At 61.6% G+C, this 57671-nt stretch carries 50 protein-coding genes and 1 pseudogene (1 of these 51 running past the window's edge); 27 read left to right on the plus strand and 24 right to left on the minus strand.

Going from position 1 to position 57671, the window contains the following annotated elements; translation table 11 throughout:
- Positions 1-131: 131 nt before the first annotated feature.
- Positions 132-1283 (minus strand): MFS transporter, encoded by a 1152-nt coding sequence (locus tag V5E99_RS09540; protein WP_499802234.1) that lies wholly within the window; start codon positions 1281-1283, stop codon positions 132-134.
- Between the two features lie 211 nt (positions 1284-1494).
- On the opposite strand from V5E99_RS09540, the gene V5E99_RS09545 reads away from it, so the two are divergent.
- Positions 1495-2487 carry a hypothetical protein gene (locus V5E99_RS09545; RefSeq protein ID WP_499802235.1) on the plus strand — a complete coding sequence of 331 codons (993 nt, stop codon included), beginning with the start codon at positions 1495-1497 and terminating at the stop codon, positions 2485-2487.
- 104 nt (positions 2488-2591) lie between these two features.
- Here the strand turns inward: V5E99_RS09545 and codA are convergent, their stop codons facing one another.
- The 5 genes from codA to V5E99_RS09570 form a co-directional block, all read right to left on the minus strand.
- Positions 2592-3836 carry a cytosine deaminase gene (codA, locus tag V5E99_RS09550; protein ID WP_499802236.1) on the minus strand — a complete coding sequence of 415 codons (1245 nt, stop codon included), beginning with the start codon at positions 3834-3836 and terminating at the stop codon, positions 2592-2594.
- A gap of 13 nt (positions 3837-3849) precedes the next feature.
- Positions 3850-5121 carry a cytosine permease gene (codB, locus tag V5E99_RS09555; protein WP_499802237.1) on the minus strand — a complete coding sequence of 424 codons (1272 nt, stop codon included), beginning with the start codon at positions 5119-5121 and terminating at the stop codon, positions 3850-3852.
- A 448-nt stretch (positions 5122-5569) separates the two neighbouring features.
- Positions 5570-6022, minus strand: a complete 453-nt coding sequence (locus V5E99_RS09560; RefSeq protein WP_499802238.1) for a GNAT family N-acetyltransferase — start codon at positions 6020-6022, stop codon at positions 5570-5572.
- A gap of 111 nt (positions 6023-6133) precedes the next feature.
- Positions 6134-6490: a 6-carboxytetrahydropterin synthase QueD gene (gene queD, locus V5E99_RS09565; protein ID WP_017736453.1), complete on the minus strand. Its 357-nt coding sequence runs from the start codon at positions 6488-6490 to the stop codon at positions 6134-6136.
- Between the two features lie 83 nt (positions 6491-6573).
- On the minus strand, positions 6574-7653 hold the full coding sequence (locus V5E99_RS09570) for a patatin-like phospholipase family protein (RefSeq protein WP_499802239.1): 1080 nt from the start codon (positions 7651-7653) through the stop codon (positions 6574-6576).
- Between V5E99_RS09570 and V5E99_RS09575 the strand changes: the two genes are divergently transcribed.
- The 5 genes from V5E99_RS09575 to V5E99_RS09595 all read left to right on the plus strand — a co-directional run bounded on the left by V5E99_RS09575 (position 7652) and on the right by V5E99_RS09595 (position 10498).
- On the plus strand, positions 7652-7819 hold the full coding sequence (locus V5E99_RS09575) for a hypothetical protein (RefSeq protein ID WP_499802240.1): 168 nt from the start codon (positions 7652-7654) through the stop codon (positions 7817-7819). The genes V5E99_RS09570 and V5E99_RS09575 overlap by 2 nt on opposite strands.
- Before the next feature lie 83 nt (positions 7820-7902).
- Complete coding sequence (locus tag V5E99_RS09580; RefSeq protein WP_499802241.1) at positions 7903-8211, plus strand: PepSY domain-containing protein; 309 nt, start codon at positions 7903-7905, stop codon at positions 8209-8211.
- Complete coding sequence (locus V5E99_RS09585; RefSeq protein WP_499802242.1) at positions 8211-8516, plus strand: PepSY domain-containing protein; 306 nt, start codon at positions 8211-8213, stop codon at positions 8514-8516. Before V5E99_RS09580 ends, V5E99_RS09585 begins: the two co-directional genes overlap by 1 nt.
- A 3-nt stretch (positions 8517-8519) precedes the next feature.
- Positions 8520-9188 carry a response regulator transcription factor gene (locus V5E99_RS09590; protein WP_499802243.1) on the plus strand — a complete coding sequence of 223 codons (669 nt, stop codon included), beginning with the start codon at positions 8520-8522 and terminating at the stop codon, positions 9186-9188.
- Entirely contained in the window at positions 9185-10498 is a 1314-nt protein-coding gene (locus V5E99_RS09595; RefSeq protein ID WP_499802244.1) for a sensor histidine kinase, read from the plus strand. Before V5E99_RS09590 ends, V5E99_RS09595 begins: the two co-directional genes overlap by 4 nt.
- 107 nt (positions 10499-10605) lie before the next feature.
- On the opposite strand, the gene V5E99_RS09600 is transcribed toward V5E99_RS09595, so the two are convergent.
- Positions 10606-12288 (minus strand): MFS transporter, encoded by a 1683-nt coding sequence (locus V5E99_RS09600; protein WP_499802245.1) that lies wholly within the window; start codon positions 12286-12288, stop codon positions 10606-10608.
- Positions 12289-12648: 360 nt separating this feature from the next.
- The gene (locus V5E99_RS09605) at positions 12649-14796 is read right to left on the minus strand and encodes a methyl-accepting chemotaxis protein (protein ID WP_499802246.1); all 2148 of its coding nucleotides are present in this window, start codon (positions 14794-14796) and stop codon (positions 12649-12651) included.
- Positions 14797-15141: 345 nt separating this feature from the next.
- Between V5E99_RS09605 and V5E99_RS09610 the strand changes: the two genes are divergently transcribed.
- Together V5E99_RS09610 and ctpM are read left to right on the plus strand one after the other, a co-directional pair.
- Positions 15142-16461 carry a Na+/H+ antiporter family protein gene (locus V5E99_RS09610; protein WP_499802247.1) on the plus strand — a complete coding sequence of 440 codons (1320 nt, stop codon included), beginning with the start codon at positions 15142-15144 and terminating at the stop codon, positions 16459-16461.
- A 193-nt stretch (positions 16462-16654) separates the two neighbouring features.
- Positions 16655-18337, plus strand: a complete 1683-nt coding sequence (ctpM, locus tag V5E99_RS09615) for a methyl-accepting chemotaxis protein CtpM (RefSeq protein WP_499802248.1) — start codon at positions 16655-16657, stop codon at positions 18335-18337.
- A 91-nt stretch (positions 18338-18428) separates the two neighbouring features.
- Here the strand turns inward: ctpM and V5E99_RS09620 are convergent, their stop codons facing one another.
- Together V5E99_RS09620 and V5E99_RS09625 are read right to left on the minus strand one after the other, a co-directional pair.
- On the minus strand, positions 18429-18698 hold the full coding sequence (locus V5E99_RS09620) for a hypothetical protein (protein WP_499802249.1): 270 nt from the start codon (positions 18696-18698) through the stop codon (positions 18429-18431).
- Entirely contained in the window at positions 18695-18979 is a 285-nt protein-coding gene (locus V5E99_RS09625) for a DUF3077 domain-containing protein (protein WP_499802250.1), read from the minus strand. Before V5E99_RS09625 ends, V5E99_RS09620 begins: the two co-directional genes overlap by 4 nt.
- A gap of 393 nt (positions 18980-19372) precedes the next feature.
- On the opposite strand from V5E99_RS09625, the gene V5E99_RS09630 reads away from it, so the two are divergent.
- From V5E99_RS09630 to V5E99_RS09645, 4 genes are all read left to right on the plus strand, one after another.
- Entirely contained in the window at positions 19373-19522 is a 150-nt protein-coding gene (locus V5E99_RS09630) for a PAAR domain-containing protein (protein WP_499802251.1), read from the plus strand.
- Positions 19523-19560: 38 nt separating this feature from the next.
- Positions 19561-19878, plus strand: coding sequence for a hypothetical protein (locus V5E99_RS09635; protein ID WP_499802252.1), 318 nt, complete (start codon positions 19561-19563; stop codon positions 19876-19878).
- A 156-nt stretch (positions 19879-20034) separates the two neighbouring features.
- Positions 20035-20577, plus strand: coding sequence for a hypothetical protein (locus V5E99_RS09640; RefSeq protein WP_499802253.1), 543 nt, complete (start codon positions 20035-20037; stop codon positions 20575-20577).
- Positions 20552-21028, plus strand: coding sequence for a hypothetical protein (locus tag V5E99_RS09645; RefSeq protein WP_499802254.1), 477 nt, complete (start codon positions 20552-20554; stop codon positions 21026-21028). Before V5E99_RS09640 ends, V5E99_RS09645 begins: the two co-directional genes overlap by 26 nt.
- A 23-nt stretch (positions 21029-21051) precedes the next feature.
- On the opposite strand, the gene V5E99_RS09650 is transcribed toward V5E99_RS09645, so the two are convergent.
- A complete protein-coding gene (locus V5E99_RS09650) occupies positions 21052-21987 on the minus strand; it encodes a LysR family transcriptional regulator (protein ID WP_499802255.1) in 936 nt (311 codons plus the stop codon).
- Between the two features lie 256 nt (positions 21988-22243).
- On the opposite strand from V5E99_RS09650, the gene V5E99_RS09655 reads away from it, so the two are divergent.
- The 3 genes from V5E99_RS09655 to V5E99_RS09665 all read left to right on the plus strand — a co-directional run bounded on the left by V5E99_RS09655 (position 22244) and on the right by V5E99_RS09665 (position 23548).
- The gene (locus V5E99_RS09655) at positions 22244-22738 is read left to right on the plus strand and encodes a DMT family transporter (protein ID WP_499802256.1); all 495 of its coding nucleotides are present in this window, start codon (positions 22244-22246) and stop codon (positions 22736-22738) included.
- A 2-nt stretch (positions 22739-22740) separates the two neighbouring features.
- Positions 22741-23193 (plus strand): DMT family transporter, encoded by a 453-nt coding sequence (locus V5E99_RS09660; protein WP_499802257.1) that lies wholly within the window; start codon positions 22741-22743, stop codon positions 23191-23193.
- Between the two features lie 190 nt (positions 23194-23383).
- Entirely contained in the window at positions 23384-23548 is a 165-nt protein-coding gene (locus tag V5E99_RS09665; protein ID WP_499802258.1) for a metallothionein, read from the plus strand.
- A gap of 72 nt (positions 23549-23620) precedes the next feature.
- Here the strand turns inward: V5E99_RS09665 and V5E99_RS09670 are convergent, their stop codons facing one another.
- Complete coding sequence (locus V5E99_RS09670) at positions 23621-23848, minus strand: DUF6555 family protein (RefSeq protein ID WP_499802259.1); 228 nt, start codon at positions 23846-23848, stop codon at positions 23621-23623.
- 146 nt (positions 23849-23994) lie between these two features.
- On the opposite strand from V5E99_RS09670, the gene V5E99_RS09675 reads away from it, so the two are divergent.
- The 3 genes and pseudogenes from V5E99_RS09675 (at position 23995) to V5E99_RS09685 (ending at position 26137) form a co-directional block, all read left to right on the plus strand.
- Positions 23995-24777, plus strand: coding sequence for an AraC family transcriptional regulator (locus tag V5E99_RS09675; RefSeq protein WP_499802260.1), 783 nt, complete (start codon positions 23995-23997; stop codon positions 24775-24777).
- 198 nt (positions 24778-24975) lie between these two features.
- A pseudogene (locus tag V5E99_RS09680) lies at positions 24976-25137 on the plus strand (DUF1427 family protein); the annotation flags it as partial.
- A gap of 43 nt (positions 25138-25180) precedes the next feature.
- Positions 25181-26137 carry a quinone oxidoreductase family protein gene (locus V5E99_RS09685; RefSeq protein ID WP_499802261.1) on the plus strand — a complete coding sequence of 319 codons (957 nt, stop codon included), beginning with the start codon at positions 25181-25183 and terminating at the stop codon, positions 26135-26137.
- Between the two features lie 138 nt (positions 26138-26275).
- On the opposite strand, the gene V5E99_RS09690 is transcribed toward V5E99_RS09685, so the two are convergent.
- On the minus strand, positions 26276-27310 hold the full coding sequence (locus tag V5E99_RS09690) for a purine-nucleoside phosphorylase (RefSeq protein ID WP_499802262.1): 1035 nt from the start codon (positions 27308-27310) through the stop codon (positions 26276-26278).
- 9 nt (positions 27311-27319) lie between these two features.
- Positions 27320-28276 carry a nucleoside-specific channel-forming protein Tsx gene (locus tag V5E99_RS09695; protein WP_499802263.1) on the minus strand — a complete coding sequence of 319 codons (957 nt, stop codon included), beginning with the start codon at positions 28274-28276 and terminating at the stop codon, positions 27320-27322.
- 511 nt (positions 28277-28787) lie between these two features.
- On the opposite strand from V5E99_RS09695, the gene V5E99_RS09700 reads away from it, so the two are divergent.
- From V5E99_RS09700 to mnmH, 3 genes are all read left to right on the plus strand, one after another.
- On the plus strand, positions 28788-39311 hold the full coding sequence (locus V5E99_RS09700; RefSeq protein WP_499802264.1) for an autotransporter-associated beta strand repeat-containing protein: 10524 nt from the start codon (positions 28788-28790) through the stop codon (positions 39309-39311).
- 207 nt (positions 39312-39518) lie between these two features.
- Positions 39519-40553: a selenide, water dikinase SelD gene (gene selD / locus V5E99_RS09705; RefSeq protein WP_499802265.1), complete on the plus strand. Its 1035-nt coding sequence runs from the start codon at positions 39519-39521 to the stop codon at positions 40551-40553.
- On the plus strand, positions 40553-41656 hold the full coding sequence (gene mnmH / locus V5E99_RS09710) for a tRNA 2-selenouridine(34) synthase MnmH (RefSeq protein WP_499802266.1): 1104 nt from the start codon (positions 40553-40555) through the stop codon (positions 41654-41656). Before selD ends, mnmH begins: the two co-directional genes overlap by 1 nt.
- 136 nt (positions 41657-41792) lie before the next feature.
- Here the strand turns inward: mnmH and V5E99_RS09715 are convergent, their stop codons facing one another.
- Complete coding sequence (locus V5E99_RS09715; RefSeq protein WP_499802267.1) at positions 41793-42848, minus strand: permease; 1056 nt, start codon at positions 42846-42848, stop codon at positions 41793-41795.
- A gap of 80 nt (positions 42849-42928) precedes the next feature.
- A complete protein-coding gene (locus V5E99_RS09720; protein ID WP_499802268.1) occupies positions 42929-43603 on the minus strand; it encodes a histidine phosphatase family protein in 675 nt (224 codons plus the stop codon).
- Between the two features lie 399 nt (positions 43604-44002).
- On the opposite strand from V5E99_RS09720, the gene V5E99_RS09725 reads away from it, so the two are divergent.
- Both V5E99_RS09725 and hemB read left to right on the plus strand, forming a co-directional pair.
- Entirely contained in the window at positions 44003-44701 is a 699-nt protein-coding gene (locus V5E99_RS09725) for a glutathione binding-like protein (protein WP_499802269.1), read from the plus strand.
- 298 nt (positions 44702-44999) lie between these two features.
- Positions 45000-45974 carry a porphobilinogen synthase gene (hemB, locus tag V5E99_RS09730; RefSeq protein ID WP_499802270.1) on the plus strand — a complete coding sequence of 325 codons (975 nt, stop codon included), beginning with the start codon at positions 45000-45002 and terminating at the stop codon, positions 45972-45974.
- A gap of 81 nt (positions 45975-46055) precedes the next feature.
- Here hemB and V5E99_RS09735 read toward each other — a convergent pair whose 3' ends face one another.
- The gene (locus V5E99_RS09735; RefSeq protein WP_499802271.1) at positions 46056-47585 is read right to left on the minus strand and encodes an FAD-dependent oxidoreductase; all 1530 of its coding nucleotides are present in this window, start codon (positions 47583-47585) and stop codon (positions 46056-46058) included.
- Between the two features lie 153 nt (positions 47586-47738).
- Positions 47739-49955, minus strand: a complete 2217-nt coding sequence (locus V5E99_RS09740) for a TonB-dependent receptor (protein ID WP_499802272.1) — start codon at positions 49953-49955, stop codon at positions 47739-47741.
- A 267-nt stretch (positions 49956-50222) separates the two neighbouring features.
- Between V5E99_RS09740 and V5E99_RS09745 the strand changes: the two genes are divergently transcribed.
- Positions 50223-51314, plus strand: coding sequence for a DUF1615 domain-containing protein (locus V5E99_RS09745; protein WP_499802273.1), 1092 nt, complete (start codon positions 50223-50225; stop codon positions 51312-51314).
- 183 nt (positions 51315-51497) lie between these two features.
- Here the strand turns inward: V5E99_RS09745 and V5E99_RS09750 are convergent, their stop codons facing one another.
- Positions 51498-51977 carry a hypothetical protein gene (locus V5E99_RS09750; protein ID WP_499802274.1) on the minus strand — a complete coding sequence of 160 codons (480 nt, stop codon included), beginning with the start codon at positions 51975-51977 and terminating at the stop codon, positions 51498-51500.
- Between the two features lie 226 nt (positions 51978-52203).
- On the opposite strand from V5E99_RS09750, the gene V5E99_RS09755 reads away from it, so the two are divergent.
- Positions 52204-52824: a cysteine hydrolase family protein gene (locus tag V5E99_RS09755; protein ID WP_499802275.1), complete on the plus strand. Its 621-nt coding sequence runs from the start codon at positions 52204-52206 to the stop codon at positions 52822-52824.
- A gap of 59 nt (positions 52825-52883) precedes the next feature.
- Here the strand turns inward: V5E99_RS09755 and V5E99_RS09760 are convergent, their stop codons facing one another.
- The 4 genes from V5E99_RS09760 to V5E99_RS09775 all read right to left on the minus strand — a co-directional run bounded on the left by V5E99_RS09760 (position 52884) and on the right by V5E99_RS09775 (position 55783).
- Positions 52884-53594 (minus strand): anti-sigma factor, encoded by a 711-nt coding sequence (locus tag V5E99_RS09760; protein WP_499802276.1) that lies wholly within the window; start codon positions 53592-53594, stop codon positions 52884-52886.
- The gene (locus V5E99_RS09765) at positions 53591-53941 is read right to left on the minus strand and encodes a sigma-70 family RNA polymerase sigma factor (RefSeq protein WP_499802277.1); all 351 of its coding nucleotides are present in this window, start codon (positions 53939-53941) and stop codon (positions 53591-53593) included. Before V5E99_RS09765 ends, V5E99_RS09760 begins: the two co-directional genes overlap by 4 nt.
- A gap of 365 nt (positions 53942-54306) precedes the next feature.
- A complete protein-coding gene (locus V5E99_RS09770; RefSeq protein ID WP_499802278.1) occupies positions 54307-54828 on the minus strand; it encodes a DUF3455 domain-containing protein in 522 nt (173 codons plus the stop codon).
- A gap of 160 nt (positions 54829-54988) precedes the next feature.
- The gene (locus V5E99_RS09775; RefSeq protein ID WP_499802279.1) at positions 54989-55783 is read right to left on the minus strand and encodes a DUF4349 domain-containing protein; all 795 of its coding nucleotides are present in this window, start codon (positions 55781-55783) and stop codon (positions 54989-54991) included.
- A gap of 147 nt (positions 55784-55930) precedes the next feature.
- Here V5E99_RS09775 and V5E99_RS09780 point away from each other — a divergent pair, with 147 nt between their 5' ends.
- Positions 55931-56554 carry a glutathione S-transferase gene (locus V5E99_RS09780; RefSeq protein WP_499802280.1) on the plus strand — a complete coding sequence of 208 codons (624 nt, stop codon included), beginning with the start codon at positions 55931-55933 and terminating at the stop codon, positions 56552-56554.
- A gap of 117 nt (positions 56555-56671) precedes the next feature.
- On the opposite strand, the gene V5E99_RS09785 is transcribed toward V5E99_RS09780, so the two are convergent.
- Positions 56672-57112 (minus strand): CBS domain-containing protein, encoded by a 441-nt coding sequence (locus tag V5E99_RS09785; RefSeq protein WP_499802281.1) that lies wholly within the window; start codon positions 57110-57112, stop codon positions 56672-56674.
- A gap of 223 nt (positions 57113-57335) precedes the next feature.
- Here V5E99_RS09785 and V5E99_RS09790 point away from each other — a divergent pair, with 223 nt between their 5' ends.
- Positions 57336-57671, plus strand: partial view of a DNA polymerase II gene (locus V5E99_RS09790; RefSeq protein ID WP_499802282.1) — the 5' end (the start) only. The gene runs 2025 nt beyond the window's last position; only the first 336 of its 2361 coding nucleotides appear in the window; its start codon is at positions 57336-57338; its stop codon lies off the right edge, out of view.

Genomic DNA, 57671 nt, shown 5'->3' on the forward strand with positions numbered 1-57671 from the left:
CGCCAGCACCTCCAGCATTCATGTGACTGACACACCGCTTTCGCGAGCAAGCCAGCTCCCACATTGGATCTCTGGCGGACACAGATTCTGTGTTCAGCGAAGATCCCCTGTGGGCTTGCTCGCGAAGCTTTTCAGACCTTCAACACCCTCCCGCCAATGGCCACTGCCACCAGTAACACCGCCATCAACCCGAACGCAAAACTCAAACTGCTGCCATGGGCGACAAACCCGATCACCGCTGGGCCCGCGAGAATGCCTGCATAACCGAGGGTAGTAATGGCCGGCACCGCAATGCTTTCCGGCATGACGGTCTGTTTGCCGACGGCGGTGTACAGCACCGGCACAATGTTTGAACAACCCGCGCCAACCAGCGCATAGCCCACCAGCGCCACTTCCCAACTTGGCGCAAACGTCGCCAGTGACAAGCCCGCCGCCGCCGTCAGGCCGCCAAGCACAATCACTTTTGTCGCGCCCAGGCGCCGCACAATCCCATCCCCGGTCAGGCGCCCGGCGGTCATGGTCAGCGCAAACGCGGCATAACCCAATCCGGCATACGCCGTGTCTATTCCGCGCTCAGATGCCAGGAACACCGCGCTCCAGTCGAGCACCGCGCCTTCGGTGAGGAACACGATGCAACACATCACGCCGATAAACAGCACGATGCCATGGGGCACGGCAAACGCTGGCCCGGAGCTTTCACTGCCGTAAGGCAACAGGTGAGGCGCGGCTTTCAGCAACGCCACGACCAGTATGACGATCACCACCAGCGTCGCGCCAAGCGGTGAAACACCCAAACCGAGCAAGGCACTGACACCCGCCGCGCCGACGATCCCGCCGAGACTGAACAAGCCGTGGAAACCCGACATCATGGTCTTGCCGCTGGCCCGCTCGACGATCACCGCTTGCAGGTTCACCGTTGAATCCACCGTGCCCAGACCCGCGCCAAACATGAACAGCGCGGCAATCAATGCCGGAATTGACGACACCGTGGCCAGCAGCGGCAGGGCCGCGCAAATCAGCAAAACCCCGGCGCTGACCACGCGGCGACAGCCGAAACGCGTGGCCAGCAGCCCCGCAATCGGCATCGCCAGAATCGACCCCACTCCCAGGCACAACAGCAGCAAACCGAGCGTCCCTTCATCGAGCCCGGCCCGGGCCTTGGCGTAAGGCACCAGCGGCGCCCACGCGGCGATGCCCAGACCGGCGATAAAAAAGGCGATGCGGGTGGACATTTGTTCCAGGCGCCCGGGAACAAAAGTGGCGGGGGTGTTGAGGTTGGTCATATCGATCCTTGGCAAAAAACGTCGCGTACCCCAAGGGACAGTGACTCACCGGTGAGGTTCGGTCAGTGTCCGCAGCGGTTCGCGGTCAGGCAGGGTGACATCCTTGCACAGCCTGACCCTCAATCGCGAGCGCGGTTGCTCGTGGTATTTCCTCGCCGGGCGTTGACGCCTACAGTATTGGCACTTTTCACGCTGATTTCAGGACCGATCCATGACGCCGTTCTACGATGCTCGAGGCAACATCTACGCGGTGGTGGCGCCTGACGTGGTACGCCGCAGCGGTATTGAACTGCCCGCGCTGGCCCGCCTTGCGGCGCAAACCCGCGAGCGCTGGGCGTTGTCGGCGATCGAGGCGTTCTGTGGCTGGGCGCCCGGTACTCAGCCGACGGGCAGCAAAGACCATCGCTGCGACGGCTTGCTGATCGGTCCGTTTCAAGCCGCGCCGCCCTTTGACCTGCTGATCGTCAACACCGATGGCACCCTGGCCGAGCGCAGTGGCAACGGGCTGACGATTTTCTCCCAATCACTCAGCGAGCAAGGGCTGATGCCGGCCGAGGGCGGTTGTTTGCTCAAGGTTCATCACGACAAGACTGATGCTTCATCGCCCGTGGAAACCTCGGTGAAACCCGCCGAAATCGATGGCGTGCAGGGCTTTTGGCTGGACTTGGGCAAGCCGTCGTTCGGGCCGCAAGCGGTCGGCGCACTGGGCGTTGAAAGTGTGATGTTGAACAGCCGTGACATCAGCCATGTGCCGCCGTTGTCGGCGCTCGATCCTGCCTGGGGCCAGAGCCAGTTTGTACGGATCGGCAATCCCCATTGCGTGACGCTGCTGACCGACGCCGCTGCATTGCCGAGCAATGAACAGATGCGTGAACCGGGATTGTCCGAGGGGCTGACGCGTATCGCTTATGCCACGCCGACCGGGGCGGGCCAGCCCTGTTCGGCGGGGGTGAACCTGCAATGGGCGAGGCTTGAGTCCGCAGGGCGAATCACGGCCCGGGTGTTTGAACGCGGTGAAGGGCCGACGGCGTCCTCGGGCACCAGCGCCAGTGCGGTGGCGTGCGCGGCCTGGCGGGTGGGTTGGGTGACGGCGGGGGAGGTGAAGGTGGTGATGCCGGGTGGGACGGCGCCGATTTTGCTGGAGGAACAGGGTGGTGAGTTGAGTCGGGTGAAATTGTTTGGCACGGCGCGATTGATCGATTGAATTCAAAATCGCCTTCGCGGGCAAGCCTTGCTCCTACAGGTACGACGGTGCCCCTGTAGGAGCGAGGCTTGCCCGCGAAGAGGCCCGCCCATTCAACAAAAAATTCAAACCTGTTGCGCCCATTCCACCACCGGCATCTGCCGCTTCATCAACACCTCTCCGCCACGAATCGAATACAGCGGCAAGCCCTGGCTGCGAATCACTTCGTAATCGCTGTCCGCCGACAGAATCAACAGGTTCGCCGGCCGCCCACGTTCCAGTCCGTAGCGATCGCCCAACGCCATGGCTTTAGCGCTGTTGTCCGTCACCAGATCCAGCGCACTTTGCAGGTTGCGATAACCGAGCATGTGGCAGATATGCAGGCCCGCTTCGAGCACCCGCAGGATGTTGCCGTTACCCAGCGGATACCACGGATCGACGATCGAATCCTGGCCGAAACACACGTTCATCCCCGCTTCGAGCAGCTCGTTGACCCGGGTTACACCACGGCGTTTCGGGAAGTTGTCGAAGCGTCCTTGCAGGTGAATGCTTTCGGTCGGGCACGACACAAAACTGATCCCCGAATGCCCGAGCAAGCGGAACAGCTTGGCGCAGTAAGCGTTGTCGTAAGAACCCATCGCGGTGGTGTGGCTGGCCGTGACCCGTGAGCCCATGTCGCGGCTGCGGGCCTCTTCGGCCAGCACTTCGAGGAAGCGCGAATGCGGGTCGTCGGTTTCATCGCAGTGCACGTCCACCAGGCAACCGGTGCGTTCGGCCAGGTCCATCAGGAACTTCACCGAACTGACGCCTTGGTCCCGGGTGTATTCGAAATGCGGAATGCCGCCGACGACATCGGCGCCCATGCGAATCGCTTCTTCCATCAGCTCGCGACCGTTGCGGTAGGACTCGATGCCTTCCTGGGGGAACGCGACGATTTGCAGGTCGATCAGATGACGGCTTTCCTCGCGCACTTCGAGCATCGCCTTGAGCGCGGTCAAGGTCGGGTCGGTGACGTCGACGTGGGTGCGCACATGCTGGATGCCGTGGGCCGCCAGGGTCTGGATGGTTTTTTTGGCGCGGGTCTTGGTGTCTTCCAGGGTGATGGTGGCTTTGCGTTCGCCCCAGCACTCGATGCCTTCGAACAGCGTGCCACTCATGTTCCAGCGCGGCTCGCCGGCGGTGAGGGTGGCGTCGAGGTGAATGTGTGGCTCGACGAAGGGTGGCACCACCAGGTTGCCACCGGCGTCGAGGTCGCCGGGGCCCAGGGACGGGGCTTCGGTCTGGCGGGAGATATTGCCGATCAGGCCGTTTTCCAGGTGCAATTCATGCAGGCCTTCTTGGTTGCGCAGGCGGGCGTTGATGATGTGCATCAGGCGAATCCTTTTAGAGATCTTGTAGTGGTGCATCGGCAGTGCGGACACCCAGCACGCCGATCAATATCACATACGTTAGCGCGGCGGCGGCAATGCCTACCAGTGGCGCGACCCACGGCGAGCTGAACGCGGCGACGGTGCCGACCGCATAAGCGCTGAGGCCGGGCCAGTTGAATGCCGGCAGACGTGCATCCGCCAGTCGTGGATATTGACCACGATAGCGGAAGAAAAAGTCCGCCATGATCACGCCGCCAATCGGCGGAATCACCGTGCCGAGCAAGATCAGGTACGGCACCAGCAGGTCGTACATGCCCAGCAGCGCCAGCAACGTGCCGATCACCGCGCCGGCCAGGGTCACGGTTTTGCGCCGTCCGGTGCGCAGCAGGTTGCAACCGGCGACGGCGAAGTTGTAGATGGTGTTGTCCTGGGTGCTCCAGATGTTGAGCAGCAACATCGCCATCGCCGCCATGGCAAAACCTTGCAGCAACAGCACTTCAACCACGTCCGGCTGTTGGTAGACGATCGCCCCGTAGGCGCCGATCAACACCATCAAGCCGTTGCCGATGAAAAATCCGATCAGGCTCGCCAGCACCGCCACCCGCGCCGAACGGGAGAACCGCGTCCAGTTGGTGGCTTGGGTCGCGCCGCTGACGAACGTGCCGAACACCAGGGTGATGGCCGTCGACCAGTCCAGCGTTCCCGTCGGCACCACGGCGAGCAAACCGTCGAGGCCGCCGACCTTCACGGTCGCGACCCACAGCGACAGCATCAGCAGCAACATCATGGCCGGCACCGCGATGTACGACAGAATCTCCAGCCCGCGATAACCGACATACGCGGTCGCGCAAAACAACAGGCCGAACAGCACCATCAACCCGAGCACCGTGCCTTGGTCCAGCTCGAAATACTTGCCCAGCACCACGGCTGCGGTGGCCGTGCCCCAGGCGTACCAGCCGATCTGGGTGAAGCCGAGGATCAAATCACTGAGCTTGCTGCCCACTTCGCCGAAGCAGAACCGCCCCATCAGCACGGAGTTGAGGCCGCTCTTGAAGGCGATGTAGCCCAGGCCTGCGGCGTAGAGGCCCAGCAGCAGATTGCCGACGACAATCACTGCCATCATCTCGCCAAAACTGAACGCAACGCCGAGCTTGCCGCCGGCAAACATGGTCGCGGTAAAGAAGGTGAAACCCAGCAACACCATCGCCGTGGAGGCGAGGCCCTTGCGGGCGTGCATCGGGACTTCGCTGAGGGGGTAATCGTTACCCGGATCGTTCTGCGTCATGGGGCGTTCCTTGCTGAATGAGAGAGACGCGGGGAGGGTTGCAGTGGTCGTGCCAAACGGGGGATTGCGGGGTTATGTATAGACCAGCGCGGGGAGTTGGCCGGTTCAGGGGCACGAAAGCGGTGCGGGGTTGAGTCAAATTGGAACATTTGTGGGGTTATTCAAAGATCAAAAGATCGCAGCCTTCGGCAGCTCCTACGGGATTTATGTGCGTCGAGGGATAACAGTCGCACTCGGCCTCTGTAGGAGCTGCCGAAGGCTGCGATCTTTTGATCTTTGAATCCATTGGCCAAAGGCAAAAACCGCATCAACGCCGCGACAATCACCTCCGGCGCATCCTCTTGCACGGCGGGAAGAGCCAAAAAAGCATAGGTATAAAAAACCACCGTTAAAGGCTGTTTTCATACTCGCGGACGAAACGCCCGCTCCCACAGGTGTCTGGTGTGTTTCAGCCCAGTTTCTTGCTCATGTGAACCCGGCGCAGGCCGTTCTCTTCGACCCGATGGGTTTCGACAAACCCTCGGCGGGTGTACAGGGCAATGTTTTCGCTCATGGCTTCGTTGGTGTAGAGCCGGATTGACGGGTAGCCCGCGTCCCGGGCGTGGCGTTCGGCGAATTCCAGTAATTGCCGACCAAAGCCCTGGCCCATGACCGCCGGGCTGACCGCGATGTTGTCCAGCAGCAAGTACTCTTCGGTGTCGATCAGCACCACGAAGCCGCTGAGAGTTTGTTCATGGGCCAGTACGTGAACACGCCGGGCCAGCACCTGGCTGGCGTAATCATCGAGCATCGGCGCGGGTTTGCGGCCGATGCGTTCGATGTAAGGCGAGTAAGCAGCCTCGACAATGGCCTCGATTTGCGCGATGTCCTCAAGGGTTGCAGGACGGATGAGCGGTGACATGAGTCAGGTTCCTTTGGGCCAAGGATGGGGCCTGACTTTACTCGGCGTGGGGCTGAAACGACAGGCATAAAAAAACCACCGTCGCCGGTGGTTCTTCTGGGCCAGGTGTTTTTACTCGCCGCGATAGATGCAACCGCTGGTGCAGGTCTCGTGGATACGAATCGCACTGAGTTCCGGCAGCAATGGCTTCAGCTCGGTCCAGATCCACTTGGCCAGCACTTCGCTGGTCGGGTTTTCCAGGCCGGGAATGTCATTCAAATAGTTGTGATCCAGACGCTCATAGAGCGGCTTGAAGATCGCCTTGATTTCCGAGAAGTCGCGAATCCAGCCAGTGTGCGGATCAAGGTCGCCGCTCAGGTGGATTGCCACTTTGAACGAGTGACCGTGCAGGCGACCGCACTTGTGGCCGTCCGGTACGTGGGGCAGGCGGTGGGCGGACTCGAAGGTAAACTCTTTGAAGATTTCCACAGTGGTTTGAGCTCTGTCAGGTGGCGATCGCCGCAGCGATAGGGGCAGGCGGCGAGTTTAACAGAGTCTGTGTAAAACACTGACTAAAGGGTCAGCAAGCGCTCGCCCAGGCGACCATTGGCGGCCAGTTCGAGAAACTCGTCGCCCATCCGCCGGCTTTCATCCATCGCCGCGCGCCAGTATTTCTGCCGGCTCGGGGCATCGCCCATGAAGCGCTTGAAGTCGTTACGGTCCGGCAGTTTGCCGTAGGGCAGGCGCGCCAGGTAATCCTTGGATGGCGCCAGCAACAGCACATTTTGCAAGCGTGCCGGGCAGGCGCGGCGCCACGGCAGGGTCTTGTCGAACCAGCCGGGAATGATCCGGTCGGTGAAATGCGGATAGAGCACGATGTCATCGCCGCTGTAGGGCAGGTCGAGGTGATAGTCCAACAGACCGCCGTCGCGAAAGGTCCCGGCGCCGGCCCCCGGCAAATCACGCACGCCTTCCATGACCATCGGGATCGAGCCTGACGCCAACAAGGCCTGACGCAGGTTGCCGGCGTTCAGGGCGACGAAGCGTGACGGGAAATCCGTCAGGGCATTGACCGGCGGCGCCAGGCGCGGGTCGTGGAGGATCAACCGCTCGAAATGCCGCGACAACCGCGCCCGACCCCGCAGGTTGTCGGCGATCACCGACGACAGGCCCAGCCCCAGGCGACCGCGATGATCGTGGGCGAGCAGGCCGTGGCTTTTGACCACCATGATGTTGAGTCGGTAATGGGCGTTGTCGAGGATCGACGCGTCGCGACCGTCGAGCAAATCATTGAGCATGCGCCGGGAGCTCTGGCTGATCTGGGCCATGGTCACGCCCTTGTCGAAATTCTGCTCGGTGTACAGATGACCGAGACGCCGAATGCCTTCGGCGGCGTCCGGCAGGCACGCGCTGGCGAACCGCCAGGAGCCCACCGAGGCGCCAATCAACGAACGCTCCCGGGGCGCCGCCGGCAGCCATTCGCCGAACAGCGCCAGGTCCAGACCCTGAATCCCCAACGCCTTGGGCCCACCGGCCGCCCCCGGCAGCGTGCCGACGTCGGCGGCGCTCAAGCCGTTTTCACGAATGCGCGCGAAAGCCCGAGGGCCGGCCTTGAGGGTCAGGGAAGGGAACTTGATGTGGATAGCGCTCATGCGGGTCTCAATATTGGGCAAGCTCAGGATTATAGACGCGTCGTACTCGGTCAATGTAGGAGCTGCCGAAGGCTGCGATCTTTTGATCTTCGGCGGCTTCATGGCCGTCAACGATCAAGATCAAAAGATCGCAGCCTTCGGCAGCTCCTACGGGGTGTTGTCATGAGCAATGATGGCAATTCAGTTTCAGTTAAGTTGTCCCCGCTAAGGTGCCCTGCGTAGGCAACACATAAAAATACGGAGACACCCATGAAAACTCTGACTGCCCTGTCCATCGCTACCCTCATCGGCCTGACCGCCAGCCTCGCCCACGCCCGCGACCTGGGCCCCGACGAAGCCCTGCGGCTGCGCGACGCTGGTACCATTGCGTCTTTCGAGAAGCTCAACGCCACCGCACTGACCCAGCATCCGGGTTCCACCATCACCCAAACCGAGCTGGAAGAAGAGTACGGCAAGTACATCTACCAGGTGGAAATGCGCGATCCGCAAGGCATTGAGTGGGATCTGGAATTAGACGCCGTCAGTGGACAGGTTCTCAAGAATCATCAGGATACGTAATGAAGGTGTTTTCATTTTCACGCATGGCGCTGGTGCTCCTGGCGTTTTGCTCGGTGGTCATGGCCCGTGACCTGGATCAGGACGAAGCCCTGCGCCTGCGTCAGCAAGGGGTGATCCTGCCGCTGGAGCAACTGCTGCAACAGGCGCTGGACCGCTACCCCGGCTCCAAACTGTTGGAAGCCGAGCTCGAAGAAAAACACGACGTCTACATTTATGAAGTTGAACTGCTGACCACCGAAGGCGTGGTTCGCGAGCTGGACATCGAGGCCGCCACAGGCCGTTTATTGAAAGACAAGGAAGATTGACCGATGCGATTGCTGCTGGTGGAAGACCACGTGCCCCTGGCCGACGAATTGATGGCCGGCCTCAATCGCCAGGGCTACGCCGTGGACTGGCTGGCCGACGGGCGCGACGCGGTGTACCAGGGCAGCAGCGAGCCCTATGACCTGATCATCCTCGACCTCGGCCTGCCGGGTCTGTCGGGGCTTGAGGTCTTGACCCAATGGCGGGCCGGCGGCTTGTCGACGCCAGTGCTGATCCTCACCGCGCGCGGTTCCTGGGCCGAACGCATCGAAGGCCTCAAGGCTGGCGCCGACGATTACCTGACCAAACCCTTTCATCCCGAAGAGCTGCACCTGCGGGTTCAGGCCTTGCTGCGCCGCTCTCATGGTCAGTCAAACCAGCCGACGCTCAAGGCTGCCGGTCTGCATCTGGACGAAGGGCGCCAGTGCGTGACCCGCGACGGCGCCGACATCCAGCTCACCGCCGCCGAATTTCGTCTGTTGCGCTATTTCATGCTGCACCCCGAGCAAATCCTCTCCAAAAGTCACCTTGCCGAACACCTCTACGATGGTGAAACCGAGCGCGATTCCAATGTGCTGGAAGTCCACGTCAACCACTTGCGGCGCAAGCTGGGGCGTAGCGTGATCGAAACCCGTCGCGGCCAGGGTTACCTGTTCGGCGGGCAAGCCCAGTGAGGTCGATTCAGCGCCGCTTGAGCCTGGGGCTGATCAGCGTGATGGTGATCGTGGGCCTGGTGTTGGCGCAAACCAGTCTGTGGTGTTTCGAACTGGGCTTGCAGAGCTACCTCGAAGCCGGGCTGCGCAACGACAGTGAAAACCTGCTGGTGGCGCTGGTGCGTGGGCCGCAGGGACTGCAACTGGATGAGCGGCACCTGGCGCCGGCCTATCAGCGGCCGTTTTCCGGGCACTACTTCCGTATCGATTTTGCCGACAGCCACTGGCGCTCGCGCTCGCTGTGGGACCAGGAACTGCCGCGTCTGGAAAACCCCGGCCTGGAAAGCAACCTGCAACTGGGCCCGGAAGGCCAGCAATTGCTGGTGCTGCGTTCGGACTATCGTCGGCTCGGCCAGTCGATTTCCATCAGCGTGGCTCAGGACTACACGCCGGTGCGCGAGAGCTTCCTGCGCATGCAACAGGTGGGGCTTGGCCTCGGGCTGGCGGGGTTGATTCTGATTCTGCTGTTGCAGCGGATTACCGTGCGCCGGGCCTTGCGCCCGCTGGAAACGGCTCGTGAGCAGATCGCCCAGTTGCAACAAGGCCAACGCTCGCAACTCGATGATCAGGTGCCGGTGGAACTGGAGCCGCTGGTGGCGCAGATCAACCATTTGCTGGCCCACACCGAGGACAGCCTCAAGCGTTCGCGCAATGCCTTGGGCAACCTCGGCCATGCCTTGAAAACCCCATTGGCGGTGTTGCTCAGCCTGGCTTCCAGCGAACAGCTCGATGCTCATCCGCAGTTGCGCAAGGTTATCCAGCAACAGTTGGAACAGGTTCAGCAACGGCTCAATCGTGAGCTCAATCGCGCACGTTTGTCCGGCGATGCATTGCCGGGGGCGTTGTTCGATTGTGATGCAGAGCTGCCGGGGCTGCTGGCCACGTTGAACATGATTCACGGTGAACATCTGGACCTGAGCTATCAAGCACCGGCCGGTTTGCAGTTGCCGTGGGATCGCGAGGACTTGCTGGAGCTGCTCGGCAATCTTCTGGACAACGCCTGCAAATGGGCGGATGCCGAGGTGCGCTTGAGCGTGGTCGAGACGGCTGACGGCTTTGAGTTGAGCGTCGAAGACGACGGCCCGGGGATTCCCGAAGAACAGCGCAAGCAGGTGTTCGGTCGCGGCACCCGACTGGATGAGCAGACCGATGGGCATGGGTTGGGCTTGGGTATTGTGCGCGACATCGTTGACACCTGGGGCGGCAGCCTGCTGCTGCAGGAAAGCGAGTGGGGCGGCTTGAAAGTGCTGATTGAGTTGCCTAAACGCTGATACCGATCCGACAGACACCGCAATACCTGTAGGAGCCAGGCTTGCCGGCGAAGGCATCTTCAAAAACGCCTTCGCCGGCAAGCCTGGCTCCTACAAAAGCCTTGTACTCAGGTGTGATGAATCTCCCGATCCTTGGTTTCCGGCATAAAGAAAATCCCCAACACCGCCGTCATCAACGCAATCACAATCGGGTACCACAACCCGTAATAGATATCCCCGGTGGCCGCGACCATGGCAAACGCCACTGTCGGCAGGAAGCCGCCAAACCAGCCATTGCCAATGTGGTAGGGCAGCGACATCGAGGTGTAGCGGATACGCGCCGGGAACAGTTCCACCAGCCACGCCGCAATCGGGCCGTAGACCATGGTCACGTAGATCACCAGGATGGTCAGCAACAGCAGCACCATCGGGTAATGGGTCTTGGCCGGGTCAGCCTTTTCGGGGTAACCGGCGTCCTTGAGCGCAGTGCCAAGGGTAGCGGTGAAAGCGTCATTGCGGGCCTTGAAGTCGGCGGCCGGCAGGCTGCTGCCCTCGAAACTCGGGATCACTTTGTCGCCGATACGAACCTGGGCAACGGTGCCCGGCTCGGCTTTTTCATTCTTGTAGGGAATCGCCCGCTTCGCCAGCAGGGTCTTGGCCAAGTCGCAGGAGCTGGTGAATTTGGCCTTGCCCACCGGGTCGAACTGGAACGAGCACTGATCGGGGTCGGCGATCACCGTGACCGGGTTGTTCTCCTGGGCGACGAACACGTCGGGGTTACCGTACTGGGTCAACGCATGGAAGATCGGGAAGTAGGTCAGCGCCGCGAGGATGCAGCCAGCCATGATGATGCCCTTGCGACCGATGCGGTCGGACAGGCTGCCGAAAATGACGAAGAACGGCGTGCCAATCAGCAGCGAGCCGGCGATCAGCAGGTTGGCGGTCTGCGGGTCGATCTTGAGGGTTTGCAGCAGGAAGAACAGCGCATAGAACTGCCCGGTGTACCAGACGACGGCTTGGCCGGCAGTGCCGCCGAGCAGGGCCATGATCACGATTTTCAGGTTGTCCCAGCGGGCGAAGGATTCGGTCAGCGGCGCCTTGCAGGCCTTGCCTTCGGCTTTCATCTTCACGAACACCGGTGACTCGCTGAGTTGCAGGCGGATGTACACCGAGACAATCAGCAGCAGGATCGACAGTAAAAACGGAATCCGCCAGCCCCAGGCCTCGAACGCTTCGGTGCCCAGCACGGTGCGGCAGGCGAGGATCACCAGCAGCGAAAGGAACAGGCCGAGGGTCGCGGTGGTTTGAATCCATGAGGTGAAATAGCCGCGTTTGCCCTTCGGCGCATGTTCGGCCACGTAGGTCGCGGCGCCGCCGTACTCACCGCCCAACGCCAGGCCTTGCAGCAGACGCAGGGTGATCAGGATGACCGGCGCCGCCACGCCGATGCTCGCGTAGCCGGGCAAAAACCCCACCACGGCGGTGGAGATACCCATGATGACAATGGTGATGAGGAACGTGTGCTTGCGCCCGATCATGTCCCCCAGTCGGCCGAACACAATCGCCCCGAAGGGCCGCACGGCGAAACCCGCCGCGAAGGCGAGGAGGGCGAAGATGAAGGCGGTGGTCTCGTTGACGCCCGCGAAAAAGTGCTTGGCGATGATCGCGGCGAGGGAGCCATAGAGGTAGAAGTCGTACCACTCGAACACGGTGCCCAGGGACGAGGCGAAAATCACCTTGCGTTCCTCTTTGGTGATCCCGTGGTGGGGCGCGCTGCCCGTGCTCGTGGTGGTGCTGTCGATTGTGGCCATGAGTGTTCTCCGTCTTGCGCTTGCTGTAGGCCGGAGCACTTCATTTTTTCGTTATTGCCGCACCCAGGCCCTGGGGCTGATGTCGTCGGATTGCGTCAGGTCTGACACACCGCATTGTCGTTCTTCGCGGGCAAGCCTCGCTCCTACACAGCCCGGCATTGCTGCAGGGCTTGTTAAAAGCATAATCAGCTTCGCGCAAATATCCACTCGACAGCCTGAACCCCAGAACCTGTGGAGATCCTGTGGGAGCGGGTTTGCTCGCGAAGAGGTCGTGTCAGTCGACATCTATAGCGGCTGACACACCGCTTTCGCGAGCAAGCCCGCTCCCACAAGGGATTGCGATATGCCTGGGATTTCGGTTTAAACCCGGAACTGATCCATCAAGCTCTGCTGCTGGTTCGCCAGGCTGTTCAGCGACTGACTCACCCGCGCCGATTCATTGGCCTGCCCCGACAGCGATTCGGTTACATCGCGAATGGTCGCCACGTTGCTGTTGATCTCTTCGGCCACCGCGCTCTGTTCTTCCGCCGCGCTGGCGATTTGCAGGTTCATGTCGCTGATCACCGTGACCGCTTCGCCAATCTGACGCAGCGCGGTGACGGCCTGGCCGACCTGTTCAACGCTGCCCTGGGCCTGGCGATGGCTGTTGTTCATCGAGCTGACCACTTCCTGGGTACCGCTCTGCAATTGCTCGATCACTTGGCGGGTTTCTTCGACGGACTCCTGGGTGCGCCGCGCCAGGTTGCGTACTTCATCGGCCACCACCGCAAAACCGCGCCCGGCCTCACCGGCGCGGGCCGCTTCAATCGCCGCGTTCAGGGCCAGCAGATTGGTCTGTTCGGCGATGGCGCGAATTACTTCCAGCACTGAACCGATTTTCTCGCTGTTCGCCGCCAGCCCTTCGACCTGCACCATCGCCGCGCTCATGTCGGCGGCGAGGTTGTCGATGCTGGTGGTGGTGCGGTCGATCACGGTCAAGCCCTGACGGGTCGCCTGATCGGCATCCCGCGCGGCGTGGGCCGCCTGGGCTGCGCTGCGGGCCACGTCCTGGGCGGTGGCGCTCATTTCGTGGGAAGCAGTGGCCACCTGATCGACCTGGCGGTATTGCTGCTCCATGCCGGCGCTGGTCTGGGTGGCGATGGCCGAGGACTGATCCGCCGTGCTGCGCGCGTCCTGCACCGAGCGTTTCACTTCGGCGATGATCGGTTGCAGCTTGTCGAGGAAGCGGTTGAACCAACCGGCCAACTGGCCGAGTTCGTCCTTTTTGTCGTAAGCCAGGCGCCGGGTCAGGTCACCTTCGCCGCTGGCGATGTCTTCGAGCATGTGGGCCACGCCGAGGATCGGTCTGGTCACGCTGCGGGCCATCAACCACACCAGCAACAGGCCGATCAGCGCGGCGATCACGCCCAGCCCGAGTTCCATCAACGTGCCGGCCCGGTTGCCTTCATCGAGTTGTTTTTTCAGCGCCTCGGCCGGGCCGACCAGGACTTTCTCCGGCACGTCGAGCAGCACGCCCCAGGATTTGCCGCCCGGAATCGGCTGGAACGGCGACAACACTTTCAACTGCGCATTGCTGTGCAGGCTGGTGGTTTTGCTGCTGGTGCCCAGCATACGAATCAGCTCGGCGCCGTTGGTTTTGTCCACGGCCTCCAGGCGTTGGCTGAGTTTGCTGGCGTCCGGACTGTAACCGGCAAGCAGGCCGACGGGGCTGAGGATGCTGACGCTGGTTTGGCCGTCATAGAGCTTTTTGCTCGCGCCCTGGCTGATCGCTTGCAGGCTGTTGAGGTTGATGTCCACCGACAGCGAGGCGATGACTTTGCCGTTGACCATCAGCGGGAAGACGATGCTGGTCATCAGCACGTTCTGGCCGTCGATCACATAGAAGTAGGGTTCGATCACGCAGGGCTTGAGCGTGGTGCGCGGGCAGGTGAACCAGGCGTTGGCCGCCTCGCCGCTGGGGCCGGTGCTGGTGTCGGCCATGTCGCTTTCGGGCAGCGACATCGACGTCAGCTTGCCCGGGGTCGGTTGCGACCAGTACAGGGCGAAACGGCCCTTGTCGTTGCTGCCGAGCTCAGCCTGGCCGGCGAACAATTCGTCCTTGCCGTCCAGCGCATTGGCCTCGAACACCAGGGACAAGCCGAGCAGTTCCGGGTTGGCTTGCAGGGCTGACTTGACCTGGCGGGTCAGGTCTTCACGCAGGTCGAAGGCATCGAGAAAGCGCTTCTCGGCTTGGTCGCGCAGGAACAGCACCTGGCGCGAGAAGCCGTGGCCATATTGATAGGCGTCCATGAACTGCTGACGAATGTTCAACGCCTGGTTTTCACCCTGGGACTCGATCCGCGCCTGGGCGGCTTCGGTGAGCATCTCCATGCTCGAGGCCTTCACCAGCGCAGAGCTGTGCTCCATGCGATACAGCGAAAGACCCACCAGCAGGGTCACGATGCCGGCCAGGCACAACCCGGCCAGCAGGGTGATTTTCCATTGGATGGAAAGTTGTCTGAGCGACATGGAGAGACGTCCTTATTCGATATTTATCTGAGACTTTGCACTGTAACGGCCGCGAATTGGCTTTCTTTACGGCCGTTACCAAATATCGAATACCCCCCGGTAGGAGCTGCCGAAGGCTGCGATCTTTTGATCTTTGGCGTCGCCACCCGCCTGAAAATCAAAAGATCGCAGCCTTCGGCAGCTCCTACCGAGGTGGTGATTGCAATGAGAAGGGCGGCGTTCGCTTTGACAAGGCGCGGATGCTGCGGCACAGTGCGCGCCCTCTAATAAAACCCATTCCTTAACTCCGCTGGCGGCGCTTCGCAGACTGCCGGCCGGGCTCATTCCGCTTGCCTTGAGGTAACGATGATTAATGCTGTAATTGCCGCGGTCGGCGTCATGCTGGTGCTCAGCCTGTCCCGCGTGCACGTAGTGATCGCGCTGATTGTCGGCGCCCTGGTGGGTGGCTTGACCGGTGGCCTGGGGATCGACGCGACACTCAAAGCCTTCAACAGTGGCCTCGGCGGCGGGGCGACGGTGGCGTTGTCTTATGCCTTGCTCGGTGCTTTCGCGGTGGCGATTGCCAAGTCCGGCCTGGCCCATGCGCTGGCGGACAAAGCCCTGACCATGGTTGATCGCCAGCACGCCAGCGGCGGTGGTTCAGTCAAGTGGCTGCTGATCGGCCTGCTGTGGGTGGTGGCCATCGCTTCGCAAAACATTCTGCCGATACATATCGCCTTTATTCCGTTGCTGGTGCCGCCACTTTTATATGTGCTGACCAAGCTGCAACTGGATCGCCGGCTGATCGCCTGTGTCATGACCTTCGGCCTGATCACGCCGTACATGTTCCTGCCGGTGGGCTTCGGCAACATCTTCCTGAATGAAATCCTGCTGGCCAACGTGGCCCGCAGCGGCGTAGACATCAGCGGCATCAACGTCACCCATGCCATGGGCATTCCGGCGTTGGGCATGGTGGTGGGGCTGGCGGCCGCGTTTATCAGCTATCGCAAGAAACGCGTCTACAACCTGGAAAGGATCGAGCAAGTCGAGCAGGTCGCCGTGGCGTACAACCCGCTAAGCCTGATGGTGGCCGGTGCGGCTATTGCGGCGGCGTTCATCGTTCAACTGCTGCTGGACTCGATGATCATCGGCGCGCTGGTGGGTTTCCTGATCTTCTCGGTGTCCGGCATCGTGAAGTGGCGCGACACCGACGACCTGTTCACCGAAGGCATGAAGATGATGGCGATGATCGGCTTCATCATGATCGCCGCCTCGGGGTTCGCCGAAGTGATGAAAGCCACCGGTGACGTGCAGACGCTGGTTGAAGCCTCGGCATCGTGGATCGGTCACAGCAAAGGCATTGGTGCGCTGTTGATGTTGCTGGTGGGGCTGCTGGTGACCATGGGCATCGGCTCGTCGTTTTCCACCGTGCCGATCCTGGCGGCGATTTTTGTGCCGCTGTGCGTGCAACTGGGCTTCAGCCCGATCGCCATCGTGTGCATCGTCGGCACGGCCGGCGCCTTGGGGGACGCCGGTTCGCCGGCCTCGGACTCGACCCTGGGCCCGACCTCGGGTCTGAACATCGACGGCCAGCATCACCACATCTGGGACACCGTGGTGCCGACGTTCCTGCATTACAACCTGCCGCTGCTGGCGTTCGGCTGGGTGGCGGCGATGGTGCTGTAACCCCCGAAACCCCTGTAGGAGCGAGGCTTGCCCGCGAAGGCGGCGGCACATTCAACACGGATGTGTCTGACACGACGCCTTCGCGGGCAAGCCTCGCTCCTACAGGGATTGTGATATCCGACGATTCAACTTTTGCCCTGGCGTGCCGTTAAAGCCTTTAACCACGCCAATAAAATCAAAAGAGTGAACCGTCATGCGCATGAGCCTCAAGGCTAAAGTCCTGTCCCTTGCCGTCCTCCCGGTGTTGCTCTTTGCGTTGGTCATCAGCCTGACCACGCTGTTCATTCTTCAGGAACAGGCCCGAAAGGAGGTCGAGGAAACCCGCCAGAGCCTGCTCAAGGACGCCAAGGCAACCTTGCAAAGTTATGTGGCCGTGGCCATGACCGCGATCAAACCGCTTTACGACGCGGCCGCCCCCGGCGACGACGCTGCGCGGGCCCAGGTGGTCAAGTTGCTGTCGAGCATCAGCTACGGCAAGGACGGCTACTTCTTCGGCTACGACTCCAACACCGTGCGCCTGTTCAAGGCCAACAGCCCTGAAGGCGTGGGCCAGAGCTTCAAGGACAACCGCGACTCGAACGGCGTCTACGTCAACCGCGACCTGGTGAAAGTCGCGAAGGACGGCACCCACTACCTCGAATACAGTTCGCCGCTGCCCGGCAACAGCCAGGTGCAGGTGCCCAAGCTCGGCTACACCGAATACCTGCCGAAGTGGGACATGGCGGTCGGCACCTCGGTCAACCTCGATGGCATCGAAGCCCAGGTGGCGCTGGTCCAGGCCAAAGTCAACGAGCGGATGGAAGGCGTGGTGCTGAGCATCGTCGGCATTGCCGTCATCGTGTTGCTGGTGATCGCGGCGGCGGGGATGTTGCTGGCCAACGCGATTCTGCGGCCGCTGAACCTGATGAAAGCCAACCTCGATGACATCGCGGCAGGCGAGGGCGACCTGACCCGGCGCCTGACCATCACCAGCGACGATGAACTCGGACAACTGGCCGGTTCGTTCAACCGCTTCGTCGACAAGATCCACGGTCTCGTTCGTCAGATCACCGAAATGACCTCGCAACTGACCGGGCTGGTGGATCAGGTCTCGGATCAGGCCCATCGCTCGGATCAGGCCATGGAGCGTCAGCGCCACGAGACGGATCAAGTGGCGACGGCGATCAACGAGATGTCTGCCGCCGCCCAGGAAGTGGCGAAGAGTGCCCAGAACGCCGCAGTCGCGGCCCAGCAGACCGACGCCGAAGGCCAGGCCGCCAAGCGGGTGGTGGCCGGCAGCATCGTGAAAATTCATGCATTGGTGGACGACATCCGTAGCAGCGGCGTGTCTCTGGATAGCCTGCAAAAAGACGTGTCGTCGATTGTCAGCGTGCTCGGGGTGATCCGTTCGATTGCCGAGCAGACCAACCTGCTGGCCCTCAACGCCGCCATCGAAGCGGCCCGTGCCGGTGAGGCCGGTCGTGGTTTTGCGGTGGTCGCAGACGAAGTGCGGGCGCTGGCCAGTCGCACGCAAATCAGCACCCAGGAAATCCAGGGCATGATCGACCGCTTGCAGGCCGGCACGCAGTCGGCGGTGGAAGCCATGCGCCGATCCAGCGAAGCGGGTGACGGCACCTCGGCCCAGGCCAACGAAGCGGGCGCGTCGCTGGACACCATGGCCCAGTTGATCGGCACCATCAACTCCATGAACGCCCAGATCGCCAGCGCAGCGGAAGAACAGACCGCCGTGGCCGAGGAAATCAACCGCAGCGTGCACCAGATTGCGGTGGCGGTGGACAGCGTGGCGGGAGAGACGCAGCTCGGTGCGCAGACGTCTCGTAGCCTGGCGGATTTGGGGGCACGCCTCGGTAAATTGGTCGGCCAGTTCCGCATCTGACCCCGGATACCCCCTGTAGGAGCCAAGCTTGCCGGCGAAGGCGTACTTGAGGGCGCCTTCGCCGGTAAGCCTGGCTCCTACAGAATGACTGCTAAACGATAGCTGCCCGAATCTGTCGCCCCAACACATCCATCACATCACAGCCATCGCGCAACAACATCGCCGCCGCGTGGGCCAGTTGCTGTACATCGGCACCCTTGGCCTGGGTGATGTCCAGACTGGCCAAGCTCTCCATCATCTGCGTCCCCGCCAGAAACCGCGTCGCGGCATTGCTGTGCAACACATCCAACGGTGCTTGCGTGGCCACCAACAACACCGGAATGTCGCACTCATTATTGGTCATCGGCATATGCGGGTTCATGCGTCACCTCCCGCCTGCGCGGCGTGCATGCCGTCGATGGAGGCTTGAAGCAACGAACTTGCGGTACCGAGCATTTGTTTGCTGGCCCAGCGTAACGTTGCGATGTGTTCCGGGCGGGTGGCGTTGGGGGCTTGATGGGCGAGGGCTTCGGCGCAGCTGAGGTAGACCGAGGCGTGTTCCAGAGCGTCGAGCAGGGGGATGCCGGGTTGGACGGCGAAGAGGTGATGGTCGACGTGGTCGCAGGGGGCGAAGGGGGTGGATTTTGTGGTTGCGTTGGTCATGGGTGTAGCTCCTTAGTCATCAAGAGCTGCCACTTGGTCGCCGTCAAACGATGGGGTGGCAACTGTGCGCAGGTTGACGGACCGGTCTAAGGTACCCGGCGCACTCGAAAGTGCCCCGCGCACAGTCACCATTAAGCTTTGTGTCGAGCACACACACGTGCACGAGCAAAGTTGGAGAACAATGCGCACCTTAAAACCGCCGAGCCGTCAAACCCGATCACGAATGAGTCGTGACAGGCGCGAGGATAGGGAGTGAGGGCAGGGCAGTCAACCGGCGAAAAGTCCGAAACCGGCACTGTGCTTGTAGGTATGTTCCGAGCCTTACAACAATGCAAGATCTGTTGCGAGGATCATGTACCATTCGCGACTCTTGATGTTCAAAGGAGAAAAATCATGGCAGGAAAGCCAGTAGCGCGACTTGGAGACCCAGGCAGTCACGGCGTAAACATCACGACTGGCTCAAGCCCTATTTTTATTAACACTCTTCCAGTGGCCCTGGTAGGAGACGTCTACTCCTGTCCATTCACGGCAGCAATCCGATAACGACAGGAGCTCCTCACGTTTTTGGGCTCGGTAAGGATGTGGCGCACGTTGGATCGCTAACCGCTTGTGGAGCCACCATTACCGCCGGTTCACCCGATACATTTGTAGGCCATTCTGGTTCAAGCGGAGCTAGTAGCTTCTTCTCTCAATTCTTGAAAGAAAAAACCTTCGTTGAGTTTCAACTACTCAACGAAAGAGAAGAGCCAATTGCCAATGAGGAGTATGTACTGACACTTCCAGATGGTGCCGTTGTTACTGGCGCTCTTGATGGCAACGGATTTGTGCATGTAGCGAACGTCCCTAGAGAAAGTTGCAGCATAAAATTCCCAAAACTTGAAGATACGGAACATCTTTAATGGTTCAGTCTACTAAAACGTCCGGCACGACAGAGACGGCAAAAAATACAGGAGCATCTGGTAAAACCACCAAGACCAATCAGTTGGTGGTATCAGGCGCTTACATGGAAATTCTGGTGGGTGGTCCCTACACTCGTGACAAAGAGGAGCACCTTTTTGGGCATGCTGCTTTACATGTCGTCGTGGGCGGAAAAGATGTTACGTACGACTTTGGACGTTATGGGAAAACCTGGGGGCACCTTTGATAACGAGGGAGAAGGCGTATTGAATGTCTGGACATCTTTCAAGGCTTATATCTCAGGGGAGAACAGCCTCGGAAGAACAACGACAGGTTTTGTCTATTCTTTGGATAAAGCCAAGGCCGAGGCCGTTATTGCGCATTTCGACGGGATCGTCGCGCAGAAGAAAGAGCTAAGAAAAAAGACGGCGACCGCTGCACGTTATGTACTGCCTGGGGATTATCATCCGACGACAAATAATTGTACGACGGTGACAATTGAAGGCGCGAAGGCTTCAGGAAAGGCGATTGTGCAAAATCCTTCTGAATATAGAGAGATGAGAGGGCTTTCCTGGGTGGAAAGGCAAGCGGCACGGACTCAAAAATCTACTCAGGACGGTATTTTTATGCCAGCAGACTTCGAGGCTATGCTCGAAGGAAATACCGAGGCGCGTTATGACAAAAAGAACGTTTACAAATAAACAAATTTTCTTTTGGTTAGCTGTATTGGTAGTTGTTAATGCGGCTGTATTGGCGTTAGCAGTATTTAATAATGTATCGAGGGTTCAAGACATGAAAATGATTAAAACTAAAGAGCCTCTTATCATTGAAGGGCCGAATGGCGATGAAAATTACTATGTGCTACCCCTCGGCACCACGCTCTATCACGATAAGAGCTTTCCTGAAGGGCATGACCGTTATGTGGTTTATCTGAATCACAAGGGTGCTATAGCACACGAAGAAGTACCTATGAAACCGGAATACGGCGGATCTTTTATCGATCCTCTTTGGATGTCGAATATCGATGCGGATACTTTGAAGGAGATTTTTAATCGTTTCCCTTTATCCAAGAAGGATGTGGCAGCAGTTATAAAGGCCAATGGAATCACCAAGGATGATATGGCTGACATCATCCGTTCTATGCCAGATTAATTACAGTCCGGGTGGGCAGGCCGCTACGGCCTGTCCCAATAAGGCACAACCCCAAAACACCCCACATAAAAATCAATCACCGTCCGTACCTTCACCGACAGCCGCCGGCTACCCGGCCACAGCACGGCAATCTGCTGCGGCTCAACGCTGTTGGACACTTGATAATCCCCGAGCACCGGCACCAGTGTGCCTTCGCGCACCGCTTCGCCAATCAGCCATGACGGAAACATCACCAGCCCCAGCCCTTGTTCGGCGGCTTGGGTCAGGGTGTCGGCGTGGTTGCCGGTGATGGGCCCTTTTACCGAGTAGGGCGTCCAGTCCTGCTGCCCCTGACGAAAGAACCAGCGCTGTTGCCCGGTCACGCCTTTGTAGGCCAGGCATTGGTGCGCGGCGAGGTCGTCCGGGTGTTGCGGGATGCCGTGGCGTTTGAGATAGGCGGGGCTGGCCGCGACCTGGAAGCGATGGGGCGCCAGGATGCGTGCCTGCATGCTCGAATCGTGCAGGGGGCCGATGCGGAACAACAGGTCGGCGCCTTCCTGCAATGGGTCGACGTAGCTGTCGGTCTGCTGGATATCCAGTTGCAGTTTCGGATAGCGCTCGCACAACTGACCCAGCCATGGCGTCAGATGCCGCTGGCCAAACACCACCGGGGCATTGATCCGCACCAGGCCGCTGGGTTCGCTTTGCTGTTCCTGCAAGGCTTGTTCGGCTTCCTCCAGTTGCACCAGCACCAGCCGCGCGTGATGCCCGAGCATGCGCCCGGCCTCGGTCGGCGTGACCGCGCGGGTGTGGCGGTAGAGCAATTGCTGGTTCAGCGCCTGTTCCATCAACTGGATCTGCCGGGAAATCGAGGAGGGCGCCAGGCCCTCGCGGCGGGCGACTTCGGAAAAACTGCCGTGGTCGAGCACCGCGACAAATAGCCGAAGTGCCTTGAATCCGAGCTCGTTGAGGCCGTGCATGGTGAATCCTGCTGTGCGAGATACGCAAAAGTGTTGTCTGGATGCTCCCATTTATCGCAAAGGATCGCCAGCCGATAATGCGCGTCCCGGCTGACGGACCACTCCTGTCAGCCAATGCGCAAATCCCCTGTGGGAGCGGGCTTGCTCGCGAAGAGGCCGTGTCAGGCGACATCAATATTGGCTGACACACCGCTTTCGCGAGGAAGCCCGCTCCCACAGCGGTTGTGCCTCAACTGACGACTGGCAGGTTTTACTTATGCAATCTTCTTCAATCGACGACGTTGCTGTTGTAGCAATGCCGACTTCCAAACCAGGGCTGCGCTTATTGCTGCTGCCCCTGGTGATTCTGGCCGGCATGGGGCTGTCTGTGGAGGCCGGTTTGCTTGGGCCGCTGGGCGTTCAGGTCGGGCACTTGTGGGCGACCCTGAGTATTTTTGGGGTCGGCTCGGCGATTCTGTTTCTGCTGCTGCTGTTTAGCGGCAAGCAACAAGGGCCCGCGCTCGGCGAGTTGCCGCGCTGGCAGTTGATCGGCGGCTTCCTCGGGCCGATCTACGTCGTGGTGCTGACCCTGGCTACGCCGCACATCGGCATCGCCATGACGATGATCGCGATCCTTTCCGGGCAGGTCGGCAAGAGTGTGCTGATCGACCACTTTGGCTGGTTCGGCGCTACGCGGAAAAAGGTCAACGGCGAACGTTGGCTGGCGTTGCTGCTGATTGTCGCGGCACTTGTTCTGATTGCTCGGGGTTGATGATGAGTCTGATTATTTTGTTGGCCATGGTGGTTGCGGCGGGTGCGGTGTTGAGTGTTCAGGCTGCGATCAACGGGCGTCTGGGCGAAACCGTTGGTGTGTTGCGCAGCAGTTTGCTCACGTTTGTGGTGGGCGCGGTGGTCACCGGGTTGCTGATCCTGTTTTTCGAGCCGGCCCATGCCGTGAGTTTGCTGGATGTGCCGAAATGGCAGCTCAGCGGCGCGTTGTTTGGCGTGGTGTACATGATGGTCATGGTCGGCGCGGTGCCCCGGGTCGGCACGGCCGTGGCGACGGTGGCAGTGATCGTCGGGCAATTGGGCATGGGCATGTTGATCGATAACTTTGGCTGGCTCGGCAACCCGGCGATTGAGTTGTCCGGGAGCCGGGTGCTGGCGATGGTGTGCCTGGCATTGGCGTTGGTGTTTATGTACCGCAGCAGCGCCCGAAGCGCATAACGCGGTCCATCGTAGGAGCTGCCGAAGGCTGCGATCTTTTGATGTTGATGTTCGTTGATGTTCTCAAAAGATCGCAGCCTCGTTTCTCTCGACAGCTCCTACCAGCTCCTGCCTGCCTTACCGGCTTCTACACTTGTGAGACGGGTGCGCTTCTGTCGCACCGGACGATCCTGACAATGGAGTCATCCCCATGATCAACAGTGAAAGTACCTGCGACTGCCCAAAATGCGCCTGCAAACTGGGCGCTCATCCGATTGCCCGTCACGGCAAGCACTATTGCTGCGAAGCCTGCGCCAAGCATCACGAGCACGGCGAAAAATGCTCCAGTGAAGGTTGCAAATGCGCCAGTCACTGACAGCCCAAAAAAAGTGGAGCCATCGGGGCTCCACTTTGCGTTTCTGACGGTCCTTGTCTCCCCCTGTGACTGTTAGCTTGCCGGTCGCCAAGTAACATTCTCGACGCCGAATTTCTCCGCCAGCGGCTTGCTGGTTTTCTGCACCTTTTCACGGCCGAAGCGGGGTATTCGCCCGACGCCGGCGTCGCAACTTGCCCAATGCCAGGCCTCCGCGTTGTCCATTCTGTCCAGGCGGATGATGAAAGACTTGGGGGCGCCATGAAGGGTGTATTCAATGACGAAGAGTTTTGCGTTGTTCATAAAGCCCGTATTCCTCCCTGTGGTAATAGAGGGATCGCGGTGCGCACGGAAAATTCAGTCGAATTGTCGGACGGCGACCGTCACTGGCGACAACCCGGGCGCCTCGCTACCATGGCGACTTCCCCGAACCCCAATGAACGTTGCCCATGGCCCTCGCCGCACCGCCTGACCTGACCGACACCGACATGCCCGTGCAACCGCTGGCGCGCACCTATCCGCGCGGGTTATTTATCGAGCCCCATGAACATGTCTGGGGCCAGTTGTTATACGCCATGAGCGGGGTGATGTGGGTCGAGACACCGCACGAAGCATTGGTGGTCCCGCCGCAGCGGGCGGTGTGGTTGCCGCCGGGCGTGCCCCATGGGATTCGCGTGGTGTCGGACTTGCAGATGCGCAATATCTACCTGCGACCGGCGCTGGCGGCGACCCTGGATGACAGCGTCCAGGTGATCGAGGTCGGTGGTTTGCTGCGGGAATTGATTGTCGGGCTGGTGGAACAGGGCGAGGACGGGGCGCCGGACTATTACGAGGCACTGGTCGGGCTGGCCTTGCTGGAACTCCAGCGCGCCAAGCGCTCGATGCTGAAAATCCCGTTGCCGGACGATTCCGACCGGCGTCTGTTGAACCTGTGTCAGGTGGTCATGGCCGCACCGTCCCTGGAGATTCCTTTCGAACAGCACGCCGAAAACGCCGGGGCCAGCGTGCGAACTCTTGCGCGGCTGTTCAAGGACGGCTTGGGCATGGGCTTCGCCGAATGGCGGCGGCAGGTGCAACTGGCGACGGCCGTGGCCGAGTTGATCCAGGGTGTGCCGGTCAGTGCGATTGCCCGGGAACTGGGTTATTCGCCGAGCAGTTTCAGCGACATGTTCCGCCGCGAACTCGGTGTTGCGCCGTCGCAATTCATAACATCCCCCCACGCCCCCCCGTAGGAGCTGTCGAGTGAAACGAGGCTGCGATCTTTTGATTCTGTTTGTCAAAGCAAGATCAAAAGATCGCAGCCTCGTTTCACTCGTCAGCTCCTACGGGAATGCTCCTGGTGTTTGGCCGAAATTCAGAAGCACTTGGCCGATGGCTTTCGTCGGCGTTCTCTAGACTCTGCACATACCCTTTGTGCCACGGAGTCTGTCATGAACTACCTCATCTCGCTGGGCATCGGCCTGGGCGTTGGTCTGCTGTATGGCGCGCTGGATTTTCGCTCGCCGGCACCTCCGGCCATCGCGCTGGTCGGCCTGCTCGGCATGCTGGCCGGTGAGCAGTTGTGGCCCATGGGCCGGCAGTTGATCGCCGGCTGGATGTCCTGAAACCCTTAATTCCCTTCAATGGAAGTTCCCGATGAAAGCTCTGCAATTCGACAAGACCGGCGACCTCTCGGCCCTGCGTTACGTAGAAGTCCCGACCCCCACGGCGGGAGCCAATGAAGTGCTGGTGCAGATCAAGGCTGCCGGCCTCAACCCCAGCGACGTGAAGAACGTGCTCGGGCGTTTTCCCTACACCACGCTGCCACGCATTCCCGGTCGGGATTTCGCCGGTGTGGTGGTGGAAGGCCCGCAGCCGTTGATCGGTCAGGAGGTCTGGGGCACGGGTCGTGAACTGGGCTTTTTCGCCGACGGGTCCCACGCGCAATTCGTCAAATTGCCGGCCAACGGCGTGGCGCTGAAACCGACGCACTTGAGTTTTTCCCAGGCTGCCAGCCTCGGCGTGCCGTACACCACGGCGTGGGATGCGCTGGAACGCAGTCTGGTGAAGGCGGGTACGCGTTTGCTGGTGATCGGCGGCGGCGCGGTCGGCAGTGCGGCGTTGGCGCTGGCCAAAATCAGGGGCGCGCAGGTGTTGGCGGCGGCGCGGCGGGTGGAGCAGGTCAAAGAGTTGCAGGCCCTGGGTTATCAGACACTGCAACTGGACAAGCCTGAAGACCTCGGCGCTCAGGTGAACGCGGTGTATGCCGGCGGCGCAGACGTGATTTTCGACACCACCGGTTTCTGGCTGCCGGCCTCGGTCCCGGCGCTGGCGCCGTTCGGTCGCATCGCGATCATCGCCGCACCAGTGGACGGGCATGTGCAATTGCCGGCCCTGGCGCTGTACCGCAAGGGCGGTTCAGTAGTGGGAATCAACTCGTTGCTGTACGGCGTCCAGGCGTGTGCGGCGATGCTTGATCAGTTTGGTACGTTCTTCGATCAGGGCTTGTTGCCGCTGCCGGAAGGCTTGGTGGAATCGCCGTTGGCCGAAGGGCTGGAGCGTTATGCCGAGGTGAATGCGGGCGGTGGTGACAAGGTGATTTTGTTGCCATAACCGATCCTTGTATTGAGTGGGCTGGCCTCTTCGCGGGCAAGCCTCGCTCCTACAGGAATCGCGTTGATCACAATGATCATGTTCGGCGCAGAACCCGTAGGAGCGAGGCTTGCCCGCGAAGGCGTCCTCAAGCCGGGCTCAGGCCTCGGGCACACCGTTCTCCCACGCCGACCAATTGTTCAAAATCGCCTGCACCAACGGATTGCCCGTGCGGTAGAGGTTCTCCAGTGCCGGCACAAATCCGCCCTGGTCTGCGTACTTGAGCAGGTTATCCACCTCACTTTGACCCGGCGCTGGCCGGTCAAAGTCGGACCCGGCGCGCACCACCGCCAGACGCTGCACATCCACCAAGCCCTCGCGGCTGGCCCGCAGCAGCGCTTCGTAGGTGGAGTTGTCTTCCTGCTGGGTCGTGCAGTATTCGCCCTTGTTGTCGGTCAGCAACTGGGTCCAGGTTTCCGCGCGTTCACTCAAACGGGTCCCGGAAAACCAGGTGTTCCCCGCCAGCGTGTCGCACTTCGTCACCACGGGCGGCTGATTGGCCGGGGCCGACGGGTATTTCATGCGCCACACCGCTGATTCCTTGCTCTCGCTGAGCTGGACGTTCTGCGACAGGGCAAACGCCTTGGCCTGCAACTTCGGGTTCAGCTCGAAAACTTCGGTCTTGTAGTCCAGTGGCGGTTTTTCGTTCGGGCCCTTGGTGTTGATGCCGATGTAACCGGTCGGCCAGTCTTTCGGTACATCCCGCGAATCGATCTCCCACTGGGTGCCGAACTCCACCAGGTAATGCGCCCACGCAGCGGTGCCGATGGTCCCGTGTTTCGGGCTGATGCCGGCAATCCCGGCGATCAGGAAATAGCTTTTGCGCAGGTCGAACTTCGGCGACAGCGCCAAGGCCAGGGTCGATGCGGCGGCGTTGGTCTGGCCCATGCCGGTGACCATCAGGCACACCTGCTGGCTGTTGCAGCGAATGTTCGGGTACTCGGCGGACAGGCCTGGCACGCGGACTTCCTGCTTGAGTTCCAGGCGATCGATCCAGTGTTGCGCTTCGGGGGCGAACATGGTGATCAGCATCACTTTCGGCTGGATCGGTGCTTCAGTCGCCCAAACCGCAGAGGAGAGCAGGGTGCCGCAAGCCACGGCGACAGACAGGGAAAGACGCGTTATTGCTTTCATAACATCTCCTTAGAACTGATAACCGATGCCGGCGTAGTAACCCCAGCCATTGGAACGGGCGCGGAAGTCGCCATCACCGAAATTCAACTCGCTGCCATCCTCCCAGTTGCCGCCGTTGTGGAAGTAACGGCCGACCAGGGTGAAACGCAAATGCGTAAAGGAATACAGCAACACGTTGGTGGCCACGGTGGCGTTGGCGGTGCGGGCCGGGTTGTCCTTGTGCAGGTCCGAGCCGAAGTCGAAATTGGTGAAGCCGATGTAGGTCAGCGACGCGCCGTTGCTGTAGCTGTCGATGGGCACGATGTATTTCAGCTGGGCGCGGTAGCCGTCCCAGGAGTATTCGTTGCTGGCGCCGTAGTTTTCCCACTGGTAGCGCCCGTAGAAATTCGCCGACAGGTTGACCCGCGAATGGGTGTCGATGTCGGTGCCCAAACCGCTGTACAGCGTGTTGGCGCGGTTGCGGGTGTTGCTGCCGTGGTCGTAGATCCAGTCGAACGCTACATACCATTCCTTGAACGGCCCGACCGCCAGGCTGCGCCCGGCCAGGTAGTCGATGGAGATGCGCGGTTCGTGCTCCATGAACAGTGGCGAGCCGTGGTCCCAGGCGCCTTTGTCATGGCTGTTGCCGATGTCGAAAATCTTCGGGATGTCGACGTAGCCGTACAACTCGAACGGCCCCTTGCGCCCGAAATATTCGTATTCCAGGTACACATCGTCAGCGGGTTGCGGGCCGAAGCTGATGTCCTTGCTGCCGATGACGGTCAGGTCCTGGTTGAACCAGTCCGACAGGTAGGCGCCTTTTTTTGGCGGGCTGGCCTCAATGCTGAGGGTTTCGCCCTGGGCGGATTCTTCGGGCAGGGCCGGTTGCGCCAAAACGGTGCTGCTGAGTAGTCCTGTAACGCTGGCCAGCGCCAAAGAAACAGCGAATGTGCGCGAGCAAGTCACGCGGCTGGACGTGTGGTGCATTGAAAGTCCCTTTTCGTGCGGATCGAAGGCCCGGTTTTTCGGGCTTGCGCGGTTAGGTAGCGAAAAAGCCGTTATCGGCGACTCGCAAACGTTTGCACATCTCATACCAATTGTTTCAATTCCATGAAAAACCGAAGAATTCGTCGTTTTTATTGTCCTTTCGATCAACTTCCATATTCCCCCGTAGGAGCTGCCGAAGGCTGCGATCTTTTGATTTTGCTTTTTAAAGACAAGATCAAAAGATCGCAGCCTTCGGCAGCTCCTACGGGGGGGCGGGGTTGGCGAAAATGTCCGCAACCCTTGGTCCAGACCGCTCGTGCGCGAAAGTATTAATGCTAATTGAGCCCGGCGGTTTTGTGCCCCATCCCTGTGCGTCAACTAACGTGTCGAGAATGAAACGCTTTTGTACACCCTCGCAGTCTTGATCCGCGTGTTGTTGGTTGCATGGCCAGGGTGGCCGCTGTAGCGCGCCCTTCAAGGAAGAATGGTTAACCACGAAAAGGAATTGCCCGTGGACTTGAGATCCGTCATCGCCCCGATTTTCCGTGTCTGCCCGCTTTCTTTCGCTGTTCGCCTCGGCATCGTCGGGGTCTTCGCCTCCCTCGCCAGCCCCCAAGCAATGGCCTCCTGTCTACCGGGTAGCCCGACGGCGGGCGGGACGGTGACTTGCAGCGGCGTACCGTCACTGCCGCTGTTTCTCAACACCTTTTCCAGTGCGGTGAATGACCTGACCGTCAACGTCGGTTCCGCCGCGCAACTGAATGCCACGCTTGGCGGGCAGGTGCTGAACCTCACGGGTAACAACATCACGCTGAACAACGCCGGGCTGATTGATCCCGGTTTGCTCGGCGCCGTGACGGTGTTGAGCGCGGGGGCGGTGATCGGTAACGCGGGCGCCTCGGTGGTGAACATCACCAACGCCGCCACCGGCATCATTCGTGGCACCGGCGATTTGCTCGGCTTGAACCTGGCCAGCCTCAACGGCATGGCGTTGAACATCAACAACGGCGCCGGCGGCAGCACCAATATCGTCAACAACGGCACCCTCGGCTCGACGGCGTTGTTGAACCTGACCCTGTTCGCCGCCGACACCCCGATCATCGCGGCGCGGGGCGGCGCCCAGGTCAATGTGATCAACGCCGGCGTCATCAATGGCCGGGTGGCCTTCGAGGCTTCGGCCAGCGGCAACACGTTCGTCAACTCCGGCACCATCACCGGTGGTGTCTCGATGGGCGATGGCAGCACCAACACCTTCACCGCGATCACCGGTTCAACCATCTCCAACGGTGGCGGCATCGGCCTGGCCCTGGGCGGGTTGATCGGCGTCAACCTGACGTTCGCACCGACCGGCCAGATCGACGGCGGGGTCGGGGGCATCAACTCGCTGATCCTGCAAAATCCAATTGGCATTGGCGGCGGCACCAGCGGCACCGGCACCGTGTCCAGCGCCAACTACGTCAACTTCAACAACCTGACGGTCAACAGCGGCACCTGGACCCTGCAAGGGCCGCTGATTTCCGGCAGCACCACGCTCAACGGCGGTATTGCCCAGTTCAACAACAACGCGACCTTCGGTAGCGGCGTGCTGACCTCCAATGGCGGCGGGATACAGGCCAGCAGCGGTGGTTTGAGCTTGAGCAACCTGATCAACCTGGGTGCCAGCGGCATGCAGATACTGGGCACCAACGCCATCACCCTCGGCAACGTGGTGAGCGGCAGTGGCGGCATCACCAAAAACGGCACCGGCCAACTGGTGCTCAACGGCGCCAACACCTATCTGGGCGCCACCGCCCTCAATGGCGGCTCGGTTCAATTGGGTAACAACCTGGCGTTCAGCACCGGCACGGTGACGGTGGGTGGTTCGACCGTCCTTCAGGCGCCGGGTACCGTGACACTGAATAACAACATCGTGCTCAACAGCTCCATCGGCACCTCCGGCGTCGGTAACCTGACCCTGGCGGGGCTGATCAGCGGCGCGGGCGGGATCTCGAAAAACGGCAGCGGCACCCTGACGCTGACCGGTAACAACGTCGGTTATACCGGCAGCAACGACCTGAACGCCGGCACCCTGAGCCTGGGCAACAACAATGCGCTCGGCAGCGGTTCGCTGAACGTCAACGCGGCGGCGAGCCTCAATACCACCACCGGTGTGACCCTGAGCAATTCGGTGGCGCTGAACGGCAACCTGACCGTCGTCGGCAGCAACACGCTGACCCTCAATGGCCTGATTTCCGGCTCCAGCGGTTTGATCAAAAATGGCCTGTCGACCCTGACCCTGGGCGGTAACAACACCTACCTGGGGCCCACCGCGCTGAATGCTGGCGGACTGATCCTGGCGTCCAACACGGCGCTGGGCACGGGGGCGTTGAACGCAGCGGCCGGCACCTCCCTCGACACCAGCGCGGTGGTCACGTTGGCCAACGCGATCAACCTCGGCGGCGACCTGACCCTCGGTGGCACCCAGGCGTTGGGCCTGACCGGTGCCATCAACGGCGCGGGCGGGCTGATCAAGAATGGCAGCGCCGCCCTGAACCTCAGCGGCACCAATGGCTACGCCGGCAACACCACGCTGAACGCCGGTACGCTGATTCTTGGCTCCAACTCGGCACTGGGCCTGGGCACATTGAACACCGCCGCCGGCACCACGCTGGATGCCAGCTCCACTGTCGCCGTGACCAACGCGGTGAACACCACCGGTAACCTGAACATCGGCGGCACCGCCGACCTGACCCTCGGCGGTGCGGTCGGCGGCAGTGGCAGCCTGACCAAAAACGGCAGCGCTAACCTGACGCTCAACGGTGCCAACACTTTCCTCGGCGGCACCATCCTGAACGCGGGCACCCTGACCGTCGGCAACGCCAATGCCTTGAGCAGCGGCTTGCTGACCGTGGCTGGCGCTTCCACGCTGAACAGCAGCAGCGGTGTCGCCATCGCCAATGACATTGCGCTGAATGCTGACCTGAGTCTCGGCGGCACCAACGCCCTGACCCTCGACGGTGTGCTCAGCGGCACCAATCAGTTGATCAAGAACGGCGGGGCCGACCTGGCCCTCAACGGCGTCAATACCTTCCAGGGTGGCACCACCCTCAATGCCGGCAGCCTCACCGTCGGCAACAGCGCTGCACTGGGCAGCGGTGCCGTGACCGTGGCCGGCGCGAGTACGCTCACCGGCAGTTCCGCCCTGAGCCTGGCCAACGCCATCACCCTCAATGCCAACCTGACCACCGGCGGCGCCAATGCGCTGACCCTCGACGGCCTGATTGGTGGCGCGGGCGGGCTGATCAAAACCGGCGCGTCGAGCCTGACCCTCACCGGCGCCAACACCTACGCCGGCATCACGGCGCTGAATGCCGGCACGCTGATTGTCGGTTCCAACAGCGCACTGGGGAGCGGCCCATTGAACGCGTCCGGCGGCACGACGCTGGATGCCAGCACCGCCGCAACCTTGGCCAACGCGGTCAATCTCGGCGGCAACCTCACGGTCGCCGGCAGCAATGCGCTGACCCTTAACGGTGTGGTCAGCGGCATCGGCGGGCTGATCAAAAACGGCGCGGCGGACCTGACCCTCAACGGCAGCAACAATTACCTCGGCACCACCGCGCTGAACACTGGCCGGCTCATCGTCGGGGCCAGCGGTGCCTTGGGCTCCGGCGCGTTGAACGCGGCGGCCAACACCACGCTGGACAGCAACGCCGCCGTCAGCCTGAGCAACCAGGTGAACCTGGCCGGTGCCTTGAACGTCGGCGGCTCGGCTGACCTGACCCTGACGGGGCTGGTCAACGGCGCCGGCAGCCTGGTGAAAGACGGCACGGCGAACCTGACGCTCAACGGCGCCAACGGCTTCCTCGGCGGCACCACCCTGAACGCCGGCACCTTGACCGTCGGCAACGCTTCGGCGCTGGGCCTTGGCGGTTTGACCGTCGGCGGCGCGGCAACCCTGGACAGCAACACCGCCGTCAGTCTCGGCAACAACGTGGCGCTGAATGCTGATCTGACCGTCGGCGGCACTCAGGGCCTGACCCTGGGTGGCGTGATCAGCGGCAGCAACCAATTGATCAAGAATGGCGCCGCCAACCTGACCCTCAATGGCGTCAACACCTACCAGAACGGCACCACCCTGAATGCCGGTTCCCTGACCTTGGGTAACGGCGCGGCGCTGGGCACTGGCGCGTTGATTGTCGGTGGTACTTCGACCCTTGATAACAGCGCGGCTTTCACCGTGGCCAACGCCATGACGCTGAATGCCGATCTGAACGTGGCGGGTAACAACAACCTGAACCTTGGCGGCGTCATCGACGGCGCGGGTGCGCTGAATAAAAACGGTCTGGCCGACCTGACCCTCAGCGGCAACAACAGCTTCACCGGGGCGTTGAACATTCTGTCCGGCAGCGTCACCGCCGCCAGCACCGGTGCGTTGGGCAACACCTCCGGCGCGAACATCAGCGCTGGCGCCAGCCTCAACCTCAGCACCGATGCCAGCCTTGCCGGCCTCAACGGCAGCGGTGATGTAGTGATTGGCTCGGGCAACACCTTGTCGGTGGGCGGCGTCAACACCACCAGCACGTTCGACGGTGGCCTCACCGGCCCGGGCGGCTTGACCAAAGTCGGCACCGGCACCCTTAACCTCACGGGTATCAACGGCCTCACCGGCGACACGGCGGTCAACGGCGGCACCCTGGACCTCAGCGGTTCCCTGGGCAGTGCCAACGTGAACGTCAACAGTGGCGCGACCCTGACCGGCACCGGATCGGTGCTGGGTACGTTGAACGTGAACAACGGCGCTCATCTGGGCCTGAGCAGCGGCAACACTTTGTCGGTCGGCGCGCTGGCCCTCAACAGCACCTCCAATATGGACGTCGCCCTCGGCGCACCGTCCACCAACTCGTTGCTGAACATTGGCGGCAACCTGACCCTCGACGGCAACCTGAATGTCAGCGATGCCGGTGGTTTCGGCGTCGGCGTCTATCGCTTGATCAACTACACCGGCAGCTTGCTGAACCTGGGTATGAACATTGGCGCCATCCCGATCGGCTACAGCCTGGCGGATTTGGCGTTGCAAACGGCCGTCGGCAACCAGATCAACCTGCTGGTGTCCGCGCCTAACCTGAATCTGCGCTTCTGGGATGGCAGCCAGACGTTGCCCAACGGCACGGTGGACGGCGGCACCGGGACCTGGAATGCCGGCAGCACCAACTGGACCTCGGTCGATGGCTTGACCAATCAGACCTGGGCCAGCGACTTCGCGATCTTCCAGGGCACGGCGGGCAACGTGACCGTCCTCGGTACGCAGACCTTCAACGGCATGCAGTTCGTCACCGATGGCTACAACCTGTTGACCGGTGCCGCAGGGCAATTGACTGCGGTGAACGGCACGGGCGGCAATGCGGCGATCCGCGTTGATCCGGGCGCCACGGCGACCATCAGCGTCGGCATCGACGGCACGGCCACCCTGGCCAAACTCGACAGCGGCACCCTGGTGCTCAACGGCGCCAACACCTACACCGGCGGCACCTTGCTCAATGGCGGCACCCTTGTGGTGGGCAGCAACACGGCGCTGGGCACGGGGCTGCTGACCGCCGCTTCGGGCACCACCCTGGACAGCAACAGCGGCGTCACCTTGGGCAACGCCGTCGATCTGGCCGGCAACCTGAATATCGGTGGCTCCAATGCCTTGACCCTCAACGGTGCGATCAGCGGCGTGGGCGGTGTGGTCAAGGCCGGTGGGGCCAACCTGACCCTCGGTGGCAACAACAGCTTCCTCGGCCCGGTCACGCTGAGTGCCGGTGGCCTGGTTCTGGCCTCCGACACGGCACTGGGCGCCGGCGCGCTGAATGCCGCCAACGCCACCACCGTGGATGCCGCGACGGCCGTGAGCGTCAGCAACGTGATCAACCTGGCCGGCAACCTCGCCGTCGCTGGCAGCGCCGACCTGACCCTCAACGGTGCGGTCAATGGCGCGGGCAGCCTGAGTAAAAGCGGCGCGGCCAATCTTGTCCTCAATGGCTTCAACGGCTTCCTCGGCGGCGTGACCCTGAATGCCGGGACCCTGACGGTCGGCAATGCCTCGGGCCTTGGCCTGGGGAACCTGACGGTCGCCGGTGCCTCGACGCTGGATAACAACGCGGTGCTGAGCCTGGCCAATAACGTCGGCCTCAACGCCACACTGGCGGTGGGCGGCAGCAATGACTTGACCCTCGGCGGCGTGGTCAGTGGCGCCGGTGGCCTGATCAAGAACGGCGCGGCCAACCTGACCCTCAACGGTGTCAACACCCAGCAGGGCGATACCACCCTGAACGCCGGCACCCTGACCCTCGGCAACGCTTCGGCACTGGGCACCGGCGCCCTGACCGTCGCGGGCGCTGCCACGCTGGATAACAGCTTGGCGCTGAGCGTGGCCAACAACCTCAACGTTAACGCGGCGCTGGCGGTTGCCGGCACCAATAACCTGACCTTGACCGGCGTGCTGGCCGGCGCCGGAACGCTGAGCAAAAATGGCGCGGCGGACCTGACCCTGGGCGGCAACAACACGTTCAGCGGCACCTTCGATGTGCTGGGCGGCAGCCTGAGTACCACCAGCGCCACAGCGCTGGGCAACAATGCCGGGGTCAATCTGGGGGCGGGCACTCAACTCAACCTCGGCGCGTCCGGCAGCCTCGCCAGTCTCACTGGCACGGGGACAGCGCTGATCGGTGCCGGCAACACGTTGAGCATCGGCGCCAACAATGCCAGCAGTACGTTTGATGGCGCACTCAGCGGCAGCGGCCTGCTCGACAAACTCGGCAGCGGCACCCTGAACCTCACCGGCATCAACAGCCTGAGCGGCGATACCGGCATCAACGGCGGCACCCTGAATGTCAGCGGCTCGCTGGCCAGTGCCAATGTGGCGGTCAACAACGGCGGGACGCTGGCCGGCAGCGGCAGCCTCACCGGCGCGGTCAATGTCGCCGATGGCGGTCATGTCGCGTTGACCAGCGGCAGCACACTTTCGGTGGGTTCGCTGGCCTTGAGCGGCAACTCCAACCTGGATGTCGGGCTCGGGGCGCCAGTGTCCGGCGGCGGTACTGCGCTGATCAATGTCGGCGGCAACCTGACCCTCGATGGCACCCTGAACGTCAGCGACATCGGCGGCTTCGGCAGCGGTGTGTATCGCATCATCAATTACACCGGCGCCCTGACCGACAACGGTCTGCTGATCGGCAGCGTGCCGGGCAGCGTGGTGCCGGGCAATCTGCAAGTGCAGACGGCGGTGGGCAGCCAGGTCAATTTGCTGGTGACCTCACCGAACACCACCGTGCAGTTCTGGGACGGCGCGCAAGCGGTGGGCAACGGCGCGATCGACGGCGGCAGCGGCACCTGGGGCAGTGGCAACACCAACTGGACCAACGTGGACGGCACCGTCAATCTGGGCTGGGCCAACAGCTTCGCGGTGTTCCAGGGCGCGGCGGGCACGGTCACGGTCAACGGCGCGCAAAGCCTCACCGGCCTGCAGTTCGTCACCGACGGCTACAGCCTGGTGAACGGCACGGCGGGCGAACTGACGTTGGTCAACGGTGGTTTGGGCAACGCGAGTTTCCGGGTCGATCCAAACGCTACCGCGACCGTTGGCGTCGCGATCAACGGCGCCGGCACCTTGGGCAAATACGACACCGGGACCCTGGTGCTCAACGGGGCTAACGGCTACACCGGCGGCACCGCGCTCAACGGCGGCACCTTGGTGGTGGGCAATAACGCGGCGCTGGGCAGCGGTGTACTGACCGCCGCCAACGGCACCACGCTCGACAGCAACACGGCAATCAGCCTGGCGAACGCCGTGGTGCTCAATGGCGGGCTGAGCGTCGTCGGTTCCAACGCCTTGACCCTCGATGGCGTGGTCAGCGGCACCGGCAGCCTGATCAAGACCGGTGCATCGAGCCTGACCCTCAATGGCAGCAACACCTACAGCGGCGGCACGCAGTTGAATGCCGGCGCGTTGATCCTCGGCAACAACAGCGCCCTCGGCACCAGCGCACTGGGCGTCGGTGGCAGCGCACAACTGGACAGCACCTCAGCCCTGCAACTGGCCAACGCCATCAACCTTGCCGGGCAATTGACCCTGGCTGGCACGCAGGACACCACCCTCAGCGGCATCATTGCCGGGGCCGGCAGCCTGGTGAAAAACGGCAACGGTGCGCTGCTGCTCAGCGGCACCAACACCTACAGCGGCGGCACCACCCTGAATGCCGGCAGCACTCGCGGCAACACCACCAGCCTGCAAGGCGCGATCCTCAACAACGCCGCGCTGACCTTCGAGCAAACCAGTAACGGCAGCTACACCGGCAACCTTACCGGCAGCGGCACACTGACCAAAAACGGCAGCGGCGATTTGCTCTTGACCGGCACCAATGGTCTGACTGGCAATACCAACGTCCAGACCGGCTCGTTGCTGGTGAACGGCACGCTCGACAGTGCCAACGTGAACGTGGAGAGCGGGGCAAAACTTGGTGGCAGCGGTCAACTCGCTGGCGCGGTGCAAGTCGCCAGCGGTGCGACCCTGCTCGGCGGTGGCGGCGCAACGCCGTTGTCGGTCGGCTCCCTGGCCCTGGCCTCGGGCAGCCATCTGGACTTCAGCCTCGGCGCGCCAACCAGTTCCACCACCGTGGTCAACGTCGCCGGCAACCTGACCCTCGATGGCACGCTGAACATCAGTAATGCCGGCGGCTTCGGCACCGGTGTCTATCAACTGTTCCGCTACGGCGGCAGCCTGACCGACAACGGCCTGACCTACGGCACCTTGCCGGGCGGGGTACTGCCCGCGAGCCTGACCCTGCAAACCGCGCTGGCCAATCAGGTCAACCTGCTGGTGCAAAGTGCCCAGGGTGAAGTGCAGTTCTGGAACGGCGGCAAAACCAACGCCGACGGTACGATTACCGGTGGCAGCGGCGTCTGGGGCCCAAGCACTAACTGGACGGACGCCAGCGGGACGGCGAGCAATGATTCGAGCGGCCAGTTCGCCGTATTTGGCGGCTTGGGCGGCGGCACGGTGACGGTGCTCGGCAACCAGGCCTTCACCGGATTGCAATTCCTCGACAACGGTTACAGCCTGGTGCAGGGCACGGGCGGCAGCCTGACGCCGGTCAACGCGCCCGATGGCAGTCTGGCGGCGGTGCGGGTCAACGGCGGCGTTACCACCGAAATCTCGGCGCCACTGGTGGGCACCGGCGGTATCGAAAAACTGGACTCCGGCACACTGGTCTTGAGTGGCGCCAACACCTACAGCGGCGGCACCACCGTCAGCGGCGGTACGTTGGTCGGTAACACCACCAGCCTGCAGGGCCGCGTCTTCAACAATGCGCGGCTGCTGTTTGCCCAGGCCAGCAACGGACGTTTCAACGGTGTCCTCAGCGGCACCGGCGATCTGGTCAAGCAAGGGGCCGGGACGCTGCTGATAGAAGGCGATCAGCCGTTCAGCGGTACGGTGGAAGTCGAACAAGGCCTGTTGCAGGTCGGTGATGCACCGGCGAACTTCGGCGGGCAAGTCACCGTGTTCCATGGCGCGGCGTTAAGCGGTAACGGCAGTGTCGGTTCGGTGGTCAACCATGGGGTGTTCAGCTCGGGCGCAAACGGGGAAACCCTGAGTGTGGCGGGCAACCTGACCAACGCCCCGGATGGCTTGCTGGCACTGACCGTCACTTCGCCGACCGTCACTCCGTTGGTCGTGGGTGGCACGGCGACCCTCGATGGCGCGCTGCAAGTGAGCAGTCTGCTGCCGTACAGCGGCAACACCACCTATGCGCTGATTACTGCGGGCGGCGGCGTCAACGGTACGTTCAGCGCAACCGACCTGCCGGAACAGGCCTTCCTCGACACGTCGCTGGTCTACCGCGCCAACGAGGTCGATCTGGCCGTCACCCGTAACCAGACGTCCTTTGCCACGGTCGCGGCCACGGGTAACCAACGGCGCACGGCGTCCGCGCTGAGCAGCAATGGCGTGGCCGGTGCGGCGTTGCAGAACCAAATCATCAACCTGAGCAGCGCGGGTGCACGCGCCGCGTTCGACAGCTTGTCCGGGGAGATTCACGCCAGCACCGCCAGTGCGATTCTTGAGGATTCGCGCTACATCCGCGACGCCGTCAACGACCGCATGCGCCAACCGTCCTGCAGTGGGCCGGACGATCCTCGCCGCGCCCTGGCGCCCAGCGAAAATCGCCTGACCAGCGGCGGCTGCCACGGCGAAATGGTCGGCTGGATGCGTGCACTTGGCACTTGGGGTGAAATGGATGGCGACAGCAACAGCGCCAAGCTGGATCGCAAACTCAGCGGCTTCATGCTCGGCACTGACAAGCAAATCGACGATCAATGGCGCGCCGGGATGGCCGCCGGTTACACCCGCAGCAGCCTGGATGCCAATGACCGCAACTCGGATGCCACGGTCGACAGCTACCATTTGGCGGCGTACCTCAACTCGCAATTTGACGCCTTGGCCGTGCGCCTGGGGGCCGCTTATAGCTGGCACGACATCGAAACCCAACGCAACGTCAACGTCGGCACCTACAACGACCGGTTGAAGGCGCATTACGACGCACGCAGCGCACAAGTCTTCGGTGAAGTGGGTTACGCCATCGATGCGGGCGGTCTGGCGGTGGAACCATTCGCCGGTCTGTCTTACGTCAACTACGACAGCGACACCGCCAAGGAAAAAGGTGGGGTAGGGCGGTTGAAGGCTGACTCGAGCCAGGACATCACGTTCTCCACCCTCGGTGTGCGTGTGGGCAAACTGCTGACCCTGGCCAACGGTTCGCAACTGACTCCGCGCGCGGCCCTCGGCTGGCGTCATGCCTACGGCGACACCAAACCGGACGCCGATCTGACCTTTATCGATGGCGGCGCCTCGTTCAATACCCAAGGTGTGCCGATTGCCAAGGACAGCGCGCTGCTTGAAGCCGGCGTGGACTTCCAGATCAGCCCGACCGGCAAACTCGGCCTCGGCTACTCGGGGCAGGTATCGGGTAAAAACGAGGACCATGCGATGACCATCAGCTTCAGCCTCGGGTTCTGATCACGGTCGAAGTGTTTTAGCCGCCCGCAAGGGCGGTTTTTTTTGCCCATCAAAAGTTCGCAGCCTTCGGCAGCTCCTACAGGGATCACCTGCGTAGGAGCTGCCGAAGGCTGCGATCTTTTGATCTTTTCTATTGATCCTTCCCACGCAGAGCGTGGGACCGATCGTCTGCTAGAATCGGCCCCATTGATCCCAAGAGGTGCACCCATGAGCGAGCCGATTCGTCTGACCCAGTACAGCCACGGCGCAGGATGCGGTTGCAAAATTTCCCCGCAGGTTCTGGAAGTGATTCTGGCCGGCAGCGGCGCGCAGAACCTCGATCCCAAGCTGTGGGTCGGCAACGCCTCGCGTGATGACGCGGCGGTGTATGCCATCGACGACGAGCGTGGCGTGGTCTCGACCACCGACTTCTTTATGCCGATCGTCGACGACCCGTTCGATTTCGGCCGCATCGCTGCCACCAATGCCATCAGCGATATCTACGCCATGGGCGGCGATCCTTTGATGGCGATTGCGATTCTCGGCTGGCCGGTCAATGTGCTGGCCCCGGAAATCGCCCGGGAAGTGATTCGCGGCGGCCGCTCGATTTGCGACGAGGCCGGCATTCCCCTGGCCGGCGGGCATTCCATCGACGCCCCGGAACCGATCTTCGGCCTGGCCGTCACCGGGCTGGTGCACAAGCGCCACATGAAACGCAACGACACCGCCAGCGCCGGGTGCCTGTTGTACCTGACCAAACCCCTGGGCATCGGCATTCTCACCACCGCCGAAAAGCAGGGCAAGTTGCGCCACGCCGACATCGGCCTGGCCCGCGACTGGATGTGCACCCTGAACAAACCCGGCAGCCGTTTCGGCAAGCTCGACGGCGTGACCGCGATGACCGACGTCACCGGTTTCGGCTTGCTCGGGCACCTGGTGGAAATGGCCGACGGCAGCCAACTCACCGCGCGCATCGAATATGACCGCGTGCCGCGCCTGCCGGGTGTCGAGTATTACCTCGACCAGGGCTGCGTGCCGGGCGGCACCTTGCGCAACTTCGACAGCTACGCCAGCAAACTCGGGCGCTTGCAGGAACTGCACAAACGCGTGCTGTGCGATCCGCAAACCAGCGGTGGTCTGCTGGTCGCCGTCACGCCGGAGGGCAACGATCAATTCCTTGCGGTCGCCGCCGAGCTGGGCCTGACCCTTGAGCCTATCGGCGAACTGGTTGAGCGACAGACCAACGCGGTCGAGGTGTTTTGATGTCAATCGACTTCACCGATTACCGCGATATTTTCCTTAACGACCGGCCGCTGATGGATGCCCGGGCGCCGGTCGAATACCTCAAGGGTTCGTTCCCCGGGGTGGTCAACCTGCCGCTGATGAATGACCACGAACGGCAACGGATCGGCACCTGCTACAAGCAGCACGGCCAGCAAGCGGCCATTACCTTGGGCCATCAATTGGTGTCCGGTGCGGTCAAGGCCGAGCGCATCCAGGCCTGGGCCGAGTTTGCCCGGGCGCATCCCGAGGGGTATTTGTATTGTTTTCGCGGCGGCTTGCGCTCGCAGATCGTCCAGCAGTGGCTCAAGGACGAGGCGGGCATTGACTATCCACGGGTCGGTGGTGGTTACAAAGCCATGCGGACTTTCCTGCTCGACACTGTCGATCAGGCTGTGGCCCAGTGTGATTTTGTCTTGCTGGGCGGCATGACCGGCACCGGCAAGACCGAAGTGTTGACGCAATTGAGTAACGGCCTGGACCTGGAAGGCTACGCCAATCACCGGGGTTCCAGCTTCGGCAAGCGCGCCACCGGGCAGCCTTCCAACATCGATTTTGAAAACCGCCTGGCCGTGGATGTGCTGAAAAAGCGCGCCCGGGGCCTCGAACAGTTTGTGCTGGAAGACGAAAGCCGCGCCGTCGGCAGTTGCGCCTTGCCGCTGCCGTTGTATCAGGGCATGCAGCAATTCCCGATGGTTTGGCTCGAAGACAGCCTTGAGGGGCGCGTCGAGCGAATCCTGCGTGATTACGTGGTGGACCTGTGTGCCGAATTCATCGGCGTGCATGGTGAGGAAGGCTTTGCGCTGTTTTCCGAGCGGTTGCTGGAGAGCCTGAATAACGTGCAGAAGCGCTTGGGCGGCGAGCGCCATCGGCGGATGCTGCTCTTGATGGAAGACGCCTTGGCCGAGCAGGCGCGCAGCGGCGCCGTGGATTTGCACCGGGGCTGGATCGAAGGGTTGTTGAGCGAGTATTACGACCCGATGTATGCGTTTCAGCGTGAGAAAAAAGGTGCGCGGATCGAGTTTGCCGGGGAGCGCGGGGCGGTGTTTGAATACCTTCGCGAGCGGGCTAGTCAACGGGGGTGATGGTGTTTTCGCCGGCCTCATCGGGGGCAAGCCTTGCTCCTACAGCGAGCGAGGTGAATCCGTCATCGCGGGCCTTGCCGTGATCCTGTAGGAGCAAGGCTTGCCCGCGATGGAGGCGTAACAGGCGCCAAATCGCTTAAAGCAACGCCGCCCCGACCAACCCGCTGATTACCCCAATTGCCATGGTCATCAGCGCCACGCTCACCAGCACCCTGGCGTTGAAATCCTTGCGCAGCATCAGCAGCGACGGCAGGCTGATGCTCGGCAGGGTCATCAGCAACGCGATCGCCGGGGCGGTGCCCATGCCCAGGGTCATCATGGTTTGCACGATCGGGATTTCGGCGGCGGTCGGGATCACAAACAGCGTCCCGATAATTGCCAGCGGCACCAGCCACAATAGGCTGTTGGCCATGGCACCATCGATGTGCGGGAACACCCAGACCCGTACCGCACCGAGCACCAGCACCGCGAGAATGTAGATCGGGATGGTGCTCCAGAACAATTGCCAGATCGTCCGGCCCCAACGGGTCAGGAACGGTTGCGCGTCAACCTCGCGGGCTTCGACTACCGCTTCAACAGCGGCTTCAGGCAAGACCTCTGGGCCGGCGATTCGCTGGGCCACCAGCGACACGCCGAACACCAGCACGATCCCCGCCACCAGCCGCAACGCGGTAAACCCCCAGCCGAGCACAAACCCCATGAACACCAGCGTGGCGGGGTTGAGCACCGGGTTGCCGATCCAGAATGCCAGCGCCGCGCCTACCGACACGTTTTGCCGGCGCATGCTGGCGGCCACCGGAGCGGCACAGCACGAGCACATCATGCCGGGCAGGGCGAACAGGCCACCGCGCAGGGTAGAAGCAAAACCGGCGCGGCCGAACAGCCGCAGCAGCCAGTCTCGCGGAATCAACACTTGCAGCAGGGAACCGAGAATCACCGCCAGCACCGCAGCTTTCCAGATCGCCAGGAAATACACCTTGGCGTAGGCCAGGGCAGCGCTCAGGGGATCGGACAGTTGATCGTTGATGATCGAGGCGCCGATGCTGTGGTTATCAGCGGCAACGAAGGCCTTGAGGTAGTAGGGCGACCATTTGACGTAATAGAGGCCGGCACAGGCTACCAGGACAAACAGTGCGGGTTTCCACCAGAACGACCAGCCCCGGGCGGGGGCAGCTGTGGTTGAGAGCGACATGGCGAGGTTCCGGACAAGGGGAGATGGGGTTCATGATAGCCCAGCCCTTTCGTACACGTGCTCCCGACAGTCATGGGGCGTTATATCGGACAGGCCGGCGAACCGTTATCCAGGCCCTGCTTGTAACTGTGGCTTTCCAGGCTGGCCTTGCCGTTGTGCCAGGTCAGGGTCAGCACGTACAGCGAGTCGTAGTCGCTGGATGCCCAGTCCTCGGTGATGTGTTGTTTCTTGCCGACGGCTTCACTGGCGACCTTGTTGATCAGCTCGGGCAGGTAACCGTGGGACCAGGCAGTGTAAATGATTGAGTTGTGGTACTTGTCGTGCAGCAATTCATCCGCCAGATCGCTGGTGTCGTTGGCCGAGTATTCGATGTTCACCGGCAAACCGAGCTTGATTGCGCTGGGGCTGATGGTCATCAGTGGCCGGATGTAGCTGTAGGAGTTGTCCAGTTCACCTTCCTCGACATTGCGCGTCGGGTTGGCGGCAAACACGTAATTGGCCTTGCCGAATTTCTCCGGCAGCAACGTGGACAGGTTGATTGCACGGTTCAACCCCTGGCAATTGAGCTGGCCCAGGCCACCGGCGGGTTTTTCGGCGTGGCGCAGGAACACCAGCGTCTGGGTGCCATCGGCCGGCTGGGCGCGGCTTTCGCTGGATTCAAGCGACAGGAACAGCGCACTGGCCGCCAACATCGACGGCAAGACGATGTACGCGCGATGCTTGAAGCGTTGGGCGAATTTCAAAAGGGTCTTCATTGAATAAAGGTGTCTTCAGCACATTCGATTAAGGCTGACAAACCTTTACACCGCGCGCTCCCGGCAGCGGGTGTTTTCCATGTCATTGGGCCGGTTCGTTTCCGTAAAGGCATTGTTCAGAGTCCCCTGAAGCCCATTTGGTTCGATCCCGGCGAGTTCGCAGCACTTTAGCCGCAACCTTTGCCCGGTTGCAGGAAGGTTATCGACAGGATGTTGCGGATTTATGGACGTGGGTGGATCAGCACGCTAAATGACCCCTGTAGGAGCTGCCGAAGGCTGCGATCTTTTGATCTTGCTTTTCAAGATCAAGATCAAGATCAAGATCAAGATCAAAAGATCGCAGCCTTCGGCAGCTCCTACATTACTATCAGTCGCTTCACTGTTTGCGTGGATGCCCCCATGTCCGATCTCTCTGCGTTCCCGATTTCTGCAAAATGGCCGGCCCGGTACCCCGAGTGGATTCAGCTCTACTCCTTGCCGACCCCCAACGGCGTCAAGGTTTCGATCATGCTCGAAGAGATCGGCCTGCCGTACGAGCCGCACCGTGTGAGTTTTGAAACCAACGATCAGCTATCGCCCGAGTTCATGTCGTTGAACCCCAACAACAAGATCCCGGCGATCATCGACCCGCACGGGCCCGGGGATCAGCCGCTGCCGCTGTTCGAGTCCGGGGCGATTCTGATCTACCTCGCCGACAAAACTGGTCAGTTGCTGGCCCAGGAATCGGCGGCGCGCTACGAGACGATCCAGTGGCTGATGTTTCAGATGGGCGGCATCGGGCCGATCTTCGGTCAGGTCGGTTTCTTCAACAAATTCGGCGGCAAGGACTACGAGGACAAACGGCCCCGTGATCGCTACGTCGAGGAAAGCAAACGCCTGCTCAAGGTCCTCGATGAACGCCTGCAAGGGCGCGACTGGATCATGGGCGAGCGCTACACCATCGCTGACATCGCGACGTTTCCGTGGGTGCGCAACCTGATCGGTTTCTATGAGGCCGGTGATCTGGTGGGTATCCAGAATTTCGCCAACGTCACCCGGGTGCTGGAGCGTTTCCTGGCGCGGCCGGCGGTGCAGCGCGGGCTGGAAATTCCCAAGTAACACTGGATTCAGGTGGATTAGATGAGTAATGAGCTCTGTATCGACCGGACGCTGAGTCTGTAGCCCATTCTCTGGATTCACCCCAAAACCCCTGGGGAGCGGGCGGCGCTGTGTCAGTCGACATCAGAAGTGACTGTCAGGCCGCCTTCGCGAGCAAGCCCGTTCCCACAGGAGGCAGTGATTGTTGCGCAGTCGGTAAAGGTTTGTTCCGCACCTGATATTTGTGTCCTGCGCCGTACAGGGCATAAGCTTCGCCCCCTACGACTTTCGTCTCGTCATCGTCTTGTCAGGAAAACCCATGTCCAGCCAGTTCCCCGAAGCACGTCCACGCCGTCTGCGCCGCAATGCGAGCCTGCGCAGCCTGTTCCAGGAAACCGAGTTCAGCCTGAATGATCTGGTGCTGCCGATTTTCGTCGAGGAAGAAATCGACGACTTCGTGCCGATCAAAAGCATGCCCGGCGTGGTGCGTATTCCGGAGTCGAAACTGGCCGGCGAGATCGAGCGCTATGCCCGGGCCGGGATCAAGTCGGTGATGACGTTCGGCGTGTCCCATCACCTGGACAGCAGCGGCAGCGACACCTGGAACGACAATGGTCTGGTGTCGCGCATGGCGCGCATTGCCAAGGATGCGGTGCCGGAGATGATCGTGATGTCCGACACGTGTTTCTGCGAATACACCGACCACGGCCACTGCGGCGTGCTGCACAACCACGAAGTCGACAACGACCAAACCCTGATCAACCTCGGCAAGCAAGCGGTGGCGGCGGCCCGTGCCGGCGCGGACGTGATCGCCCCGTCGGCGGCGATGGACGGCCAGGTTCAGGCGATTCGCCGGGCGCTGGACGAAGCCGGTTTCACCCAGACCGCGATCATGGCCTACTCGACCAAATTCGCCTCGGCGCTCTACGGCCCGTTCCGCGAAGCCGGCGGCAGCGCATTGAAAGGCGACCGCAAAAGCTACCAGATGAACCCGATGAACCGCCGCGAAGCGGTGCGCGAATCGTTGCTGGACGAACAGGAAGGCGCGGATGCGCTGATGGTCAAACCGGCGGGCGCCTACCTGGACATCATCCGCGACATCCGCGAAGTCTCGCGTTTGCCGCTGTCGGCGTATCAGGTCAGTGGCGAGTACGCGATGATCAAGTTCGCGGCCCAGGCTGGTGCGATTGATGAGGATCGGGTGGTGCGTGAAAGCCTGGGGGCGATCAAGCGGGCGGGGGCGGATTTGATTTTTACCTACTTTGCGATGGATCTGGCCTTGGCCGGGATCTGACTTAAAAGCAAAAGATCGCAGCCTTCGGCAGCGCCTACATTGACCGTGTAGGCGCTGCCGAAGGCTGCGATCTTTTGATCTTCAAGCAAAAAACGGCCGTATCCCGTGATCCCGAAAATAGCGCTCGATCACCTTCGGATCAGCACTGTTATCAGCAACCGCCACATAGGTATCCGGCCTTAACAGGTAAAACCCGTTACGCGCCAACCCCGCCGCATCAAACGCCGGCCGCCAGTCGAACACATGCAACGGCAAGTGATGCTCGATGCACCAGGCGATCATTTCGTCGCTGGTGTCGCCGTACACATGCACCTGCCACACCGGGTTTCTCAGGGGTTCGTAGTTGTCGCCCTCGCCATCGTGGGCCCAGGGCAAGCGGTCGCCGCCGTGGACGTGCCCGGTCACACCTTCGCTCAGCGGCATGCCGCGATAGTTGAGGGTGATCTGCGACACGGTGCGAAACAGGAATTCGCGGGTCGTCGCGAATGAAGCCATTTTCGGGATCACGAACGGCGCCAACCGGGTGCGCAGCAGGTCGGCGACTTTGCCCTCGGCGGTGGCAAAGCTGAACACCCGGTCGGTGGTGGACACTAAGCGACGGGCGAAGGCGATGCGTTCGGCTTCGTAGCTGTCGAGCAATTTGGCGCTCGCGCTGCCGTTCAGTACGGCGGCGAGTTTCCAGGCCAGGTTGATCGCATCGCCAATCCCGGTGTTCATGCCTTGCCCGCCAGCGGGGCTGTGGACGTGGGCGGCATCGCCGAGCAGGAAGGCGCGACCGCTGCGAAAGAATTCCGCCACCCGGTGATGCACCCGGTAGGTCGAAAACCAGTTCACCTGTTCAACATTCACTTTCAGATGCTCGATGGCGCGGCTGCTGACGTCGTCGAAGGTCAGGGTTTCAGCCTGATCGGCACGCTCATCGCGCACGGTGCCGATCAACCGCGCGTGGCCTTCGCTGGCCAGGGGGAACACGGCGAGAAAATCCGCGTCATCGAGGTCCACGTGCAGTTCGCCGTTGAACGCCGGGCCGTTGGCCTGCACGTCGGCGACATAGAAAATCTGCTGATAGGTGCCGCCGGGAAAGCCGCTGTCCAGGGTTTTGCGCACGATTGACCGGGCGCCGTCGCAACCGGCGATGTAACAGGCCTCACAGGATTCTTGTTGACCATCGGGCAGGTTTAACTGCGCGCTGATGCCGTCGCTGGTTTCCTTGAAGCTTTCCAGTTCGGTGTTGCGCTCCACGGTGATGCCGAAGGTGTCGAGGCGTTCGATCAGCAACCGCTCGTGTTCGTCCTGGGGAAAGATTTCCATGAAGGCGTAGGGCGTCAGGCCTTCGCCGATCCGGGTCAACGGCAGGCGTGCGACGGCTTCGCCCTTGACCCAGAAATTCGCCGCCGCCACCCGGTGGCCGTTTTGCACAATGGTGTCGCTGAGGTCGAGTTGGCGATACAACTCAAGGGTCCGGGCCTGGACGGCGAGGGCGCGGGAGGTGGTGCCGGGTGCCGCCGTTTTATCGATGATGCGCACGCGGATGCCGAGTTTGCTCAGCCACAGCGCCAGCACCAGACCGGTGGGGCCGGCGCCGATAATCAGCACGTCGCTACGGTTCATGTGGCCATTCTCCGACGGGTGTGTCGGACAAGTATGGTTCAGACATGGCTATCAAGCCCGCTCCCACAGGGTTTGTGTTTTGCCTGGACTTTGTGGGCAAAAAAAGGCCCCGCAGCCGTAAAGCTGCGGGGCCTATTCGTTGAACGTGGGTGTTTAGAAATCGATGGTGCCCGACAGCTTCGCCACCCGTGGCTCACCCTGGGTCAGGTAGCCGGCCTGGGCCGATTCCCAGTACTTCTCGTTGGCCAGGTTTTCGATGTTCAGGCGCAGGGTCACGTCCTTCTGCTCAACTTTGAAGCCATAACGGGCGCCGGCGTCGAAGCGGTTCCAGGTCGGCAGGCTGAGGTTGTTTGCCGCGTCGGCGTATTGGCCGCCGGTGCGCAACATCCGTGCGTTCAGTGCGACGCCTTGCAGGCCCGGCACATCCCAATCCACGCCAGCGTTGAACTGGAAGGTCGGTACGCCAATGGCGCGGTTGCCGTCGTTGGCGCCGTTCTGGGTGTTCTTCAATTCGGTGTCCATCAGGGTCAGGCCGCTGATCAGGCGCAGGCCTTCGATCGGCTCGCCGAAAACGTTCAGCTCGACGCCTTTGTTGACCTGTTCACCCTGGCGCACATATTCCGCCGTGGTCGCGCTGGTGATCACCGAGTAACCGTCGCTCGGTTGTTCGATGCGGTAAACGCCGAGGCTGGCTCCGTAGGTGCCCATGTCAACCTTGACGCCGGCTTCGATCTGTTTCGAACGGGCCGGGGCGAACGACTCATTGCCATTGGTGACAATTCGGCTGCCCGAGGTGGTCGGCGAAATCGGACCTTTGGCCAGGCCTTCGATGCGGTTGGCGTAGAACGACACGTGATCCCATGGCTTGAACACGAGGCCGTAGACCGGCGTGGTGATCGAGTCGTCATAGGCGGAGGTGCGGCTGCCGGAACCGTAAGGCGCATAGCCGTAGCCCTGAACCACCAACTGCTGGCGACGCAAGCCGACGGTCAGCAACAGTCGGTCGTCGAAGAAGCCGAGGGTGTCGGACACGGCAGCGCTGCGGTTGAAGGTCTTGCCAACGATGCCTGGATCGCTCAGGTCACCGCCCGAGAAGTTGCCGACGGGCGAGGGCGTTTCCACCGGGTGGTAGATGTTGTTCGAGTAGCGGGTCAGGTCGAAATCGTAGGCGCTACGTTGTTCGGTCCAGATGCCGGCCAGGCCAAAGTTGAGTTTGTGGCTGACCGGGCCAGTGACGAATTTGCCGTTGAGGCCGGCCATGACGCTGGTGTTGTCTTCATCGTGGGGGATGAACGAGCCAGTGGTGGTGGAGGCACCAGTGTTGCCCACCAGGGTCGTGGAGTTGTAGCGCCCGACTTCACGGGTGTGCTTGGCACCGCCCGCCACGTAGGCCGTCCAGCTGTCGTTGAGGTCGTACTCGGCGCGCAGCATGCCGAAGGTGTCTTCGATGTCGGTGTAGCCCCACTTCGGCGCGTAGTTGGTGTCGGCCGACGGTGCATCCGGAATGTGCGTGGCGGTGCCCAGGTTGACCGTGTTGCGACCACCGTTGACTCGTTCTTTCTGGTAGGCGAAGTCACCGGAAATGCGCAACGCGTCACCGCGATAATCGAGGCCGATGGAGAACAGTTTCGAGCGCTGGTTTTCGTGGTCGATGCCGGTGTCACCTTCACGCTGGGCCAGGTTGACGCGGGCGCCGAAGCGGTTGTCTTCACCGAAACGTTGGCCGAGGTCGAGGTGCTGACCGACGCGGCCCTCATCGTTGATGTCGGTGGTGAAGCGGCGTGTTGGCACGTCACCGGCGCGCTTGGGTTGCAGGTTGACGCCGCCGCCGATGCCGGAGCCGGTCGGGGTTACGCCGTTGATAAAGGCGTTCGGGCCTTTGAACACTTCCACGCGCTCCAGGGCGTCGGTGGAAATGATCTGCCGTGGCAGCACGCCATAGAGGCCGTTATAGGAAATATCGTCGCCGGTCAGGGGCAAGCCGCGGATCATGAAGATCTGCGCCTGGTTGGAAAACCCGGACGCCTGGCGCACCGAGGAATCGTTGAGCAGCACGTCGGCGACGTCTTCGGCTTGCTGGTCCTGGATCAGTTGCTCGGTGTAGGCGGTCATGGTGAACGGCACGTCCATCATGTCCTGATTGCCCAGCACACCCAATTGACCGCCCCGTGCTACCTGACCACCGGCAAACACCGGGGGCAGGGCGGCCGCAGCCGTCGGCGCCTGGGCATTGACGTTCACATCGTCCAGCACCAACGGTTTGCTGTCGTTTTCGGAAGGGGTGGCCGCGTGGGCAGAGACGGACAGGGCGCAAAACAAGGCGAGAAGCGTCGGGCGAAAAGGAACGCCGAGTCGGGCTGGAGTGGGCATGTTCGATCCTGGCGGCGCGCCGCCGATGAGAAAAAGAGATAACGGCGCGGGGAACTCCTTGCGCAAATGCGACTCCAGGCGCAAATGATATGTTTTCTCAGTAACGTCTTGCAATGAGTTTGTCGCCCCCGACAGCATTCGCAGAGATTCAGTGCCGTTGTGACCAACAGATAGGTCAGGGGAACAGCCGCCACTGACCGCAGTCATAGCCTGCGCCATGCCATTGATCGTATTGTGAGCCCGGTTCAACGGATTTCTTGGAGCACCATGCACGCCCACCGATTCATCACGAGCCTTGCGGTCTTGCTGGCCCTGGCCGGTTGCGGCACACAGCGCACTCAGGAAGCACTGCCGCGCAAGCCTGCCGAGGTCAAGGCGCAGATCGTGCGCCTGTTGCCGGCGAAAACCGTCGACCGCGAGGGCTGGGCGACGGATATCTACGCCGCGTTCGCCGCCCAGGACATTTCACCGACCACGCAAAACCTGTGTTCGGTGCTGGCCGTCACCGAGCAGGAATCGACATTCCAGGTTGACCCGCCCGTGCCGGGCTTGGGCAAGATCGCCCGGGATGAGATCGACCGTCGCGCTGCCAAGGTGCATATCCCCAGCCTGTTGGTCAGTGGTGCGTTGCAGGTCCGTTCGCCCAACGGCAAAAGTTACAGCGACCGGTTGAACGCCGCCCGTAGCGAAAAAGAGCTCAGCGGGATTTTTGATGACTTTATCGGCATGGTGCCCATGGGCCGGACGCTGTTCGGTGGCTTCAACCCGGTGCACACGGCCGGGCCGATGCAGGTCAGCGTTGAATTCGCCGAGCAGCAGACCAGTCATTACCCGTACCCGGTGCAAGGCTCGATTCGCCATGAAGTGTTCAGCCGTCGGGGCGGTATGTACTTCGGCATCGCTCATTTGCTCGGTTATCCGGTGAGCTATACCCAGCCGTTGTATCGCTTTGCCGATTTCAATGCCGGGTGGTACTCCAGTCGTAATGCGGCGTTTCAAAACGCAGTCAGCCGTGTGTCGGGCATTCCGCTGGCGCTGGACGGTGACTTGATCCGTTACGACTCGATCCTGCCGGGTACCACGGAATTGGCGGTGCGCACCTTGGGCAAGCAGTTGGGTATGCGTAATCCGACAATCCGCGATCAATTGGAGAAGGGCAAAAGCCTGGAATTCGAAGAGACCCGGCTCTATCAGCAGGTCTTTGCCCTGGCGGAGAAAGCCGAAGGGCGGACGTTGCCGCGCGCGGTGTTGCCGGGGATTGTGCTGGAAAGCCCGAAAATCACCCGAAAACTCACCACGGCGTGGTTTGCCAAACGGGTGGATGAGCGTTATCAGCGGTGTATGGCGCGGGCGGGGTGAGGGGCAAAAGAGCAAAAGATCGCAGCCTTCGGCAGCTCCTACATGACCATTGCGTACACCCGTAGGAGCTGCCGAAGGCTGCGATCTTTTGATCTCCAACCATCAAACGGCTTCTCGCAGGCATAAAAAAACCCGGCTGATCAGGCCGGGCTTTTCATTAAGTACCGCAGTAAAACCCTTCATTCAGGCAGTGCGGTTCTGGATCAGACGATCGGAACCGCCTTCAGCAACGCGTTTTTCCAGCAGACGATCCGAGCCACCTTCAGCGACGCGGTTCTGGATCAAACGATCGGAACCGCCTTCAGCTACACGTTTTTCCAGCAGACGATCCGAGCCACCTTCAGCGACGCGATTTTGGATCAGGCGATCGGAACCGCCTTCAGTTACACGTTTTTCCAGCAGACGATCCGAGCCACCTTCAGCGACGCGGTTCTGGATCAGACGATCGGAACCACCTTCAGCAACGCGTTTTTCCAGCAGACGATCCGAGCCACCTTCAGCGACGCGATTCTCGATCAAGCGATCCGAACCACCTTCAGCCACTCGGCTTTCAATCAGACGATCCGAGCCGCCTTCAGCGATCATTGTGTGAGCAGGGGCGGCGGCAAAAGCGTTCACTGCAAAAACCGAGAAAGCGATGCTGAGAAGAGTTTGGCGTTTCATGAGTGTGTGCTCCGGGGTGTTGTTAGTTGGGTATGGAGCGGATGTTACGCCGGGGATTTTTTATGAGAACTTCATTGACGTGATGGTGACCATCGACGGCAATGATGGTTGATGCAAAAGGCCCATTGCGGCGTTGATGGTGCGGTCGTCGGCTGGTGCCGGCGCGGTCGATAACGGGTTCTACACTGGTTAGCTGGCGCGTGCCTTTGTCTCCGAGGAGTCGATCATGAGTGGCGTTTCCTATGTTCCCGCCCGTACCGGCCTGTTGCTGGTGGACCCGTACAACGACTTCCTCAGCGAGGGCGGCAAGCTCAATGACCGTGCCAAACCGGTTGCTGACAGCGTCGGCACCCTGGCCAACCTGAACGCCGTGGTAACGGCCGTGCGCAAGGCCGGCATCCAGGTTTTCTACGTGCCGCACCACCGCGCCGAACCCAACGAACTCGCACGCTGGAAACACCCCAGCCCCTATCAACAGCGCGCCAGTCATGCCCAGGTCTTTGCCGCCGGCACCTGGGGCGGGGAGTGGCACCCGGATTTCCAGCCCCAGGCCGGTGATGTGATCGTCAAGGAACACTGGGGCGGCAGTGGGTTTGCCAACACCGATCTGGATTTCCTGCTCAAACAACATGGGATCGACACACTGGTGATCGTCGGGATGCTCGCCAACACCTGCATCGAAACCACCGGCAAGTTCGCCGCCGAACTGGGTTACCACGTCACCCTGGTGCGCGATGCCACTGCTGCGTTCAGCGCCGAAGCCATGCACGCCGCCCATGAGATCAACGGGCCAACCTATGCCCATGCGATTGTCACGACCCAGGAATTATTGAAGACCTTGGGGTAGGTCGACGATCAAGATCAAAAGATCGCAGGCTTCGCCAGCTCCTACGGGATGTACGTCGCTCAGATGACTTTCACCGCGCGCCCGATGAACTGAATCGGCCCGGTGGGTTTGCCGATCGGTGAGCCGTTCGCCCCTTCCAGCGTCAGCTCGAAGAGTTGGTTGGGTTGCAGGGGCGGCAGTTTGTCCAGCGGCACCGACAGGGTTTGCCCCGGTTTCACCAGCCCCAGCGATACCGGCCCTTGCCAACCGTCAGCCTTGGTCCAGAACTCCAGTGCCTTATCGGCTGGGACCTCGACCACGCCCAGCGGGATCAGTTGGATGTCCCTTGAGTTACTGGCCTGCTGAATCACCCAGCCCGGCGCCTTGTCCTGCGGGGCGACCAGCACCACCAAATACGTCGGTTTGACCGTGGCCTGGGTCAGCAGCAAGGCGCCGAGCAACAGACTGGCGGCCAACCCCGCCCCGGCCAATCCGCGCCATAGCGGCAACAAGTTCCACCAGGAGGAGGCTGACGCCGGTTGCGGACTCAAGTCATTCACGCTGCGCTCGATGCGCCGCCACAGATGCGGCGAGGGCGGATGCGGCTCGACCAGATCGGTCAGGCCCAGCAATCGACGCTCCCAGGCGTCCACCGCCGCTTGCAACTGCGGTTCATCGCCCAGACGTCGTTGAACCTCGCTGCGCAGTTCTGCCGACAGCGTGCCCAGCACGTATTCGCTGGCCAGTTCGTCCCGTTCTTCCGGGGTTTCATTCACAGGTGAGGCGGTCATCCCATGCACTCCCGCAAAGCGGTCAGGCTGCGTTTGATCCAGGCTTTCACGGTGCCCAGCGGGGTGCCGAGCCGGTGTGCGATTTGCGCGTGGGAATAACCGTCGACGTAGGCGTGCAGGATGCAGTGGCGTCGTTCGGGTTCCAGTTGGTCCAGGCAACGATGAATGCGCCCGCTGTGGTCCAGTGATTCAGTGGGGTCGTGGAGGGCGAACTCGCTGTCCTCGGTCATGGGTGTCTCGCGGCGATGATCACGAATGACATTGAGCGCCAGGTGCCGAGTGATGCTGAACATCCAGCCCCGCGCCGAACCCCGCGCCGGATCGAAACCCTTGGCGGCGAAACGCATCGTGGACGATGTCCTCGGCCAGCGCGGTATCGCCCACCAGACGTTTGGCCACGCCCAGAAGACGCGGACTTTCCTGCACATACAAATCCTGCAGGGCCTGACGCTCGCCACGCGCGCAGGCGGCCAAACGGGATTCGTAATCGAAAAAAGGTTCGGGCAAGGACACTGTGCTCAGCCGGTGGCGTTGGAGATGCTCAAAGGAATTTAGCAAACAATCCTGAAGTACGTGTGCGCGACACATGAACCTCTGTGGCAGCGGGCTTGCTCGCGAAAGCGGTGTATCAGTCAATAAAAATGCTGACTGACCCAGCGCATTCGCGAGCAAGCCCGCTTCCACAGGGGGATCGTGTCAGGCCGGGGGAGACTTAGCTTGCCGCCCAGAAAATATAGTCCGCCTGATACTTCACCACTTCCTGCTTGCCCTTGTTCGCCGCCGTGCATTCGGCACTCGGGGCCACGCCACCCTTGAGGGCCACGCGCTGGATGTAACTCACCCCACTCATGGCGCCTTTGCCTTCAGCCGGGTTGGCCTTGACCAGTTGATAGGGCAGGTTGCCCGGGCTTGATGGCGCGACCGCCAATTGCGTGCCGGTCACCTTGGAACCGTCCTTCGCCTGCCAAGTGGCGGGCGGGCCGAAGTAAGTGCCGACCGGTTTACCGCTGCGATCATTGAGCACGGCTTTGGGGCCGACAAAAAACCATTCGGTCTGGCCGGCCGCGTTGGCCTTGTCCCGGCACTCGTAAGTAATCTCGCCGACCCCGGTGGTTTCCATCGCGACCTTGTGCCCGGCCGGGACTTTGACACTGTCCGGCAACTCGGCCTGGGCGAAGGCAACTGGGACGGCGGCGAACAAACCGGCAAGGCACAACAGCTGTTTGGCGTTCATGAACATCTCTCCGTAAATGAGTAACCCGCTCGGCAGCATCAGGGGCTGCTACAGGTACTACCCACCACGCAGGGGTTTGGATGCAGTGAGTGGAAAAATAAATTCATTTCCCCAAGGTTATTCACGCGCCTTGTCGGGGCGGGCATAACCGGCTCCTGACTTACGCACGACGCCGCACAAACTTGCGCCACAACCACACCCACAGCATAAACAGCGGGAAGGCCAGAACCAGGAATGGCAGCGCATAACTGCCTTTCTCCAGCGCGTCCACGGCGCCGTCGGCGAGGTTGTCCAGCAGGTTGCTGAACGCCCGGCTCAAGTGCGACGAGCGGCTGCTGGCGCCGGTTGGCTGGAATGACAGCGTGATGCGATTGGTGTCGAGTCGGCGCTGATGCCCGGCGGCGATCTGGGCCAGGGCTTGCAGGTCGTTTTCGATGCCTGCCTGCTCTTTGCTCAGGGCGATCAGGTCGGTGACGCTGATGTCCCGGCGTTTCGCCAGTTCATCCAGGCGCTGTTGCTGGGCGGTGAGCCGTTCCTGGCGACGGCGTGTGTCGTCCACCGCGTCGGCCAAGTCTTCGGCGGTGGTGACCCGCTGGCCCATTTCGCCGCCCTCGGCGGCCATGGCCACCAGCGGCTCGACACCAGCAGGGGCGATGCGCAAGGTGATCTCGGCCCGGCCGGCGCCTTGCTCGATCCGCAACACGTTACAGGCGCCGAAACGCGCGGTTTCGCAAGCCTCGCGGGTGGCTTGCAGGCGCGGCCGGATGTGCGCTTCAGGGAGCAAAAACTGCACATCATGCTCATAGGCGAGCATCGCGCCGCCACGGCCCTGTTCACCGGCTAGACTGGCCGAAGACGACCGGTCGCTCGGCGAGCAGCCGCTCAAGGCCAGGCAGGCCAGTACAAAGCAATAGACGCGAGACATTGAGGCAGGTTTGCCATCCGGTTGGCGCATGTTCGTTCCTTGAAGTGTGCAGCGGGACGTCAGCAGTGCGTCCCTGGGGGGCGCATCTTACCTGCATCAATCGGCCCAATGGCAGGGAACATGCGCCTGTGCGCCGCCGTCTACTCACTGACTGTTTGTTCGCCGGGAGGGCGCGACATGTATCAGCTTTACGGACATCAGAATTCCGGCGCGGCGGCGATCGAGGCGGCCCTCGAACTGTGCGCCATTCCTTATCGCTTTATCGACGTCGCCGCCTCCACAGAGTCGGCCCACGCCTTGGCGAAACTCAACCCGCTCAAGCAGATTCCGGCGCTGGAATTGCCGGACGGCAGTCTGCTCACCGAAAGTGCGGCGATCCTCATTCACCTGGGGCTGACCTTTCCCTCGTCGGGCCTGTTGCCGGATAACCCGGCGGAACGGGATCAGGCCATTCGCGGCCTGGTGTTCATCGTCAGCAACTGCTACTCGGCCATTGGCATCATCGACTACCCCGAGCGCTGGTTGGCCAGGGACGACGAGTCATCGAGGGAAAACCTGATGGCCGGCGCCCGCAAGCGCTTGCACTGGAGTTGGGAGGTGTTTGCCGATCAGTTTTCCGCCGAGCTGTATCTGGACGACGAGACGCCGGGGGCCCTGGATGTGCTGGCTGCGGTGGTGACTCGCTGGGCCGGGACGCGGGAACATTTGCGGCAAACGCGGCCAGGGTTTTACGCCTGGCTGATGCGCATCGACCGGCACCCGACGCTGGCCCCGGTATTCGCCCGGCATTGGCCGTCCTGACGACACCGCAACGCCCTGTAGGAGCAAAGCTTGCTCGCGATGGCGGCCTGGCATTCAACATTGATGTCGACGGGATGTACGCCATCGCGAGCAAGCTTTGCTCCTACAAAGGGCGTTTTACTCCCCGCGAATGTATTGCTCCAACTGCCGAATCAGTTCCGCCTGTTCGGCAATCGATTCCTTGACCAGGTCGCCAATCGACAGCAATCCGATCAACTGGCCGTCTTCCACCACCGGCAAGTGACGCAGGCGCTTGTCGGACATGATGCCCATGCAGGTCTCGACGGTTTGATGGGTGTCCACGGTGATCACTGGCGAGACCATGATGTCTTCGACCGGCGTGCCGACAGATGAACGGCCCTTGAGCACCAGTTTGCGCGCGTAATCACGTTCGCTGATGATGCCCACCACTTCGCCATTTTTCACCACGGGCAACGCACCGACGTTCTTCGCGGCCATGACCATCAGCGCTTCCAGCACCATTTGATGGGGCGCAATGGTGTGCACTTCGTGATTTTGCTGGGCCTTTAACTTGAGCAGTTGGGCGACGGTTTTCATGGCGGCTTCTCTAGGTGTTGTCGTTGTTCCTGAAGAATCGTAGACACAGGCGCGCAGGGCAAGGGAGAAAGCGGCAGATAACACGCAAAAAACGTCATTCGGCGGTTTTTCTTCGGGAAACCTCGCTTAATTACCCGAAAACGGACCTGAGGCGAGGGCGCTGGGTTTATCACCGGCGATCACGCGTAGAATCCCCCTCTGAATCGGATTCGAGGTTTTAGTGGTGGATTTACAGCAGGGCTTCGTCCTGACCCGGCATTGGCGCGATACCCCGGCCGGCACCGAAGTCGAGTTCTGGCTGGCGACCGATGCCGGTCCCCGGCGCATCCGCTTGCCTCATCAACCGTCGGTCGCCTTCATTCCGGCCGAGCGGCGCGAGCAGGCCGAAAGCGTATTGCGCGGGGAAAAGAACGTCGAGCTGCGGCCCTTGGCCCTGCTGGATTTCGAACATCGCCCGGTGCTGGGGCTGTATTGCCAGCAGCACGGTCAGTTGATGCGCCTGGAAACGGCGCTGCGCAAGGCTGGGGTCGAGATGTTCGAAGGCGACGTGCGCCCGCCG

Origin of the sequence: Janthinobacterium sp. LPB2021202312-11-4, from assembly GCF_037049705.1 — a bacterium.
Lineage (GTDB): Bacteria > Pseudomonadota > Gammaproteobacteria > Pseudomonadales > Pseudomonadaceae > Aquipseudomonas.

Excerpts from the sequence above, each read along its gene's own strand:
- V5E99_RS09600 (WP_499802245.1), bottom strand. The coding sequence starts at position 12,288 with ATGGCCACAATCGACAGCACCACCACGAGCACGGGCAGCGCGCCCCAC.
- V5E99_RS09655 (WP_499802256.1), top strand. The coding sequence starts at position 22,244 with ATGCAATCTTCTTCAATCGACGACGTTGCTGTTGTAGCAATGCCGACT.
- V5E99_RS09610 (WP_499802247.1), top strand. The coding sequence starts at position 15,142 with ATGATTAATGCTGTAATTGCCGCGGTCGGCGTCATGCTGGTGCTCAGC.
- V5E99_RS09750 (WP_499802274.1), bottom strand. The coding sequence starts at position 51,977 with ATGAAACGCCAAACTCTTCTCAGCATCGCTTTCTCGGTTTTTGCAGTG.
- V5E99_RS09720 (WP_499802268.1), bottom strand. The coding sequence starts at position 43,603 with ATGAAGACCCTTTTGAAATTCGCCCAACGCTTCAAGCATCGCGCGTAC.
- V5E99_RS09590 (WP_499802243.1), top strand. The coding sequence starts at position 8,520 with ATGCGATTGCTGCTGGTGGAAGACCACGTGCCCCTGGCCGACGAATTG.
- V5E99_RS09650 (WP_499802255.1), bottom strand. The coding sequence starts at position 21,987 with ATGCACGGCCTCAACGAGCTCGGATTCAAGGCACTTCGGCTATTTGTC.
- V5E99_RS09665 (WP_499802258.1), top strand. The coding sequence starts at position 23,384 with ATGATCAACAGTGAAAGTACCTGCGACTGCCCAAAATGCGCCTGCAAA.
- V5E99_RS09695 (WP_499802263.1), bottom strand. The coding sequence starts at position 28,276 with ATGCACCACACGTCCAGCCGCGTGACTTGCTCGCGCACATTCGCTGTT.
- codB (WP_499802237.1), bottom strand. The coding sequence starts at position 5,121 with ATGACGCAGAACGATCCGGGTAACGATTACCCCCTCAGCGAAGTCCCG.
- V5E99_RS09735 (WP_499802271.1), bottom strand. The coding sequence starts at position 47,585 with ATGAACCGTAGCGACGTGCTGATTATCGGCGCCGGCCCCACCGGTCTG.
- V5E99_RS09575 (WP_499802240.1), top strand. The coding sequence starts at position 7,652 with ATGCGGGTCTCAATATTGGGCAAGCTCAGGATTATAGACGCGTCGTAC.
- V5E99_RS09685 (WP_499802261.1), top strand. The coding sequence starts at position 25,181 with ATGAAAGCTCTGCAATTCGACAAGACCGGCGACCTCTCGGCCCTGCGT.
- V5E99_RS09570 (WP_499802239.1), bottom strand. The coding sequence starts at position 7,653 with ATGAGCGCTATCCACATCAAGTTCCCTTCCCTGACCCTCAAGGCCGGC.
- V5E99_RS09725 (WP_499802269.1), top strand. The coding sequence starts at position 44,003 with ATGTCCGATCTCTCTGCGTTCCCGATTTCTGCAAAATGGCCGGCCCGG.
- V5E99_RS09625 (WP_499802250.1), bottom strand. The coding sequence starts at position 18,979 with ATGACCAACGCAACCACAAAATCCACCCCCTTCGCCCCCTGCGACCAC.
- V5E99_RS09745 (WP_499802273.1), top strand. The coding sequence starts at position 50,223 with ATGCACGCCCACCGATTCATCACGAGCCTTGCGGTCTTGCTGGCCCTG.
- V5E99_RS09785 (WP_499802281.1), bottom strand. The coding sequence starts at position 57,112 with ATGAAAACCGTCGCCCAACTGCTCAAGTTAAAGGCCCAGCAAAATCAC.
- V5E99_RS09770 (WP_499802278.1), bottom strand. The coding sequence starts at position 54,828 with ATGAACGCCAAACAGCTGTTGTGCCTTGCCGGTTTGTTCGCCGCCGTC.
- codA (WP_499802236.1), bottom strand. The coding sequence starts at position 3,836 with ATGCACATCATCAACGCCCGCCTGCGCAACCAAGAAGGCCTGCATGAA.
- V5E99_RS09675 (WP_499802260.1), top strand. The coding sequence starts at position 23,995 with ATGGCCCTCGCCGCACCGCCTGACCTGACCGACACCGACATGCCCGTG.
- V5E99_RS09660 (WP_499802257.1), top strand. The coding sequence starts at position 22,741 with ATGAGTCTGATTATTTTGTTGGCCATGGTGGTTGCGGCGGGTGCGGTG.
- V5E99_RS09775 (WP_499802279.1), bottom strand. The coding sequence starts at position 55,783 with ATGCGCCAACCGGATGGCAAACCTGCCTCAATGTCTCGCGTCTATTGC.
- V5E99_RS09690 (WP_499802262.1), bottom strand. The coding sequence starts at position 27,310 with ATGAAAGCAATAACGCGTCTTTCCCTGTCTGTCGCCGTGGCTTGCGGC.
- V5E99_RS09780 (WP_499802280.1), top strand. The coding sequence starts at position 55,931 with ATGTATCAGCTTTACGGACATCAGAATTCCGGCGCGGCGGCGATCGAG.
- ctpM (WP_499802248.1), top strand. The coding sequence starts at position 16,655 with ATGCGCATGAGCCTCAAGGCTAAAGTCCTGTCCCTTGCCGTCCTCCCG.
- V5E99_RS09585 (WP_499802242.1), top strand. The coding sequence starts at position 8,211 with ATGAAGGTGTTTTCATTTTCACGCATGGCGCTGGTGCTCCTGGCGTTT.
- V5E99_RS09605 (WP_499802246.1), bottom strand. The coding sequence starts at position 14,796 with ATGTCGCTCAGACAACTTTCCATCCAATGGAAAATCACCCTGCTGGCC.
- V5E99_RS09540 (WP_499802234.1), bottom strand. The coding sequence starts at position 1,283 with ATGACCAACCTCAACACCCCCGCCACTTTTGTTCCCGGGCGCCTGGAA.
- V5E99_RS09755 (WP_499802275.1), top strand. The coding sequence starts at position 52,204 with ATGAGTGGCGTTTCCTATGTTCCCGCCCGTACCGGCCTGTTGCTGGTG.
- V5E99_RS09620 (WP_499802249.1), bottom strand. The coding sequence starts at position 18,698 with ATGAACCCGCATATGCCGATGACCAATAATGAGTGCGACATTCCGGTG.
- V5E99_RS09630 (WP_499802251.1), top strand. The coding sequence starts at position 19,373 with ATGGCAGGAAAGCCAGTAGCGCGACTTGGAGACCCAGGCAGTCACGGC.
- V5E99_RS09545 (WP_499802235.1), top strand. The coding sequence starts at position 1,495 with ATGACGCCGTTCTACGATGCTCGAGGCAACATCTACGCGGTGGTGGCG.
- V5E99_RS09645 (WP_499802254.1), top strand. The coding sequence starts at position 20,552 with ATGACAAAAAGAACGTTTACAAATAAACAAATTTTCTTTTGGTTAGCT.
- V5E99_RS09670 (WP_499802259.1), bottom strand. The coding sequence starts at position 23,848 with ATGAACAACGCAAAACTCTTCGTCATTGAATACACCCTTCATGGCGCC.
- V5E99_RS09740 (WP_499802272.1), bottom strand. The coding sequence starts at position 49,955 with ATGCCCACTCCAGCCCGACTCGGCGTTCCTTTTCGCCCGACGCTTCTC.
- hemB (WP_499802270.1), top strand. The coding sequence starts at position 45,000 with ATGTCCAGCCAGTTCCCCGAAGCACGTCCACGCCGTCTGCGCCGCAAT.
- V5E99_RS09560 (WP_499802238.1), bottom strand. The coding sequence starts at position 6,022 with ATGTCACCGCTCATCCGTCCTGCAACCCTTGAGGACATCGCGCAAATC.
- V5E99_RS09580 (WP_499802241.1), top strand. The coding sequence starts at position 7,903 with ATGAAAACTCTGACTGCCCTGTCCATCGCTACCCTCATCGGCCTGACC.
- selD (WP_499802265.1), top strand. The coding sequence starts at position 39,519 with ATGAGCGAGCCGATTCGTCTGACCCAGTACAGCCACGGCGCAGGATGC.
- V5E99_RS09715 (WP_499802267.1), bottom strand. The coding sequence starts at position 42,848 with ATGTCGCTCTCAACCACAGCTGCCCCCGCCCGGGGCTGGTCGTTCTGG.
- V5E99_RS09765 (WP_499802277.1), bottom strand. The coding sequence starts at position 53,941 with ATGCGTTTCGCCGCCAAGGGTTTCGATCCGGCGCGGGGTTCGGCGCGG.
- mnmH (WP_499802266.1), top strand. The coding sequence starts at position 40,553 with ATGTCAATCGACTTCACCGATTACCGCGATATTTTCCTTAACGACCGG.
- V5E99_RS09760 (WP_499802276.1), bottom strand. The coding sequence starts at position 53,594 with ATGACCGCCTCACCTGTGAATGAAACCCCGGAAGAACGGGACGAACTG.